The organism is Klebsiella sp. EMBS2024, assembly GCF_036233805.1.
Taxonomy (GTDB): domain Bacteria; phylum Pseudomonadota; class Gammaproteobacteria; order Enterobacterales; family Enterobacteriaceae; genus Klebsiella; species Klebsiella pneumoniae.
In genome coordinates, this window is the sequence record NZ_JAZARW010000001.1 from 1,158,473 (window position 1) to 1,214,073 (window position 55,601).

Below are 55,601 nucleotides of genomic sequence, written 5' to 3' on the forward strand. Positions count from 1 at the left end.
GCGGGCGAGGTAAATACCTCCTGGTGTGGGTCCGCAGCCAGCGGCTTAACATCGCCATATCTGGCAATCATTTGGTTCTGCACCCAGAGTGCCAGCCCGTTGTTATCGGTATCGCTATATAGCGCATCGCGCAGATGGATGTCGCTGATCGTGACAATCACCCTGATCGGCGCTAAGCGCGTCTGATAGATCAGCACCGGCCGCTTATTGACCATCATTCTGGCCGGGAGCAGTAACAGAGGGTCATCAGGCAAAGACTCAGGGCTAAGTGTCAGGACCCGGTTGCCAGTTAATGACGAACACGCCCGCAAGAAATACCATCAGCGCCAGGGAAAAGGCAATCACTCGCAGCCGGTGGATGAAGAGACGGCGTTGTTTCTTGGCGATCGCACCGTCAGCCAGCCGGCGTGGCAGCCCGGCGCGATGGTGCGACTGACGGTCAGCGGCAAGGCGCGGGTATTTAGCGGCTAATCCCTGAGCAGGCGGCGCCGGCTATCGCCGGTGCCGCACAGAAAGCTAATCAGGCGGAGGATGAAGCCGATAGTATCCGCGCCACTGACCTCGTCGCCATGGAGTGGTAGTACGTTGGAACAATTCCGCGGGGTCAGTCCATCTCACCGCCGTTTTGCCGGTGTGCGCTTTACAAATCCAGCACTAACCGGCCGCCTTTAGCGCGTGAGCAGCAGATCAGCATACTCTGCTGGCTGGCTTTCTCTTCCTCGCTGTAATACTGATCGCGGTGGTCGGCTTCCCCCTCCAGAATCATCGTTTCGCAGGTGCCGCACACCCCTTCTCGGCACAGGCATTCGACCTTTGCCGCTTTGTTATTCTCGATCACCTGCAAAATGGTCATATCCTGCGGCACGGTAAATTCGCGTCCGGAACGCGCCAGCACCAGGGTAAATGCCTCTCCGCTTTTATCCTCAAGGATAAACTGCTCAAAGTGCAGCTGGCTGGCGGGCACCTGATGGCGTTCGGCGGCGGCTTTCACCGCCTCGTTAAGCGCCGCTGGGCCGCAGGTATACACGTGGGTTCCTGGCTCGAGGTCGGCGAACAGGCGCGGCAGGTCGAGACGGCTGCCGAGCGCTGATACATGAACATTGACCCGATCGCGCCATGGCGCAGCGCGAAGCGTATCGACGAAAGCATTACTGTCGGCGTCGTGAAAACAGTAATGCAGCTGCCAGTCGGCCTGTCGCTGTTCCAGTTCCGGAATATGCGATAAGAATGGCGTAATGCCGATGCCGCCGGCGATCAGCAGATGTTTTCGCGCCTGTGGGTCGATGGCGAACAGATTGTTGGGCGTGGACACCGTCAGGGTATCGCCCGGGCGCACCCGCTGGTGCATAAAACGCGAGCCGCCTTTGGAAGGCGACTCAAGACGCACCGCAATCTGCCAGCTGGAGGTATCCAGCGGCGAGCTCATCAGCGAATAGGCGTTACTGTAGCGCTGCTCGCCATCCTGCATCTGGACGATAATATGGCTGCCGCCGCTGAATGCCGGCAGCGGGGCGCCGGTCGGCGACACCAGCGTAAAACGCTTCACAAGAGGGGTGATCTGTTCAACATCGCGAACGACCGCCTCAAACATTTGATAATCAGACATCGCTGAACTCCATTAAAAAATCCCGGCGTGGCTAGCGCCATCGCCGGGAGAGCAGATTTACAACCCCTGGCAGAGATACTTCATCTCCAGGTAATCTTCGATTCCGTGTTCCGACCCTTCGCGGCCAAGACCGGACTGCTTTACCCCGCCAAACGGTGCGACTTCGTTGGAAATTAGCCCGGTATTGATACCGACCATGCCGTATTCCAGCTGCTCGGAGACGCGCCAGATACGGGCGGCATCGTTACTGTAAAAATAGGAGGCGAGGCCGTAGATGGTGTTATTCGCCTGCTCGATGACCTGCTGCTCATCGTCAAATTTCACCAAAGCGGCCACCGGGCCGAAGATCTCTTCCTGCAGCAGCAATGACCCCGGCTGTACGTCGCCGATCACCGTAGGGGTGAAGAAATTACCGCCCAGCGGATGCGCTTTACCGCCAGTTAACAGCGTGGCGCCGCGGCTCAGGGCGTCGTCGAGCAGGGACTGCACTTTGCGCCCGGCGTCGGCGTTGATCAGCGGGCCAATCTGGACATCGGACTCGCTGCCATCGCCCACTTTCAGGGCGGCGACGCGAGCGACGAATTTATCGCAGAATTGGTCGTAGATGGCGCGATGAATATAGAAGCGGTTGACGCAGACGCAGGTTTGCCCGGCGTTACGGAACTTGGCGATCAGCGCGCCCTCGACCGCTTTATCGATATCGGCGTCGTCAAAGACGATAAACGGCGCGTTACCGCCGAGCTCTAAAGAGAGCTTTTTGATGGATTCCGCGCACTGGCGCATCAGCACGCGGCCAACTTCGGTCGAACCGGTAAAGGAGAGCTTACGCACCCGCTCATCGCCGGTGAACACCGCGCCAATCTCTCGCGACTGGCCGGTAACGACGTTAATGACGCCCTGCGGGATCCCGGCCTGATTCGCCAGCTCAGCCATCGCCAGCGCGGTAAACGGCGTTTCGTTAGCCGGCTTAATCACCATCGTACAACCCGCGGCCAGCGCCGGGCCGGCCTTCCGGGTGATCATCGCCGCCGGGAAGTTCCACGGGGTGATCGCCGCGCAGACGCCTACCCCCTGGCGGATCACCATCAGGCGTTTATCGGCGCCGGGGGAGGGGATTATCTCGCCGTTGGCGCGTTTCCCTTGTTCGGCAAACCACTCGATAAACGAGGCGGCATAGGCGATTTCGCCTTCCGCTTCCGCCAGCGGCTTGCCCTGCTCGGCGGTCATTATCTGCGCCAGCGCGGTTTTGTTTTCGAGGATCAGGCGGTGCCAGTTTTTCAATAGCGCGGCGCGCTGAGCGGCGGTTAATGCGCGCCAGTCCGGCAGCGCGGCCGCGGCGGCATCCACTGCCTGTTGCGCTTCCGCACGCCCCATATTGGGGATCTGGCCGAGCGTCGCGCCGGTGGAAGGATTGCTGACGGCAAGCGTCGTGCCGTCGGCGGCGTCGCGCCAGCTTCCGGCAATCAGCGCCTGCTGGCGAAACAGATCTGAGTGAAACACAGACATAGCAAGCTCCTTCAACGATTACGGCTGGAACACCTGGGCGACCAGATTGTGGAAATGCGCGATCCCGTGCTCGGAGATACCGCTGCCGCTGTTATCCGCCATAATGCGCCCCTGGCCGCGATAGCCGCGGGACTTCAGCCCCTTCTGCACGCTTTCCACCAGGCGTAAATCTTCCGGGCGGAACACGTCGCGATACCACTCAATCAGCGCTTTCTGATCGTCAGTCAGCTCTTCGTTGGTGAAATAGATGTCGTAATTCTGCAGAGTGGTCTCTTCATCCACCGGGAATTCATAGATAACGGTCATCATGCCCTTGATCGGCGTGACGTTGAACATGGTGCACGGCCACAGCCAGAAACCATGAAACGCGGCGTCGGTACCCTCTTCGAATTTAAACGACTGCTCGGACGGTTTGGCGAAGCCATACTGCAGCGTCCATTTGCCGTGCATGGTGTGCCAGTAGCGGTCAACCTGGACGGAATCCGAGAAGCCCGGGTGCGCCGGACCGCAGTGGTAACATTCCAGATAGTTATCGACGATATTTTTCCAGTTCGCCGGGGTGAGGGTGGTAAAGCGCGCCGCCAGTTTCAGATCATGCACGTCCGGACAGGCTTCCAGCACTTTGTCCTGCAGCCCCGGTAGCTGCGTTTCCACACTCTCCGCTTCCGGATTCATATTGATAAACACAAAGCCGGCATACTCTTCCAGGCGAACCGGCACTAGCGTTGCCTTTTCGCTATCGAAATTCGCCACGTTTTCGCAGTTGCGGGCGTGGGCGAGATTGCCGTCCAGCTTGAAGGCCCAGGCGTGATAGGGGCAGGTAATCACGTTTTTGGCTTTGCCCTCGCCGCTCAGTAGCTGGTGGCCGCGGTGTGGGCAGACGTTATAGAAGGCGCGCAGAATGTTGTCGCGGCCGCGGACGATAACGATATTTTCGCCGATGATCTCCCGGGTAATGTAATCGTTCGGCCGAGCGACCTCGCTGCCGTGGGCGACACAAATCCAGCTATTGGCGAAGATGCGCTCTTTCTCGTGCTCAAACGCCTGGCTGTCGGTATAAAAACGGGCCGGAATGGTCCAGGCATCCTGCGGATTAGCGCAAAAGTTAATCGGCAGGGTGAAGTCAGGGCTCAAATTGCTCATGTAGGGTCTCCTTGTGATTATTGTCAGTAAGAGGTTTTACAGCGACTGGCCGTCGCCTTTGAGTACCGCGCCAACCGGCAGCGTCTCGGCTTTAATAATGGGCTCGGGGGTATGGGTTTCTATCTGATGGACCGGAACGTGGGCGTAGTCCTGTTTTAACCAGCGCACGAAGCCGCCGGTTTTAATCAGTAAAATGGCCAGGAACGGTAGGGCGGTCAGCACCACGGTGGTTTTCATGGTCTCAAGCGAAGCGCCGGTAAACAGAATCGACAGCGGGATGAGGGTGATCACCACGCACCAGAACAGGCGCATGCCGCGATCCGGATCTTCGCCTTCGCGCAGGTTACGGGTACTGGTCGCCGCCATGGTGTAGGCCACCGCATCCATGTGCGAGGCGAGGAATACAATCATCACGAACAGATAGGCGGCGAGGAACAGCTTACCTGCCGGTAGCGACATCAGGACCTGCTGGACGGCGGTTTCGCCGCCGAGAGTCTGCATCACCTGTGGTACGTTAATCACGCCGTTAACGAACTGGTGCATGGCGTAGCTTTCCATCACCCCGAAGAAAAACCAGCAGCCGGCGGTGCTACCGAGGAGCAGTCCCCAGATCACCTCTTTGATTTTGCGCCCGCGGGAGACGCGGGTGACGAACATCGCCACGCCTGGGGTGTAGGAGATCCACCACAGCCAGTAGAAGACGGTCCAGTTGCGGGTAAAGGCGCCGTCGCCGAGCGGGTCGGTAAACAGGCTCATCTGCAGGAAGTTTTGGGTCGTCAGGCCGACGGCGTTAATGACGTTATTGGTGATGAATTCGGTCGGGCCAACCAGTAATACCACCAACGGCAGCAGAAACGCCCCCCAGCCGACCATTTTGCTCAGGCGCTGCAGGCCGTTGTTGATGCCAATCCACGAACTCATGCAGAAAATACCGCCGGAGAGCAGGATCACAAATGCCTGCACGGTGAAGTTATCCGGCAGTCCGGTCAGCGCTGACAGGCCGCGGGTGAAGGTGGCGGCTGCGCCTTACCCGGGCTACTTGCTGTGCCGTTTTTTTTGCCGGGTGGCGGCTGTGCCTTACCCGGCCTACACACTACATTATCGTGCGATTGTAGCCCCGGTAAGCGCAGCGCCACCGGGGAGCGGCGGGGTAATTACGCCAAAATGGCCTTGCAGATAGCCTCGCTAACCTGCTGCGTTGAGGCACTGCCTTTCATGTCCGGAGTTTTCGGTCCGCAGGCGATCGTCTGCTCAATCGCCGCCAGAATGCCATCGTGAGCGGTGTGGTAGCGCTCATCGCCGTTGCCGAGGAAATCGAGCATCATCGCCCCGGCCCAAACGGTGGCGATCGGGTTGGCGATATTTTTACCGTAAATATCCGGCGCCGACCCGTGAACCGGTTCGAACAGCGACGGGAAATTGCGCTCCGGATTGAGATTGGCCGACGGCGCAATGCCGATAGTGCCGGTACAGGCCGGGCCGAGATCGGAGAGAATATCGCCGAACAGGTTGGAGCCGACCACCACGTCAAAACGCTCCGGCTGCAGCACGAAGCGGGCACACAGGATATCGATATGCTGCTTGTCCCAGCGAATTTCGGGATAGTTTTTGGCCATCTCTTCCACCCGCTCATCCCAGTAGGGCATGCTGATCGCCAGACCGTTGGATTTGGTTGCGGAGGTCAGCGTTTTGCGTGGGCGGCTTTTCGCCAGTTCGAAGGCGTAGCGCAGGATCCGGTCCACGCCGCGGCGGGTAAAGACCGACTCCTGAATCACCACTTCATGCTCGGTGCCTTCATTGGCGCGGCCGCCAAGGGCGGAATATTCGCCTTCGGTATTTTCGCGCACCACGTAAAAATCAATATCGCCGGCCTTTTTACCCGCCAGCGGGCAGGGGACGCCGGGGAACAGGCGCACCGGGCGCAGGTTGACGTATTGGTCAAACTCGCGGCGGAACTTCAGCAGCGACCCCCACAGCGAAATGTGGTCGGGAACGGTATCCGGCCAGCCGACGGCGCCGAAGTAGATAGCATCGAAGCCCTGCAGCTGCTCGCGCCAGTCGTCCGGCATCATCTTGCCATGATGGGCGTAATATTCGCAGCTTGCCCACTCCATCTGCTCGAAGCTCAATGACAGATCCCAACGCTGTGCGGCGGCTTGCAGCACGCGAATCCCTTCAGGCAGCACTTCTTTGCCAATTCCGTCACCCGGGATGGCGGCAATAAGATAGGTTTTTTTCATTCCGGTTCTCACTTTTTAACGATGATGTTTGACCACCTACCTATCCTATAATTGACTGGTTCATAATTAATCACGCTAACTGGTGAAACATAAAACACAGATCATGAATAATCTGCCGCTGCTAAATGATTTACGCGTCTTTATGCTGGTCGCTCGCCGGGCCGGGTTCGCCGCCGCCGCCGAGGAGCTTGGCGTATCGCCGGCGTTCGTCAGCAAGCGGGTTTCGCTGCTGGAGCAAACCCTGAATGTGATGTTGCTGCACCGGACCACCCGCCGGGTCACCATTACCGAAGAGGGGGAGCGGATCTATGAATGGGCGCAGCGCATTTTGCAGGATGTCGATGAGATGATGGATGAGCTTTCCGACGTGCGCCAGGTGCCGCAGGGAACGCTGCGTATTATCAGTAGCTTCGGCTTTGGCCGTCGGGTTGTCGCCCCGGCGCTGTCGGCGCTGGCTCTCCAGTACCCGCAGCTGGAGCTGCGTTTCGATGTCCAGGACCGGCTGGTGGATTTAGTCAATGAAGGGGTGGATCTCGATATTCGCGTCGGCGACGATATCGCACCGAATCTGATTGCCCGCCAGCTGGCGGCCAATCACCGCGTACTCTGCGCCTCGCCGCAGTTCCTTGCCCGCCATGCGCCGCCGAAACAGCTGAGCGATCTGGCCGCGTTACCCTGCCTGGTGATTAAAGAGCGCGATCACCCGTTCGGCGTCTGGCAATTGCATAGTAAAGAGGGCCAGCACGCCATCAAGGTAACCGGGCCGCTCTCCTCCAACCATGGTGAAATTGTGCATCAGTGGTGTCTGGACGGGCAGGGGATTGCGCTCCGTTCGTGGTGGGACGTCCGGGAGAATATCGCCAGCGGACATCTGGTGCAGGTGCTGCCGGACTACTGGCAGCCGGCCAACGTCTGGGCGGTTTACGTCTCCCGGCTGGCGACGTCGGCCAAAATCCGCACCACCGTGGAGTTTCTGCGCCACTACTTTCAGTTGCACTATCCGCAGCATGAGCCGACGGCCAGCGCCGTCGGCAGAGGCGATTAAACCCCAAGGCGGTCGCGCAGGCTGTAGTAGGCGGCGCCCATGGCGGTAAAAGGAATGCGCAGGCTGCGGCCGCCCGGGAACGGGTAGTGCGGCAGTTTGGCGAAGGCGTCGAAACGCTCGGCGTCGCCGCGCAGCAGCTCTGAAATCAAGCGTCCGGCAAGGTGGGTACAGGTCACGCCGTGGCCGCTGTAGCCCTGCATGTAGTAAATATTGTTATCGAGACGCCCGAACTGCGGCATCCGCGACAGGGTTAGCAGGAAGTTGCCCGTCCAGCGGTAGTCAATCTTCACCCCCTGCAGCTGCGGGAAGGTTTTCAGCAGTTTCGGCATAATCAGCCGCTCCACGTCGTCCGGATCGCGCGCGCCGTAGACCACGCCGCCGCCGTACAGCAGACGGTTGTCGCCGGTCAGACGGTAGTAGTCCAGCAGGTAGTTACAGTCTTCCACACAGTAGTTTTTCGGGATCAGCGAGCGGGCGACCTCTTCCGACAGCGGAGCGGTAGTGACCACCTGGGTGCCGCACGGCATGCTGCGTTTCGCCAGCTCCGGCTCCAGTTTATCGCCGAGATAGGCGTTGCCGGCGACGATCACGTAGCGCGCGGTGACCTGGCCGCGCGCGGTGCTGACCACCGCCGGGCTGGTGTGCTGGATGCGGGTGACCGGCGACTGCTCATACACCCGGCCGCCGTTCAGGCGAATGGCATCCGCTTCGCCGATGGCAAGGTTCAGCGGGTGAATATGGCCGCCGCTGTGGTCGAGCAGGGCGCCGACGTAGCGGTCGCTGTCCACTTCGCGACGAATGGCCTCTCTGTCCAGCAGCTCCAGCTGGGTGTTGCCGTAGCGCTCCCAGTTGGCTTTCTGCTCTTCCAGGGTTTCCAGCTGTTTATGGTTCATCGCCACGAACAGGCCGCCCGGGCGGTAATCGCACTGGATCTGATACCGCTGGATGCGTTCGCGGATGATATCGCCGCCTTCGAACATCATGCTGCCGAGCATTTTTGCCGCATCCGGGCCGTAGTTCTTTTCAATGACGTCGATATCGCGGCTATAGGAGTTGACCAGCTGACCGCCGTTGCGGCCGCTGGCGCCGAAGCCGATGCGCGCCCCTTCCAGCACCACCACGTCGTAGCCCATTTCGGCCAGATGCAGGGCAGACGAGAGGCCGGTGTAGCCGCCGCCGACGACGCAGACGTCACAGTTGATGGATCCCTCCAGCGTCGGGAATGGTTCATACTTGTTGGCGCTGGCGGCATAGTAGCTAGTGGTATGTTCAGTCATGATCAAGACTCCAGGGCAATCCAGATGGTTTTCAGTTCGGTGAATTTTTCCAGCGCGTGCAGCGATTTATCGCGCCCGTTGCCGCTCTGCTTGTAGCCGCCGAACGGAACGGTCATATCACCATCGTTATAGTTGTTGACGAAGACCGAGCCGGCCTTCAGGCGGCGGCTCATGCGGTGGGCGCGGGAGAGATCGCGGGTCCACACCGCGGCGCCCAAGCCGTAGTCGCTGTCATTGGCGAGCTTTAGCGCCTCTTCTTCGCTTTTGAAGCGGGTCACCACCAGCACCGGGCCGAAGATCTCTTCCCGGCTGAGGGTTGATGCCGGGTCGACGTCAACGAAAATGGTCGGGCCAACGGCGGCAGGCCACGGGTTTTTCCGTCCGTCGAGGAACAGCGTGTTTTTACTTTCGCCGCCGCGAATAAAGCTATGCACGTTGTCGGCATGGGTATTGTCAATCAGCATGCCCATGGTGGTGTCCGGATCGAGCGGGTTGCCCGGCTGCCAGTGTTGCGCCTCAGCTTTCAGCCGTGCCAGGAACTCGTCAGCGATGCTCTCCTCGAGCAGCAGACGGGTCCCGGCGATGCACACCTGTCCCTGGTTGTAGAAGATGCCGCCGGCGGTGGCGCGAACCGCTTGTTGCAGATCCGGGCAATCGGCGAAGACAATGTTGGCGCTCTTGCCGCCCGCTTCCAGCCACACGCGCTTCATATTGCTGTCGCCGGCGTCTTTCAGCAGCTGCTTGCCGGTGCGGGTGGAGCCGGTGAAGGTGATGACTTCAACATCAGGATGCAGGGCCAGCGCCTGCCCGGCCTCGTGGCCAAAGCCGCTGACCACGTTCAACACGCCGTCCGGCAGGCCGGCCTCTTTCGCCAGCCCGGCCAGACGCAGGGCGGTGAGCGGCGATTTTTCCGAGGGTTTGAGGATTACGCTATTGCCCGCCGCCAGCGCCGGGCCGAGTTTCCAGCAGGCCAGCAGCAGCGGGAAGTTCCACGGCACCACCGCGGCGATCACGCCAATTGGTTCGCGAACGATCATCGCCAGCTCGTTGCTGCCGGTGGGGGCCACTTCGCCATAGACTTTATCCAGCGCTTCGGCATACCAGCGAATGGCGCGGGCGGCGCCGGGAATATCGTCGCGCAGGCTGTGGCGAATCGGTTTGCCGGTATCCAGCGTTTCCAGCAGCGCCAGCTCTTCACGATGGGCCTCCATCAGATCAGCAAAGCGAGTGAGGATCGCTTTACGCTGTGCGGGGGAGGCCTGCGACCAGTCGCCGTTATCAAAAGCCTGGCGCGCGGCTTTCACCGCCCGTTCGACGTCGGCTTTTTTACCGCGGGCGACCTGGGCTAATGTCTGCTGCGCGGCAGGGTCGATAGTCTCAAAGGTGGTATTATCGGCCGCGGCGCAATATTCGCCGTTAATAAATAAGCGTGTTTCAATGGCCAGGTTTTTCGCTTTTTCCTGCCAGTAAGCCAGGTGCTGAAAATTCATCATGACTCCTTAAAAACATTATCGGCAAAATAATCAGTGCGGCGTTTTCAGGCTGCACGGGGGCACTGCGCCGGGCGCAGGGCATAGCGTATCCCCGAAGTTGAATACCGTTTTATTCTCCTGAGTTTTGACGGGTTGTTTGCAACCCGAATTATTCAGGAGCGAGTCGCCATTCACTGGCGTTAATTATTTCAGGGCCAACAGGAAATAATATTCCGTACGGCGCAGACGTTATTACTACGAGTTCTTCGCCGCGACGAAAATAGATTTTCCGTCGCGACAGGCCTGAAGTAAGCCTGAACCTCGTTCAGGCGAAATAATCAGAATGTGGTGGGGGTGTGGGCACTGATGATGCGGCAGATGCCTGCCGAGGTGTTGCTGAAGCTGTGCGGAATGCCGGTATTAATGGCATAGCTCTGTCCAGCCACCAGGTGGTACGACTGACCGTTAATGGTCAGCACGATCTCACCTTCCAGTATGGTGCCTATCTCCTCACCCTGATGCTTAATCCTCTCCCCGGTCGTGGTTCCAGGCTGGTAAGTTTCAAAAATCATCGCCAGCGTACGGTTCGGATTTCCGTTATGAACCAGCTTCATGGAAACGCCCTGACTTCCCATCTCAATCAGGTCATCCTGATTAATGACCACCTGGGGTTCGTCCGGCTTTTCGGGTTCAGAAAAGAATTCCGAGAGCGACAGCCCATAGACTTTCAGCAGCTTTTGCAGCGTACTGATGGCAGGACTGACTTTATCCTGCTCTATGGTGCTGATGGCACTATGTGTTAACCCAGACAGTTCGGCGGCACGACGCTGTGAGAGACCCAGCTGTTGGCGGATCTCTGACAGACGTTTCCCTGGCGCCAGTCCGTCATCGCTCATATTTGCATTTCCTTAACGGTAGTGGTCAGCGCCGCCGCTTTTCAGCATGATGGCCCTGACAGGCGGTGATAAAACCATCAAACAACATACGCGACAGGGCGTATTCGCTACTGTTCCATTCTGGATGCCACTGTACGCCCAGCGCGAAAGGATGATCGTTCACGCTGACCGCTTCCACCAGTCCATCCGGCGCTCGCGCCTCCACGCGCAGCTGCGGACTGAGGGTTTTTGCCCCTTGCCCATGTAGCGAGTTTACCCAAAACGTGTTGCAGCCCGGTATCAATTGCGACAGCAATCCTCCTTCCTGAACCTCAACCTGATGGGACGGCGCATACTGCTGCTCGACGGGCAGTTCAGGATCTTCGCGATGTTCAAGGAGCTCAGGCTGCTCGAACAGACGACGATACAGAGTCCCGCCGGTGGCGACAACCAGTTCCTGCAGTCCACGACAGATGGCGAAAATGGGGATGCGCCTTTCGAGCGCGGCGTTAATCAGCGCCATGCTCAGAAGATCACGCCCGGGGTCGGCGTCAGGCTCATCGCCGTTTTCACCATAAAGGTGCGGCTGCACATTGCTGGGGCTGCCTGGCAGGTAGATCCCGTCCAGTTTATCAACGACCGCGTTCAGTAGCTCCGGCTCCGCCAGCGCATGCGGCAGGGCAATCGGCAGTCCGCCGGCGTTCACAATTGCATTCAGGTACTTTTCTTGCAAGGTCTGGGTCTGGTGACCCTTAAGCCTGTTTCTACACATCACGACGCCAATAACTGGCTTGTACATTATATTTTCCATGATCGCCCTCACAAAGTGGACTAAATTATGACCGCTATAGCGGGTTTAACGGCCATATCGTTCAATATTTTCTCAATCTAGCAGTGGAAATAGCCCTTTGCAAACTTAATTTAACATTTGACAAACAATTTATTTGCATACACAGTCGATGGGGTGGACATTATATTTAACGGTCTGAGTGCAGGACCGAAACCCAACCAACGGCGGTGAATCATGGAAACCAATATCGTAGAAGTTGAGAATTTTGTTCAGCAAACGGAAGAGAGACGGGTTAGCGCGTTCGCGAAAGAAGTGAAGCGCTACCTCGAAACCTACCCTGATACCCAGTATGTCGATGTCCTCCTCACTGACCTGAACGGCTGCTTCCGCGGCAAGCGCATCCCGGTTGCCGGCCTGAGCAAACTGGAGAAAGGCTGTTATTTCCCGGCCTCGGTGTTTGCGATGGATATTCTCGGCAATGTGGTGGAAGAGGCCGGTCTGGGCCAGGAGATGGGCGAGCCGGATCGCAGCTGCATCCCGGTACCCGGCACCTTAACCCCTTCGGCGGCTGACCCACAATCGATAGCCCAGGTACAGCTAACCATGGTTGATGAAGATGGCGCTCCCTTTGACGTTGAGCCGCGGAACGTACTCAACCGCCTCTGGCAGCAGTTGCGCCAGCGCGGGCTGTTCCCCGTGGTAGCGGTAGAGCTGGAGTTCTATTTACTGGACCGCAAACGCGATGCCGAAGGCTACCTGCAGCCGCCGTGTGCGCCGGGCACCGACGATCGCAACACCCAAAGCCAGGTCTATTCGGTCGATAACCTTAACCACTTCGCTGACGTGCTCAACGACATCGACGAGCTGGCCAAACTGCAGCTGATCCCCGCCGATGGCGCGGTGGCGGAAGCCTCGCCGGGCCAGTTTGAAATCAACCTTCACCATACCGATAACGTGCTGGACGCCTGCGATGATGCGCTGGCGTTAAAACGTCTCGTGCGTTTGATGGCGGAGAAGCATAAGATGCACGCCACTTTTATGGCGAAGCCTTATGAAGAGCATGCCGGCAGTGGGATGCATATCCACATCAGCATGCTGAACAATAAAGGGGAAAACGTGCTGGTGGACGGCGATGGGGAAGACTCTGCGCTGCTCAAACGCGCGCTGGCCGGGATGATCGATCTGATGCCGGCCTCGATGGCGCTGCTGGCGCCGAACGTGAACTCGTATCGCCGCTTCCAGCCGGGGATGTACGTCCCGACGCAGGCTTCGTGGGGGCATAACAACCGCACCGTCGCGCTGCGTATTCCGTGCGGCGAGCGGCAGAACCACCGCGTGGAGTATCGCGTCGCGGGGGCGGACGCCAACCCGTATCTGGTGATGGCGGCGATTTTTGCCGGCATTCTGCACGGGCTGGATAACCCCCAGCTGCCTTTACAGGAAGAGGTGGAAGGTAACGGTCTGGAGCAAGAGGGCCTGCCATTCCCGATCCGCCAGAGCGATGCGCTGTGGGAGTTTATGCAGAACGATCATTTGCGTGAGCGCCTCGGCGAGCGTTTCTGCCATGTTTTCCATGCCTGTAAGCATGATGAATTACTGCAGTTTGAGCGTCTTATCACAGAAACCGAAATTGAGTGGATGTTGAAAAACGCCTGATGGTCGCCCCGCGAGGGGCCCATAAGTTTGGTAATCAGTAGCATCATACGGCCTGAGCGGAGCCTGGCCGACGTTTTTGCTGGGAGCCCAGCCATTTCCCGGATGTCGCGTTAAGGAGCGCAGGCGGCAACGGGGCTTCAGTTAACGACACAGTGTGTGACGAGGAAATGAGATGATGCAGATGTTCAAATATCCGCAGGGAGAGGGAGGCCGCTCAGGCCGCATTGGATGCCAGCCAGCTACCGCTTACCGGTCCGTCTTACCCTTTTATCTACGCCTTACCCCTTTGCTAAGCAGGTTTGTCACGCGGACGTTGGGCCCGCAAACTGTTAACAGCAAGGGGGGGATGGGCGATGGCTATTAATCCTCCGGCGCATAACGCCGCTCAGGCGGGCAGACCGCGTCTGCGTAAATCCCTCAAACTCTGGCAAGTGGTGATGATGGGGCTGGCCTATCTGACGCCAATGACGGTGTTTGATACCTTCGGCATCGTCTCCGGCATCAGCAATGGCCACGTTCCGGCGTCTTATCTGCTGGCGCTGGCTGGCGTGCTGTTCACCGCCATCAGCTACGGCAAACTGGTGCGTCAGTTTCCGGAAGCCGGTTCCGCCTATACCTACGCGCAAAAATCCATCAGTCCGCACGTCGGCTTTATGGTTGGCTGGTCGTCGCTGCTGGATTATCTGTTTCTGCCGATGATCAACGTCCTGCTGGCGAAGATCTATCTCTCGGCCTTGTTCCCCGAAGTGCCGCCGTGGGTGTGGGTAGTGACCTTTGTCGCTATTCTGACCGCCGCGAACCTGAAAAGCGTTAACCTGGTGGCCAACTTCAATACCCTGTTCGTGCTGGTGCAGATTTCGATCATGGTGGTGTTTGTCATTCTGGTGGTGCAGGGGCTGCATAAAGGCGAGGGGGTGGGTACCGTCTGGTCGCTGCAGCCGTTTATCAGCCAGAATGCGCATCTGATCCCGATTATTACCGGCGCGACCATTGTCTGCTTCTCGTTTCTCGGCTTCGACGCGGTGACCACCCTGTCGGAAGAGACCCCTGACGCCGCGCGAGTGATCCCGAAGGCAATTTTTCTCACCGCGATGTACGGCGGCATTATCTTTATCGTCGCGTCGTTCTTTATGCAGCTGTTCTTCCCGGATATTCATCGCTTTAAAGACCCCGATGCCGCGCTGCCGGAGATTGCGCTGTACGTGGGCGGCAAGCTGTTCCAGTCGATTTTCCTGTGCACCACCTTTGTTAACACCCTGGCGTCCGGCCTGGCCTCCCATGCCAGCGTCTCCCGTCTGCTGTACGTGATGGGCCGCGACAACGTCTTCCCGGAGCGCATTTTTGGCTATGTGCATCCGAAATGGCGTACCCCGGCGCTGAACGTGATTATGGTGGGCATCGTTGCGCTGTCGGCGCTGTTCTTCGACCTGGTGACCGCCACCGCGTTGATTAATTTCGGCGCGCTGGTGGCCTTCACCTTCGTTAACCTGTCGGTGTTCAACCACTTCTGGCGGCGCAAGGGGTACAACAAAACCTGGAAGGATCGACTGCATTATCTGCTGCTGCCGATGGTCGGGGCGTTGACGGTCGGGGTATTGTGGATCAATCTCGAGGCCACCTCCCTGACGCTCGGCCTGGTGTGGGCGGCGCTTGGTCTGCTGTACCTGACTTATCTGACCCGACGCTTCCGCAAACCGCCGCCGCAGTTTGATGCCGCTAAAGCGGAGCAGGCCTGGGAGTCATAGGTTCTGAGGCATAAACTGAACGAAGGCAGGCCCGCAGGCCTGCCTTCGTTTTGGCTTCGGTAAGGGACAGTACAGGACGGTAAAGAAATCAGCAGAAAACGGTGGGGAACGGAAGGTATTATTTCTTCTTTTTATGGACAGGTAACTGACTGGCGCGCCGCTCTTTGAGGTACGACACCAGGCTGTAGATGGCGACGCCCAGCAGCGCCACCGCGACGATAAAGAGAATAAGACCCGACATAGACCAACCTAATATTCTGTTTGGAAAGGGAAAAAGATACAGGGCTCTGTGTGAAGATAACATCGGGATATGTCTGAAAGATGACGCCTCATCGCGAGAATATCCGGCGGCGGGGTTGTGATAAAATATTTCCCGCAGGGATGTGACCGCCTGGGTTTCACCTGAAATGGCGTAACACTCCGTTAAGTGATTTTACAGAAGTGCGGCCTACAGCGAGTTACGCTGACCGCGAATAAGAACGATCTGAGAGTCAGTCATGTATAAGAAAACCCTCAGCCTGCTGGGCGTAGCGTTGGCGCTGTCTGCCTTCGCCAGTCAGGCTGAAAGTGAACGTCAGGCGAGCCGCGAGCGGATCGTGGAGCAGGTCCTCAAGCCGTGTGAAGGCAAAAAGGCGGGCGATAAGGTGGTGATTACCGATCGCCGCGGCGGCGAGCACGAGGCGATCTGTACCCTGACGGCGGTTCCGCTACCGGAGTAGCGCCTGCCGCACGGTGCCGCTTATCGATACCGCGGCGCAGGCTGTCCGGTTCGCGCGCTGGTAAACAGCGCTACTCTGGACTGCTCAAAAGTCTCCCACAGTCCCAGGTCATGAACCGGTGGTAAGGTGACCTGTTCCCCCATCTCCAGCCCCCTGAGAGCGGCGTCAACCAGATCCTCGGTGGTCATTACCGTGCCGCTGGGCAGAGCGTCCAGCGCCACGCCGGAGGTCGGCCACAGATCGGTAGCGGTCGCCGCCGGCAATACCGCCTGAATACGCACGCCGCTGTCGGCAAACTCCTCCTGCAGGCCGCGGGTGAAGCTCAACACCCAGGCTTTGCTGGCGCTGTAGACTGCGCTGCCCGGCAGCGTATGCAGCGCGAGGATAGAGGCAATATTGATCAGCGTCCCCCGGTGTCGTGGGGTGAAAGCGGCCAGCGCGGCATAGCTCAGACGCAGCAGCGCGGTGGTGTTGAGCGTATGAATCGCCTGGTGCTCGCGTGGCGTACTGGCGAGAAAACCCGCCAATTTCGCGGTGCCGGCGTTGTTAATGAACAGGTCGATGGCGGGATCCTGCTGCAGACGCTGCTCTACGGCGGCAATCCCGTGCTCTTCGCTAAGATCGGCTTTGAGGATGCTTGCCTGGATGGCGTAGCGCGCCTGCAGCTGGTCGGCGAGCGCCTGCAGACGGTCTTCACGACGGGCGGCGAGGATCAGGTTGTAGCCGCGGGCGGCGAGTCGTTCGGCATAGATCGCGCCGATACCTGAGGACGCGCCGGTGATAAAAGCTGTGTGCGATGGTTGGGTCATGAGAAATGCCTCGTAAAAGGTTGCATTATTAAACCAAATTCAGCATGAGATATTAGGTTTAATAATGCAACCATTTTGCCAGGACTTTTTCATTTTTGCCTGTCGCGGGCAGCGTTTAGTCGTTCAGCGGGATAGCGATGGTGATGTCCGCCGGGGCCAGCTCACGGCCATCCGCCGCCTGCAGGACCAGCTTACGCAGGGGCTGGCGCTGCTGGCGGTCAATGAGCCGGGTCGCCGGTTCGTCAGGATCGAACAGATAGTCGTCTGCCCACTGGGAGAGGGCGACCAGCACCGTTTGCAGGGCACGGCCCTTATCGGTCAGGACATACTCCTGCCAGGCGCTGCCGTCGGAGGCCGGCTGCAGGCGCAGGATGCCTTCATCCACCAGCATTTTCAGCCGCCCGGCGAGCATGTTTTTGGCGATACCGAGGTTTTTCTGGAATTCGCTAAAACGGCGCACCCCGCGCAGAGCATCGCGGACGATCAGCAGCGACCACCAGTCGCCGATAACGTCGAGGGAGCGGGCGATAGGGCAACAGCTGTTTTCCAGACGGGTACGTTTCACGAAAGCCTCCAGGTTAATTGTTTCATTATAAAACTCTTTGCCTGGCAGGGGAAATTTTCGGCTACGGTCTAAGTTTGCGAGCGATTACCAGGAAAAATGTCATAAATCCGGCACAATTAACGCGATGATAATAAATGACTAAGGATGAAGGGATGAAAAAACGTCTACTTGCCGCCGCCGTTGCCGGCGCGGTGATGTTATCCGCTGGCGCTCAGGCGCAGGACACGGCCGCCCCGGAGGGGTATCAGCTGCAGCAGGTGCTGATCATGAGTCGTCACAACCTGCGTGCGCCGTTGGCCAATAACGGCAGCGTGCTGGAGCAGTCCACCGCCAAGGCCTGGCCGCAGTGGGATGTGCCGGGCGGCCAGCTGACCACCAAAGGCGGTGTGCTGGAGGTGTATATGGGCCACTATATGCGCGAATGGCTGGCGCAGCAGAAGCTGGTGACCAGCGGCGAGTGCCCGCCGGAAAACGCGGTTTATGCCTACGCTAACAGCCTGCAGCGCACCGTCGCCACCGCGCAGTTCTTTATCACCGGCGCGTTCCCGGGCTGCGGCATCCCGGTGCATCACCAGCCTCAGATGGGCACCATGGACCCGACCTTCAACCCGGTTATTACCGACGACTCCCCGGCGTTTCGCGAGAAAGCGCTGCAGGCGATGGAAAAAGAGCGCCAGGGAATGCAGTTGACCGAGAGCTACAAGCTGCTGGAGACGATGATCGATTACCGCAACTCACCCTCCTGCAAAGAGAAGAAGGTCTGTTCCCTGAGCGAGGGTAAAGACACCTTTAGCGCCGGTTATCAGCAGGAGCCGGGAGTGTCCGGACCGTTGAAGGTGGGCAACTCGCTGGTAGACGCCTTCACCCTGCAATATTATGAAGGCTTCCCGAAAGATCAGGTGGCGTGGGGGGAGATCGCCAGCGATAAGCAGTGGCAAGTGCTGTCGAAGCTGAAAAATGGCTATCAGGATAGTCTGTTTACCTCGGTGGCGGTGGCGCAAAACGTCGCCAAACCGCTGGTTAAATATATCGATAACGCGCTGGTGGGCGAGGGAGCCAGCAAGGCGAAAGTCACGCTGCTGGTGGGACACGACTCGAATATCGCTTCGCTGCTCACCGCCCTGGACTTTAAGCCCTATCAACTTCCCGGCCAGTATGAGCGCACTCCTATCGGCGGCAAACTGCTGTTTCAGCGCTGGCATGACAGCGCCGGCAATCGCGATCTGATGAAGATTGAGTATGTCNATCAAAGTACCGAGCAACTGCGTAACGCCGACGCGTTAACCCTGCAGGCCCCGCCGCAGCGGGTCACTCTGGCGCTTAACGGCTGTACGGTTGATGACCAGGGATTCTGCCCGCTGGAGACCTTTAAAAAGGTGATCAACGAGGCGGCGAAATAACGAAAAAAACCCGGAGCACTCCGGGTTTTTTTAGCAGGTTAGGGTGAGCCCAGGTGGGGATAAACCTCCTAGACGTTTTTACGCTCAATCGTCTGTTCGCCCCAGAACAGGCTGTCTTTATCGGTTTTGGCAAAGGCCAGCGCCAGCACTTCGTCGCTGCCTTCCTCCCAGATTTGCTCCGCCAGTTTTTCATCGTAGTGGGCGACTTCGAAAATCGCCTCGGCAATTTCCGGCGAGGTGTTACGTAAACTTGCCCATTCGCCGACGCGATGTGCTTTTGCTTCTTGAGTTGGCATAGTGCTCCTCCTGCAGAAGATTAGCCGTGCAGTTTAACGGCCAGTTTGGCGACATGTTCACCCTGATAGCGGGCGATGGCTAACTCTTCCTCGCTCGGCTGCCGCGAGCCGTCGCCGCCGGCGATGGTGGTTGCGCCATAAGGGGTACCGCCGCGTACCTGGGAGATATCGAATAGCTCCTGGGCGCCATAGCCGATCGGGACGATGATCATGCCGTGGTGGGCCAGCGTCGTCCAGGTCGAGGTAATGGTTTGTTCCTGGCCGCCGCCGGTACCGGTTGAGCTAAATACGCTGGCGATTTTGCCATACAGAGCGCCGGACGCCCACAGACCGCCGGTTTGATCGAGGAAAGTACGCATCTGACCGGACATGTTGCCGAAGCGCGTCGGGGTACCAAAGATGATGGCGTCATACTCTGCCAGCTCCTGCGGCGTGGCGACGGGCGCGTTTTGCGTTTTCCCGCCTGCTTTGGCGAATGCTTCAGCCTGCATGGTTTCCGGCACGCGCTTCACAACCACCTCAACGCCGTCCACCCGGTTCGCCCCATCGGCGACGGCGTGAGCCATGGTTTCAATGTGTCCATACATGGAATAATAAAGCACCAGAATTTTAGCCATTTCCATCACTCCTCGGTTGCATTATAAGCCAGCAAAATAGCTGGTACCTTTAAAGATAAAGCCTCCGCCGGAGAGTGCAAATCCAACGGGCATTTGTTTGATTTATAACAAAATGACAAAGCGTTATTTACTTTTCCTTGCACCGCGCGGCCTGAAAGGAAGTGAAGGAGGAAGCGTTGCGCCTGCTATTTTGGCCGCTGCGGCGAGGATGTAGCATCAGGATACATTTTTGCTGACTATTTTTTCTTCGCCAGCAGAGTCGGTTAGGAGCTGTTGGCGGCGCGAGGAAGCTTTTTTCGCCCGGCTTTGTTTCTGGATATTACATTCGCCGCCGTCAGCCGCAGTCATTCACTAACCTTATAGATACGCGGCAGGACAGCGGCGTCGCCGCTCCCGCGTAATGCACTATGATGTCTAACCTAATGGAGGTCAGTAATGGCAAACCATCGTGGCGGTTCCGGCAACTTTGCCGAAGACCGTGAAAGAGCATCAGAAGCAGGACGTAAAGGTGGCCAGCATAGCGGGGGGAATTTTAAAAATGACCCTCAGCGNGCCTCAGAGGCTGGCAAAAAAGGGGGTAAAAACAGTCATGGTAGTCGTGAAAGTTAACGCGCGACTCGCACTGTTCTCTTTGATGCGGTGTTAATCTCCCCGACCCAACCGCATCGCCCTCGCCGCCGGCATCTGCCGGCGGTTTTTTTATCTGTCGGTGGTTGCGCTCCCGCCGGGCGGATTGCACACTGGTCGCCCGTTAATCGTCATGGCTGTCTTATGTCTTCATTAAAATTCTCCGTTAGCCGCCAGGAAGCGCTCCTTATCATGATCACCATGTTCTGGGGAGGGACGTTCCTTGCCGTACAGTACGCGGTGAGCCTTAGCGGGCCGCTGTTTTTTGTCGGTTTGCGTTTCGCGACCGCCGCGCTGGCGGTGGGCCTGCTTTCGCTGCGCACTCTGCGCGGTCTGACGTGGCTGGAGGTGAAGGCCGGGGTAGCGATTGGCGTGGCGATTGCGCTGGGGTATGGCCTGCAGACCTGGGGACTACAGACCATCTCCAGCAGTAAATCTGCCTTTATCACCGCGATGTATGTGCCGCTGGTGCCGCTGCTGCAGTGGCTGTGCCTGGGACGTATGCCGGGGGTGATGTCCTGCGTGGGGATTGTGCTGGCCTTTATTGGTTTAATTCTGCTGGCCGGGCCGGAAAATAATCTGCTGGCGCTTGGCGTGGGGGAGATGATCACTCTGGCAAGCGCGGTGGCGATCGCGGCGGAGATTATCCTTATCAGCGCCTGGGCCGGAAAAGTCGATGTCCGCCGGGTGACGGTGGTGCAGCTGGCGACCGCGTCGCTGGTGGCTTTCGCCGCCATGAAGCCGGCGGGTGAATCGGTGCCGTCGTTGACGCCGGCCCTGCTCGGCGTCGCGCTGGGGCTGGGGATTTTCAGCGCGATCATTCAGGTGACCATGAACTGGGCGCAGCGCAGCGTCTCGCCGACGCGGGCCACCCTTATTTATACCGGTGAACCGGTATGGGCCGGTATTTTTGGCCGGCTGGCCGGTGAGCGTCTGCCGCTGCTGGCCCTGCTCGGCTGCGTTTTGATCCTCGCGGGGGTGCTGGTGAGCGAGCTGAAGTGGAAGCGCAAGTCGCCGCCGCAGGTTTCCACAAACGACGATGCGCAGCCGCTCACGGACCTGGCCGATCGCCGCGAGCCATAATATTTTCCTTCTGACCCGACAGCGGCGCTTATCCTGGCTGGTACTCGTCCGGCTCTGATTGTCTCCAGGCCCGNGCAAGCGCAGCGCCGCCGGGCGATGGCTCTAGGCANGGCGTCGCTTTTATNCCGGGTGGCGGCTGCGCCTTACCCGGCCTACGTTCGTACGACCTGCCGTTAATTTATTCACCATTGTTGCTGAAACTGCCGGTGCTGACGGCCTCAAAATCGCAGAGACGTTCCCGGAAGGCCGTGGCAGTCTCCAGGCCCGNGCAAGCGCAGCGCCGCCGGGCGGTCAGGTTCCGTGCCCGTGGTGGTGCCGGATGGCGGCATAAATGCCTTATCCGGCCTACAGGATCACACCACCCAGGCCCACACCGCTCCCTGCGCCAACGCCGCGCTAATGTGGCTTACACCGGCGTTACCCTGGCCTCCTTCGCCTCGCGCGTCCCGCGATGAAGCAGCGCGTGCAGCAGGATCGCCCCGAAGGTGGCCGTGCCAATCCCGCCCAGCGTAAAGCCGCCCAGCGACAGCGCGAAATCGCCGGCGCCCAGCACCAGGGTCACCGACACCATGATCAAATTGCTGTTTTGACTCAGATCCACCCGGTTTTGCACCCAGATCCGCGCCCCGGCGACGGCAATTAAGCCAAATACCACGATCGAGGCGCCGCCGATCACCGGCCCGGGAATGGTGTGGATTAATGCGCCGAACTTCGGCGAGAAACCCAACAGCATGGCAATCAGCGCCGCGGCGACAAACACCAGCGTTGAGTAGACCTTGGTCACCGCCATGACGCCGATGTTCTCCGCATAGGTGGTGACCCCGCTGCCGCCCACCGAACCGGAGAGCATGGTCGCCAGCCCGTCGCCGACGAAGGCGCGCCCCATGTACGGGTCCATATTGCGCCCGGTCATCCCGGCGACGGCCTTCAGGTGCCCGAGGTTCTCGGCCACCAGGATCACCGCGACCGGCGCAATCAACATCATCGCCTGGCCGTTAAAGGATGGGGTGGTAAAGTGCGGCAGCCCGAACCACGCCGCCTGGGCGAGGGGGGAGAAGTCCAGCGGTTTGCCAAGGCCCAGGCCGTTAGCCAGCAGGGCGTACAGCGCGCAGGCGACGATCAGGCCGACCAGGATCAGCAGTCGCTGCAGCATCCCGCGGGTAAATACCGCCACTATGCCGATGCAGAGCACAGTTAACACCGCCATCCAGCTGTCGAAGGCGCTGGCGGAGACGCTGCGCACGGCAATCGGCGCCAGGTTCAGGCCGATAGCCATCACCACCGCGCCGGTCACCACCGGCGGCATCAGGCGCTCGATCCAGCGGGTGCCGATCTTCATCACCACCAGACCAATCAGGGTGTAGACCAGCCCGCAGGCGATGATCCCGCCAAGGGCGACGCTCAGATGAGGGTTCAGCCCCTGGCCGTTAAAGCCGGTAATGGCGATCACCACCCCGACAAAAGCGGCGCTGGAGCCGAGATAGCTCGGCACCCGTCCGCCGGTGACGACAAAGAACAGCAGGGTGCCGACGCCCGACATCAGAATAGACAGGTTCGGGTCGAGCCCCATCAACAACGGCATCAGCACCGTCGCGCCGAACATCGCAACGGCGTGCTGCACGCCCATCACCAGCGTTTGCCCGGCCGACAAGCGTTCATCGGGGGCGACAACGCCGGATTCGGCGGCAGGAGAGGTCAGCTTCCAGCGAGGAAAATCGAAGAGTGCCATGATGATATCCCGGGTTAAAGGTTAACAAGCGGGTCGCATAAGCGTGTGATAGCCGCGGTCAAACCACATCAGTCCCCGGGGCTCCGGGTGGCGGGTAATGGCCACGACGTGACAAAACAGAATGTCGTGCGTCCCGACGCTGACGCGCTGGTCGATGCGGCAGTCAAAGCTGACCAGAGCCGCCTCCAGCCGCGGACAACCGGTGGCGCCGGTCTGCCAGTCGGCGGCGGCAAAACGCTCGTCCATTGCCGTTTTACCGCCAAACAGCGTCGACAGGGCCTCCTGTCCGGCCGCCAGGGTATTGACGCACAGCGTGTGGTGTTCGCTGAACACCGGCCACACCGAAGCCGAGCGGTTCAGGCAGACCAGCAGGGTCGGCGGCGTGTCGGTAACGCTGCAGACCGCGCTGGCGGTGAACCCCGCCCGGCCCGCCGGGCCATCGGTGGTAATAATGTTAACCGCGGCGCCGACGTGGGCCATGGCGTCACGGAAACTCGCTTTGTCCGTTAACTCCATCGTAAACTCCTTATGCCAGCAGGCAGGCTTCATCAAAGGACAGGCGCGGCAGGCGGCCGTACAGCTTGCCGGGGTCGCCATAGCCGATGTTCACCAGCAGGTTGCTTTTCCAGCCGTTGTCGGCAAAAAATGCCGCGTCGACTTTTTCCCGGTCAAAACCGGACATTGGCCCGGTGTCGAGGCCCAGCGCCCGGCAGGCAAAAATCAGATACGCCGCCTGCAGGGAGCTGTTGCGAAACGCGGTCTCTTCCGCCAGTTGCGGGCTGGAGGTAAACCAGCTGCGGGCGTCACCGTGGGGAAACAGGGTCGGCAGCCGGTCGTAGAAGGCGCTATCCCACGCCACGATGGCGGTCACCGGCGCCTGCATGGTTTTCTGCAGATTGCCGCTGGAGAGCGTCGGGCGAAGTTTCTCTTTGCCTTCCGCGCTGCGCACGAACACGATGCGCGCTGGCGAACAGTTGGCAGAAGTCGGCCCCATTTTCATCAGGTCCCAGACGGCCTGCAGCTGCGCATCGCTCACTGGCTTATCCAGCCAGCCGTTGTGGGTCCGGGCCTGGGTAAACAGCGTCTCGCAGGCCGTGTGGTTTATTGCGTCGTTCATCGGGTCTCCCTGGCGACCGGCAGCATAGCGGACAGCCCGTCGCGTAAAATGGTATTAAAGGTATCGGCGTCGGTGACGTTACAGGCATGGCCGCCCCACGGCATTTCCACGAGCTGGCTGCCGGGGATCGCCGTCTGCAGCACGCGGGAGCAGGAGGCGGGGACCAGCAGGTCGTCAGCGGCGCTGATAATCAGCGTCGGGCAGGCGATGGCCGCCGCACGGCGTGAAAAATCAGCCTGCTTCAGGGCCTGTAGCCGCTTCAGCAGATTCTCTTTGCCCTGAAAATGGCTGATGGCAAGCGCATCTTCCGCTTCGAGGCGCGGCAGGCGCGCGGCCATCCATTCCGCCGGGTAGAGAAATAGCGGCTGCGCTTCGACCCACGCCTGTGCGCCGCCGGCATGCAGCAGACGCTCGCGCACCTGGAAGCAGCGGCGGGTATGCGGCGACAGCGACAGCCAGCCGTTGACCAGCGCCAGGGCGCTCACCGCCTCGGGGCGATCGAGCGCCAGCTGCAGGCCAATCAGCGCCCCCAGGGCGTGGCCCACCAGCGCGAAGCGGGCGATCCCCGCCGCTTGCAGAGCGCTGAACAGCTCCCCGGCCATCGTCGCCAGGCTGTAGTCGGCGGGCAGCGGACCGGCGTTCTCCCCGGTCCCGTTATGGTCATAACTCACCAGCTGATACTGTTCCTCCAGCGCCGCGCGCTGCGCCAGCCAGTAGCCGCCGCCCCCGCCCAGACCGGCGCTGAGGACCACCACCGGCGCGCCGGGCCACGGAGCCGGAGCAATATTGAGCCTCATCATGTCGGGGTACCGATATGGGCGACGCTGGCGATTTCCACCAGCGCATCGGGCTTCACCAGTCCGCACTGAATGCAGAAGCGCGCCGGTTTATCGCCGGGGAAGAACTCGGCGTAGACCTCGTTAATCGCGGCGTAATTTGTCCAGTCGGTGATAAAGATGCTGTTGAAAGTCACATCCGCCATACTCCCGCCCGCCGTTTCGATAACGCTCCTGATGGTCTCCAGCACGTGGCGGGTTTGCGCCTTTGGGTCGCCGATGTGCACCACATTGTTTTGCTTATCAAACGGCAGGGTGCCCGAGACGTAGACCACCCCGTCGGCGAGCGTCCCCGGAACAAAGGGGGCAATCGGCGCGGTGGTGCCTGGCGGAATAATCACCTGTTTAGGCATAACGTTTCTCCTTGGCTAAAGCCAGCGGGGTGGCGGGGGACAGCGCGTGGCAGAAGCTCTCGACGTCGCTGACCCAGCCGAAAAAGGTTTCAATATTGAACAGCGCCGCCTGCTGGGCGAAGGCCGGGCCGGCCTGATGGGTGGCATCCTCCAGCACGATGCCGAAGTATTCGAGAAAGAAGCCATCGCGCAGCGTCGATTCGACGCAGACGTTGGTGGCGATCCCGGTGAACACCAGGTGGCGTATGCCGCGGCTGCGCAAAATGCTGTCGAGCGGGGTGTTAAAGAAGCCGCTGTAGCGCGGTTTCGGCAACACGATATCGCCTTCCTGCGGCGTCAGCTCGTCCACCAGCTGATAATCCCAGCCGCCTTTCGCCAGCAGCTTGCCCTGCAGCTCCGGACGCTGACGCATCGTTTTCAGCGCGTTGGATTTGTGATAGTTCGGCGAGCCCGGGCCGCCGGCTTCAACATACTGGTCATCCCAGCCATTCTGGAACCAGATAATCAACATACCCGCGGCGCGAGCGGCGGCGACGGCGGTATTAATATTGTCGATAACCGGCCGGGTAGCGGAGACGTCAAAGCCGGCGAGATCCAGATAACCGCCCTGGCTGGCGTAGGCGTTCTGCATATCGACCACAATCAGCGCGCTCTGCTGCGGCGCGAAGGTCAGGGATTCCGGGCGAGCGGGAAGGGTAATCATCAGGCCACCTCACGGGTAACAGAAGCAATGTGGTTCCGGCAGCGCATCAGCGGCTGAATGCGTTCGCCAAAGGCGTCAATGCCGGCAAGAAAATCATCAAAGGTCAGCAGCACGCCGTCGGTGCCGGGCACGCTCGCTACTTCATCAAGCATACGGGCGACGCTGGCATACGATCCGACCAGGGTGCCCATGTTAATGTTGACCGCCGAGGTGGGGTCGGCCATCTGGCGCACGTTGGTATCGCTGCCGGAGCGGGTATCTTTCTGACTCTGCTCGGTGAGCCACGCCAGCGCTTCTTCATCGGCGCCCGCTTTGTAATGTTCCCATTTGGCGCGCGCCGCCTCGTCGGTTTCGTCGGCGATCACCATGAACAGCACATAGGACCCCACGTCGCGGCCGGTTTTTTCCGCCGCCTGCATCATGCGTGCGGCGGTCGGGGCAAAGGCCGTTGGCGTGTTGACCCCTTTGCCAAAGCAAAAGTTGTAGTCCGCATGCTGGGCGGAGAAGGCCATCCCGGCATCGCTCTGCCCGGCGCAGATCACCTTCATCGGCTGCGACGGGCGCGGGCTGACCCGGCAGTCGTTCATGGTGAAGTAGTCACCTTTGAAATCGCTGCGCCCGGTGCCCCACAGGTCACGGAGCACCTGGACGTATTCGGTGAGATAGTCATAGCGGCTGGCGAAATAGTCATCTCCCGGCCACATGCCCATCTGGTCATATTCCGGTTTTTGCCAGCCGGTCACCAGATTGACGCCAAACCGGCCGCCGGAGATGGAGTCGATAGTGGAGGCCATCCGGGCGACAATCGCCGGCGGCAGCGTCAGGGTGGCGGCGGTGGCGTAGATCTGGATCTTCGAGGTCACCGCGGCCAGACCGGCCATCAGGGTGAAGGACTCCAGGTTGTGATCCCAGAATTCAGTTTTCCCGCCGAAGCCGCGCAGTTTGATCATGGAGAGCGCGAAGTCGAAATGGTAGTGCTCGGCCTTCTGCACGATGGCCTTATTCAGTTCAAAGGTCGGCATATACTGCGGGGCATGGGTGGAGATCAGCCAGCCGTTGTTGCCAATGGGAACGAAAACACCAATTTTCATACCTACCTCTCTGCAGTCATGGAAGATGGGTTGCGATGGTGCGGCATCCTGCCTCTCCCTGGACCACCTCGCAGAAAAGGTAAAGCAAAGGCGATGCCAGTTTTATAAATGCTAATGTTATTAATGTGTTACTTTTGAGTTGCTAAAAAGGACGGTAAAAAAGTGGACTGGATGGTCAAAATCAGTGCACGAAAAAACGGCAGTCATGCGCAATCAGGGTGCATGGGGTCGTGTCGGCGCAGGGCTTTTGCTATGCTGGTGGCGTCAACTGAAGGAGAGGATGTATGGCACAGGGCGCGGTGAAGAAAAGCGGCAAACGTTCACAAGCGGTCAGCGCCAAAAAGGAGGCCATCCTGGCCGCCGCGCTGGAGGCATTTTCGCAATTTGGTATTCACGGTACGCGGCTGGAGCAGGTGGCTGAGCGCGCCGGGGTATCGAAAACCAATCTGCTCTATTACTACCCTTCGAAAGAGGCGCTGTATGTGGCAGTCCTGCAGCAGATCCTCGCCATCTGGCTGGCGCCGCTGAAGGCCTTTCGTGAGGATATCAGCCCGCTGGTGGCGATCCGTGAATATATTCGCCTGAAGCTGGAGGTGTCCCGCGATCATCCCCAGGCCTCGAAGCTCTTCTGCCTCGAGATGCTGCAGGGGGCGCCGCTGCTGATGGGCGAACTGACCGGGGATCTGAAAGCGCTGGTCGACGAAAAATCGGCGATAGTCTCCGGCTGGATCGACCGCGGCAAGCTGGCGCCGGTCGATCCACAGCATTTAATCTTTATGATCTGGGCTACCACCCAGCATTACGCCGACTTCGCCACCCAGGTGGAGGCGGTCACCGGCGCCACGCTGCAGGATGCGGCCTTTTTTGAACAAACGGTCGATAATGTCCAGCGGATGATTATCGAAGGCATTCGCGTCCGTTAATTGGCGGGCGGCAGCGGGCAGCTTTGATCGCCATCCTCGCACTGTAGCAGCGAGGCGAGGAAAGACTCCCGCTCCACGCTCTTATCGGTCATGCACTGGCTGACCAGCATTGGCTGCATGCTGCCGCCTTCGGCGCCGGACGCGAGAAAGGCGCAGTCGGCGTCGCGTAAGGCGATCCATGCCTGCTGCGCCTGCTTCAGTAATGTCTGTTGTTTACCCACCGCCCGCTGCAGGGCCTGCTGCCAGGTGTCGTTCAGTTTTTTATCGGCCGCCTGATACTGCGCGGCCGCGCACTGATTCATTTCGGTTTGGGTGTTGGCGCTGCTGCACTCGTCCGCCAGCGCCGCGCCGCTGGCCAGCAGGGCCATCACGGCAAATAACGTGCGTTTCATTGTTCTGCTCCCATAAAAAAGGCTCCCGTCCGGGAGCCTTAATTAAACACAGCTGACGTCGGCTGTCATTAGCTGATCGCAGCGCAGACTGATTGCCCGGATGGCGGCGCNCCGCNCCTTATCCGGGCTACCNTTNGGCGGTGNTANGTAGCCCCGGTAAGCGNAGCGCCACCGGGGAGCCCGTTTTAGCCGATGGTCATCAGGCTGGCGTTACCGCCTGCCGCCGCGGTGTTAACGCTCAGCGAACGCTCGATATACAACCGCTCCAGCAGCAGATTGGTTTCGCCGCGGGCGAAGCCCTGCACGGAGACAATCGCCCCGTCGCGCGCCGCCACCTGCTCGCACAGCTCGCGCAGCTGGTCGGAATCGCCGTGGTAGATAACCGCGTCGAAGGCCTGGCCAGGCAACTGCTCCGCTTTGGCAAAGCGAATGCGCTCGCTGACCTCCCGCGGCAGTTTCTTCGCCAGATCGCGCTGCAGGGCGCTGTCCGGCCACAGTACTTCACAACCCACCGCCAGCACAGCCGCCAGCTGGATCAGCGCATCCTGTTCGTTATCCGCTACGCACAGCACGCGCTCGCGCGGCATCAGCGTCAGGGTGTTGCGCTCGCCGGTTGGCCCCGGCAGCAGGCGTTGGGTGCCGCTTTGCGCCTGCTCGCTGTACTGCTGGCACAGCGCCTGCAGCTCAGGACGGCCCGCGGCCCACTGCTGCAGCGCCTGCAGCGGTTTTTCCAGCAGCGTTTTCAGCTGGGCGTCCAGCGGACGCTCCGCATCCTGGCGGGCGAAGGTTACGCCAACCGCGTCCTGTGGACGGCTGGAGAGCAGACGGTACAGATACAGCGGACCGCCGGCTTTCGGACCGGTACCGGACAGCCCTTCGCCGCCGAACGGCTGCACGCCGACCACCGCGCCAACCATATTGCGGTTGACGTACAGGTTGCCCACCTTCGCGCTGCCGGTGACCTGGGCGATGGTTTCGTCGATACGGGTATGCACGCCGAGGGTCAGGCCGTAGCCAGAGGCGTTAATCTGCTCGACCAGTTTGTCCAGCTCGTTACGGTTATAGCGCACCACGTGCAGTACCGGGCCGAAGACCTCTTTTTTCAGCTCGTCGAAGCTGTCGAGCTCGATAAGCGTCGGCGGCACGAAGGTCCCGTGACGCCATTCGCGGGCGTCTTCGCTATTCTCACGCACCGCCTGGTAGACGGTGCGGCCTTTGGCGCGCATCGCCTGAATATGGCGTTCGATATTCTCTTTCGCTTCCGCATCGATAACCGGACCGATATCGGTGGTCAGGCGCCCCGGATTGCCCATCCGGCACTCGCTCATGGCGCCGCGCAGCATGGTTAAGGTGTGATCGGCGACCTCTTCCTGCAGGCAAAGCACGCGCAGGGCGGAGCAGCGCTGGCCGGCGCTGTCGAACGCGGAAGCCAGCACGTCGATCACTACCTGCTCGGTGAGCGCCGACGAATCGACGATCATCGCGTTCATCCCGCCGGTTTCGGCGATCAGCGGCGTCGGGCGGCCCTGGGGATCGAGGCGGCTGGCGATATTGCGCTGCAGCAGGGTGGCCACTTCGGTGGAGCCGGTGAACATCACGCCGCGTACGCGCTCATCGGAGGTTAGCGCGGCGCCCACGGTCTCCCCGCGGCCCGGCAGCAGTTGAATAACGCCCGGCGGCACGCCGGCTTCCAGCAGAATCGCCACGCCCTGGGCGGCGATAAGCGGCGTCTGCTCGGCAGGTTTCGCCAGCACGCTGTTGCCGGCCGCCAGCGCGGCGGCAATCTGGCCGGTGAAGATCGCCAGCGGGAAGTTCCACGGGCTGATACAGACCACCGGACCCAGCGGGCGGTGAGTTTCATTATCGAAATCGTCGCGCACCTGGCCGGCGTAATAGTGCAGGAAGTCAACGGCTTCGCGCACTTCAGCGATGGCGTTGCTGAAGGTTTTACCCGCCTCGCGCACCAGGATCCCCATCAGGGTCGGCATTTGGCTTTCCATCAGCACCGCGGCGCGCTCAAGAATGGCGGCGCGCTCCTGCGGCGGAGTGGCGAACCAGATCGGCGCATTGTTGATAGCGCTGGTCAGCGCCTGCTGCACTTCAGCGTCGCTGGCTTCGCGGACGTAGCCGACGATATCTTTCGGCTCTGCCGGGTTAACCACCGGCTGCATCTCGCCTTCGGCCACCGGCTGCTCCAGCATCGGCAATGCGTGCCATTTATGCAGCGCGCTGTTGAGCAGGGAAGAGGAGAGGGAGGCCAGACGGTGCTCGTTCGCCAGATCGAGACCGGCGGAGTTGCTCCGGCCGCTGCCGTAGAGATCGCGCGGCAGCGGGATTTTCGGATGCGGCAGGCCGGCCTGGCCTTCCTGCTGCGCCAGTTTTTCTACCGCGCTGACCGGGTCGGCCACCAGCTCGTCCAGCGGCAGGGTATTGTCCGCGATACGGTTGACGAAAGAGGTATTGGCGCCGTTTTCCAGCAGACGGCGCACCAGATACGCCAGCAGCGTCTCGTGGGTGCCCACCGGGGCGTAGATCCGGCACGGACGGTTCAGCTTGCCGTCAGCGACCTTGCCCACTACCTGCTCGTACAGCGGTTCGCCCATGCCGTGCAGGCACTGGAACTCATACTGGCCCGGGTAGTAGTTCTGGCCCGCCAGCTGGTAGATAGCCGCCAGAGTATGGGCGTTATGGGTGGCAAACTGCGGGTAAATCAGGTTCGGCACCGCCAGCAGCTTCTTCGCGCAGGCGAGGTAGGAGACGTCGGTGTAAACCTTGCGGGTGTATACCGGATAGCCTTCGAGACCTTCCATCTGCGCGCGTTTAATTTCGCTATCCCAGTAGGCGCCTTTCACCAGACGGATCATCAGGCGACGGCGGCTGCGGGTGGCGAGGTCAATCAGGTAATCAATGACAAACGGACAGCGCTTCTGGTATGCCTGAATCACGAAGCCAATCCCGTTCCAGCCGGCCAGTTCCGGCTCGAAGCACAGTTTTTCCAGCAGGTCGAGGGAGATCTCCAGACGGTCGGCCTCTTCGGCGTCAATATTGATGCCGATGTCATACTGGCGCGCCAGCAGGGTCAGCGATTTCAGCCGCGGGTAAAGCTCTTCCATCACCCGGTCATACTGCGCGCGGCTGTAGCGCGGGTGCAGCGCGGAGAGCTTAATGGAGATACCCGGACCTTCATAAATGCCGCGGCCGTTGGAGGCTTTGCCGATGGCATGGATCGCCTGCTGATAAGAAACCATATAGGCCTGGGCGTCAGCGGCGGTCAGGGCGGCTTCGCCGAGCATATCGTAGGAGTAGCGGAACCCTTTTTCTTCCAGCTTGCGGGCGTTGGCCAGCGCTTCGGCGATGGTTTCCCCGGTGACGAACTGCTCGCCCATCAGGCGCATCGCCATATCCACGCCTTTGCGGATCAGCGGTTCGCCGCTCTTGCCGATGATGCGGTTCAGGGAGCGGGAGAGGCTGGTCTCGTTATGGGTCGACACCAGTTTTCCGGTGAACAGCAGCCCCCAGGTGGCGGCGTTGACGAACAGCGACGGGCTGCGGCCGATGTGCGACTGCCAGTTGCCGTTGCTGATTTTGTCGCGGATCAGCGCATCGCGGGTGGCTTTATCCGGAATACGCAGCAGGGCTTCCGCCAGGCACATCAGCGCCACCCCTTCCTGTGAAGAGAGGGAGAACTCCTGCAGCAGGCTCTGCACCATGCCGGCGCGGCCGCTGGCGGTTTTCTGGTTGCGCAGTTTTTCCGCCAGCTGATACGCCAGCTTGTGCGCCTGTTCGCCCAGCGGCTGCGGCAGACGGGCCTGCTCCAGCAGCATCGGTACCGCGTCGGTTTCCGGACGTCGCCAGGCGGCGGTGATCGCCGCGCGGCTCACCGACTGCGGCAGGATCTGCTCGGCGAATTCGAGAAACGGCTGATAGGGCTCTTCCGTTGGTTCGCTGGCGTCATCGCTTTCGTTGGCGGCCCCGGAGAGCAGGGCCGGCAGCTCAGGCAGCGTCTCGTCGTTCTCCAGTTTTTCCAGATAATTAAAGATGGCCTGCTTAATCAGCCAGTGCGGCGTGCGGTCAATACGGCTCGCGGCGGATTTAATGCGCTCGCGGGTTGCGTCGTCAAGCTTAACACCCATGGTGGTGGTGCCCATGCTCAAAACTCCTGTCATTTATCGTTAGGCTTATGCGGTTGCATGGAAATATCCACTATGTTGCAACTTTGTGCAACCTTGTTAATTGTGGCTTGTGACGGAAGCCGTGAAATGGCTAATTTGTTAAAAATAACCCCTAAAATAGCAGAAATTTAACCCCGGGCTCATAGGGTATTTGTATGCGTGAGTTAACACTTTTGTTTGGTGCAACCTTTAAAAACGTGAGAGAGTGCAACCTCTAACAAATTGACGTTTTGCGCCGTCGGTTTTTCGTGTAAATGCTGTGTTAAATCGTTTGTGAAAAACCGAAGCTTCCGTCAGGATACGGTCGCCCAATTAAACAATGCGCCATTACCCCGTTCCGGTAGTGGAAAAAAACGACGAAGTTGGACGCTGTCGATAAAAATTCTGGAGACTTTGCATGGCTATTAGCACACCGATGCTGGTGACATTTATTGTTTATATTTTTGGTATGGTATTGATAGGGTTTATTGCCTGGCGTTCGACCAAAAACTTCGATGATTATATTCTCGGGGGAAGGAGTCTGGGGCCATTTGTGACCGCGCTTTCCGCAGGGGCGTCGGATATGAGCGGCTGGCTGCTGATGGGCCTGCCAGGGGCGATTTTTCTCTCCGGGATTTCCGAAAGCTGGATCGCCATTGGCTTAACGCTGGGGGCGTGGATTAACTGGAAGCTGGTGGCCGGTCGCCTGCGCGTGCATACCGAGGTGAATAATAACGCCCTGACGCTGCCCGATTATTTTACCGGCCGTTTTGAAGATAAAAGCCGGGTGCTGAGAATTATTTCGGCGCTGGTTATTCTGCTGTTCTTTACCATCTATTGCGCTTCAGGAATTGTCGCGGGGGCGCGTCTGTTTGAAAGCACCTTCGGCATGAGTTATGAAACCGCACTGTGGGCCGGGGCGGCGGCGACGATTATCTATACCTTCGTCGGCGGCTTCCTCGCCGTTAGCTGGACCGATACCGTGCAGGCCAGCCTGATGATTTTCGCGCTGATCCTCACCCCGGTGATCGTGATTATTTCCGTCGGCGGCTTTGGCGATTCGCTGGAAGTGATTAAGCAGAAGAGCATCGAAAATATCGACATGCTGAAAGGGCTGAACTTCGTGGCGATTATCTCGCTGATGGGCTGGGGGCTGGGTTATTTCGGTCAGCCGCATATTCTGGCGCGCTTTATGGCGGCGGATTCGCACCACAGCATCGTTCACGCACGTCGCATTAGTATGACCTGGATGATCCTCTGCCTCGGCGGGGCGGTGGCCGTCGGCTTCTTTGGCATCGCCTACTTCAATAACAACCCGAGCCTGGCGGGCGCGGTTAACCAGAACGCCGAGCGCGTGTTTATCGAACTGGCGCAAATTCTGTTTAACCCGTGGATTGCCGGGATCCTGCTGTCGGCGATTCTGGCGGCGGTGATGTCCACCCTGAGCTGTCAGCTGCTGGTCTGCTCGAGCGCAATTACCGAAGACCTGTATAAAGCCTTCCTGCGGAAAAACGCCGGTCAGAAAGAGCTGGTGTGGGTGGGCCGTATGATGGTGCTGGTGGTTGCCCTGGTGGCCATTGCCCTGGCGGCCAATCCGGAAAACCGCGTGCTGGGTCTGGTGAGCTACGCCTGGGCTGGCTTCGGCGCCGCCTTTGGCCCGGTGGTCCTGTTCTCGGTAATGTGGTCGCGCATGACCCGTAACGGCGCGCTGGCCGGGATGGTGATTGGCGCCCTGACCGTGATCGTCTGGAAGCAGTTTGGCTGGCTGGGCCTGTATGAAATTATTCCGGGCTTCGTCTTCGGCAGCATCGGGATTGTGGTCTTTAGCCTGCTGGATAAAGCGCCGTCGGCCAGCATGCAGCAGCGCTTTGCCGAAGCGGATGCCCACTACCATACGCCGCCGCCGGTACGCGCCACGGCTGAGTAAGATCATCTGATGCTCACGAGCCCGCCGCTGGCGGGCTTTTTATTGCCTGGTGCCGTGCCGGAATATTATAACCCTTGCTAATTATCTGAAAATCCGCTGATATTTCCTGACTAATAACAATGAGGATAGCAAAGATGACGTTCAGACAGGGTGCAATGGCGCTGGTGCTGGCAGGGTTACTCAGCGGCTGCGTGGCGGGTGGAAGTTCATCCACCAGCGCGCCGAAGCCCGGCGTCTGCCCGGCGGATAAGTCCATGGTGCAAACCACGCTTTACTTCGGTCTGAGCCGCCCGGCGGGGAAAGACATCACCGCTGAAGAGTGGCAACAGTTTGTCGACCGTGACGTCACGCCGCGCTTTCGCGACGGGCTGACGGTGTTTGATGCCCACGGCCAGTGGCTTGGCCAGAATGGTCAGGTGGTGCGGGAGCAGAGCAAGGCGCTGATGGTGATCCATGGGCATGACGCGCAGAGCGAGGCCGGTATTGAGGCTCTGCGCCAGGGCTATAAATCACGCTTCGCGCAGGAGTCGGTGATGCGTGTCGACCAGCCGGTCTGCGTGCAGTTCTGAGTAAACGGCGGGGGCAGCCCCGCCGTTTGTTTTACAGCACCAGCCCGGCGAAGCTGGCGGAAAGCAGGCTCACCAGCGTGGCGCTATACACCAGCCGCAGGCCGAAGCGGGAGACGATATTGCCCTGCGGTTCATTCAGGCCTTTGATCGCCCCGGCGATAATGCCGATCGAGGCAAAGTTGGCAAACGACACCAGGAATACCGAGAGAATGCCGAGCCCGCGAGGGGTCATGCTGGCGGCAATCTTTTGCAGCTCAATCATCGCCACAAATTCGTTAGCGACCAGTTTGGTGGCCATGATGCTGCCGGCGTTTAGCGCATCGCTCAGCGGGATGCCGATAAGCCACGCCAGCGGATAAAAGACGTAGCCGAGGATCTGCTGGAAGCTGAGACCAAACAGGGTGGCGAACAGCGCATTAATGGCGCTGATCAGGGCGATAAAACCGATCAGCATCGCCAGAATAATCATCGCCACTTTAAAGCCGGCCAGAATATATTCCCCGAGCATTTCAAAGAAACTCTGCGATTCATGCAGCTTCTCGAGTTTTATTTCCTGCTCGCTGCCCGGCCGCGTCGGGTTAATTACCGACAGCACGATAAAGGTGCTGAACATATTGAGGATCAGCGCTGNGACGACATATTTGGCGTCCAGCATGGTCATATAGGCGCCGACAATCGACAGCGATACGGTCGACATGGCCGTCGCCGCCATAGTGAACAGTCGCCGTGAGGAGAGGTCGCCCAGTACGCCCTTGTAGGCAATGAAGTTCTCCGACTGGCCGAGGATCAGCGAGCTGACGGCGTTGAAAGATTCCAGCTTACCCATGCCGTTTACTTTCGACAGCAGGGTGCCAATCACGCGAATAAAAATCGGCAGGATCCGCCAGTGCTGGAGAATACCAATCAGCGCGGAAATAAACACAATCGGACACAGGACGCCCAGGAAAATAAAGGCTAAGCCTTTTTCGCTCATGCCGCCAAAGACGAAATTGGTCCCTTCGGCGGCAAAACCTAACAGCGAAGCAAAAAAGCCGGAAATATTTTTTACCAGCCACAGGCCGCTTTCGGCGTGCAGGAAAAAGAAAGCGAGCGCTATTTCGATAATAATCAACTGGAGAATATAACGAATACGAATTTTTTGTCTGTCGTAGCTGACAAGCCAGGCCAGGGCGAGGATCACCGCCAGCGCCAGCAGGAAATGAAAAAATGCAGTCATGTTGTTCTTTTCGCAAGTCAATAAGGCCGCCATTTAGCCATAGCCGCTACGGCGGGTAAATATCTGGCGTAAAAAATCCTTTGCTTATTCTTTCCCTTCATAACAGGCGAATATTTTCATAAGTCATTATTTGTCAGCGATTTATTTACAACTGATCATCATTCTCTGCACATTTCGCTTGTGTTTCTGAGCATTGTAATGATAATCACTATCATAAATATTACCTGTTTTTGCATTCGTTGACGGTGCTTTACATTTAAGGGTATTGGCATGTTTGTCCCATTTCTCATTATGTTACGCGAAGGCCTGGAGGCGGCGCTGATTGTCAGCCTGATCGCCAGCTATCTGAAACGCACCCAGCGCGGCAACTGGATTGGCGTGATGTGGATTGGCGTGATCCTCGCGGCGGCGCTATGTCTTGGCTTAGGCATCTTTATCAACGAAACCACCGGTGAATTTCCTCAGCGTGAACAGGAGCTGTTCGAAGGGATCGTCGCGGTCATTGCGGTGGTGATCCTGACGTGGATGGTCTTCTGGATGCGCAATGTCTCACGCAACGTCAAGCAGCAGCTGGAGCAGGCCGTGGACAAGGCGCTGCAGCGCGGTAATCACCACGGCTGGGCGCTAGTGATGATGGTCTTTTTCGCGGTCGCCCGTGAGGGGCTGGAGTCGGTCTTCTTTCTGCTGGCGGCCTTCCAGCAGGATGTCGGCATCTGGCCGCCGCTGGGGGCGCTGCTGGGTCTGGCCACCGCTATCGTGCTGGGCTTCCTGATCTACTGGGGCGGTATCCGCCTTAACCTTGGCGTGTTCTTCAAATGGACCAGCCTGTTTATTCTGCTGGTGGCCGCTGGCCTGGCCGCGGGGGCGATCCGCGCCTTCCACGAGGCGGGCCTGTGGAACCTGTTCCAGGATACCGCCTTCGATCTGAGCAACGTGCTGTCGACGCATACGCTGTTCGGCACGCTGCTGGAAGGGATCTTCGGTTATCAGGAGACGCCGAGCGTCAGCGAAGTGGCTGTCTATCTGCTTTATCTGATCCCGGCGCTGGTGCTGTTTGCCCTGCCGCCGCGGAATAATACCACTGCCTCGCGGGCTGCCTGACCGGGCGCTGCGAGCTTATAAGCGACACTCTACTTACCGAAAGGGATGATCATGATGATTCATTTTCGCCGTAATGCGCTGCGGGTGACCGTGGCCGCGCTGCTCAGCTCTGCATTTGGTGCTCAGGCTGCGGATATCCCGCAGGTCAAAGTCACCGTCAACGACAAGCAGTGCGAGCCGATGCAGGTGACCGTTAACGCGGGTAAAACCCAGTTTATTATTCAGAACCACAGCCAGAAAGCGCTGGAGTGGGAGATTCTGAAAGGGGTGATGGTGGTGGAAGAGCGCGAAAACATCGCTCCGGGCTTTACTCAGAAGCTCACCGCGAACCTGCAGCCGGGCGAATATGACATGACCTGTGGCCTGCTCACCAACCCGAAAGGCAAACTGATCGTCACCGGCGCCGCCACCAAAGACGCGGCGAAAGCGGATGCGGTGCTGAGCCTCGGCGACGCGATCACCGCCTATAAAGCCTATGTGACGGCGGAAACCGCGCAGCTGGTTAGCGGCACCAAAGCCTTTACCGACGCGGTGAAAGCCGGCGATATCGAAAAAGCGAAAGCGCTGTACGCCCCGACGCGTCAGCATTACGAGCGCATCGAGCCCATTGCCGAGCTGTTCTCTGACCTTGACGGCAGCATCGACGCCCGCGAAGACGACTTCGAGAAAAAAGCGGAAGATCCGAAATTTACCGGTTTCCNCCGTCTGGAAAAAGCGCTGTTTGGCGATAACAGCGTCAAGGGGATGGAAAAATATGCCGATCAGCTGAACAGCGATGTGCTGGAGCTGCAAAAGCGTATCAGCGAGCTGGCGTTCCCGCCGTCAAAAGTCGTGGGCGGCGCGGCAGGATTAATTGAGGAAGTCGCGGCCAGCAAGATCAGCGGTGAAGAAGATCGCTACAGCCATACCGATCTGTGGGACTTCCAGGCCAACATTGACGGCGCGCAGAAAATTGTCGACCTGCTGCGCCCGCAGCTGCAAAAAGAGAACAGCGCGCTGCTGGCGAAAGTGGACGCCAACTTTAAGAAAGTGGACAGCATCCTCAGCAAATATCGCACCAAAGACGGTTTCGAGACCTACGATAAGCTGACCACCGCCGACCGTAATGCGCTGAAAGGGCCGATCACCACCCTGGCGGAAGATCTGGCTCAGCTGCGCGGGATCCTGGGGCTGGACTAAGTCGATGGCACAGCAGAAACCCCACGACGTGAACGAGCCGTCACGTCGTCGCTTACTGAAAGGGATCGGCGCGCTTGGCGGCGCGCTGGCCATCACCGGCGGCTGCCCGGTAGCGCATGCGGCAAAAGCGGAAAGTTCCCCGGGGACGCTCACACCCGACGCGCGCCAGGAAAAGCAGCCATTCTATGGCCGGCATCAGGCGGGCATTCTGACGCCGCAGCAGGCTTCGATGATGCTGGTGGCCTTCGATGTGCTGGCGGCTGATAAAGCCGACCTCGAGCGGCTGTTTCGACTGCTGACCCAGCGTATCGCCTTTTTAACCCAGGGCGGCCCGGCGCCGGACACGCCGAATCCGCGGCTGCCGCCGATGGATTCCGGCATCCTGGGGCCGTGGATTGCGCCAGATAACCTGACCATCACCGTCTCGGTCGGCCATTCGCTATTTGATGAGCGCTTTGGCCTGGCGGATAAAGCACCGAAAAAGCTGCAGCCGATGACCCGCTTCCCCAACGATTCGCTGGATGCCGCGCTGTGCCATGGCGACCTGCTGCTGCAGATCTGCGCCAATACTCAGGATACGGTGATCCACGCCCTGCGTGATGTCATCAAACATACGCCGGATCTGCTGAGCGTGCGCTGGAAGCGGGAAGGGTTTATCTCCGACAGCGCGGCGCGTAGCAAAGGCAAAGAGACCCCCATCAACCTGTTGGGGTTTAAGGACGGCACCGCTAACCCGGCGAGCCACGACAGCGCGCTGATGGATAAGGTAGTGTGGGTGACAGCCGATCAGGACGAGCCGGCCTGGACCGTGGGCGGCAGCTATCAGGCGGCGCGCATCATCCAGTTTCACGTGGAGTTCTGGGATCGGACGCCGCTCAAGGAGCAGCAGACGATCTTTGGTCGCGACAAGCACACCGGTGCGCCGCTGGGGATGAAAAACGAACACGATACCCCGGATTACAGTAAAGATCCTAACGGCGAAGTCATTGCGCTGGATAGCCATATTCGTCTGGCCAATCCCCGCACGCCGGAAACCCAGTCCAGCCTGATGATGCGCCGCGGCTACAGCTATTCGCTGGGGGTTACTAACGCCGGACAACTGGATATGGGGCTGTTATTCGTTTGCTATCAGCACGATCTGGAAAAGGGTTTTCTGACGGTGCAGAAACGGCTTAACGGCGAGGCGCTGGAGGAGTATGTCAAACCGATCGGCGGGGGCTACTTCTTTGTTTTACCCGGCGTAGTTGATGAAAAACACTATCTGGGAGAGTCGCTGCTGCAGGCCTGATACCGACCCTGCCCGTAAGGGCAGGGCGTTTTCTGCTGTTTTTCTCATTTTTCTTATATTTCCTGCCATGTGTTATATTTCTGTAATACAAATGACCGATAGTCTCCTACACTTGCTTAAGAACTATTTGTTGCGTCATTGTGAAAAATAAGTTGCATTAAGAATCTTTTTTGATGTACTTATTACATACGCGGTAGTTCCCGGCAGTGTGACGTTTCACTATGGAGATCGCGAATGGTAAGGTCCCGTACCGGACAACGTAAAATCTCAGACCGTACTCTTCAGCACGGAAGCTCCGCTTCCGGCAGCGATTTTCTTACTCTTTCTCTCTCCGCTTCGCATTATTACAACCTTGGCAGGGTACGCGGTGCGCGTAGCCGCGACTCGTTGTCAGTTCTACCGGCAAGCAATGGCTTACAAGGAAGCCAAACCTCAATCGTTCGTGCGCATAGTCGCGTCGATGTTGACGCGTGTGATGTAAACCAACAACGCAAGGTGCTATCCATGGGAAGACAAAAAGCAGTGATCAAAGCTCGTCGTGAAGCAAAACGTGTGCTGAGACGGGATTCACGCAGCCATAAGCAGCGTGAAGAAGAATCGGTCACATCGCTTGTGCAAATGAGTGGCGTAGAAGCAATTGGCATGGCGCGGGACAGCCGTGATACTTCCCCAATTGAGGCGCGTAATGAGGCTCAGGCGCATTATTTGAATGCCATCGACAATAAGCAGCTGATTTTCGCTACCGGCGAAGCTGGATGCGGCAAGACCTGGATCAGTGCGGCGAAGGCAGCTGAAGCCCTGATCCATAAGGATGTGGACAGAATTATTGTTACCCGTCCCGTTCTGCAGGCCGACGAAGATCTCGGCTTCTTACCGGGAGATATCGCCGAGAAGTTCGCTCCCTATTTCCGACCGGTTTACGATGTGCTGGTGAAAAGGCTGGGGGCTTCCTTTATGCAGTACTGCCTGCGTCCGGAAATCGGCAAGGTGGAAATCGCGCCGTTCGCCTATATGCGCGGACGTACCTTTGAAAATGCGGTGGTGATTCTGGACGAGGCCCAGAACGTGACCGCAGCGCAAATGAAGATGTTTTTAACCCGCCTCGGGGAGAACGTGACGGTCATCGTCAATGGCGATATCACCCAGTGCGACTTGCCCTCTGGCGTGAGATCTGGCCTGAGCGATGCGCTGGCGCGTTTTGAGGAAGACGAGATGATCGGCATCGTGCGTTTCACCACCGATGACTGCGTGCGCTCGGCCCTCTGCCAGCGGACGCTGAAAGCCTATTATTAATCGTCATACTGTGAGCAAGGCCCGGGCTAGCCCGGGCTTTGTTGTTTTTGGGCATCCTCCCGGCGGCGCTGCGCTTAGCCGGGCTACCTGGCGGGTACGGTCTGGTAGCCCGGGAGAGGCATTGCTGCCGACCCCGGGGATGTCTGCGGTGCCACATGCGAAAAAAAAGCCCGTACATGCGTACGAGCTCTTCTTAAAATATGGCGGTGAGGGGGGGATTGACTCGCTTCGCTCGCCGTTACTCGGCCCATCCCTGGGCCTCGCCCCTGCGGGGCCAACGCAGGCGTTGTTCAAAAACGCTCCCGGCGTTTTTGTCGGGGCAGCCCGCTCGCAGGCTCGCAGTCTGTCCAACTGGCTGCGCCAGTTGTCGAACCCCGGTCGGGGGTTCTCATCCCCCCGGCGGGTGCCACATGCGAAAAAAAAGCCCGTACATGCGTACGAGCTCTTCTTAAAATATGGCGGTGAGGGGGGATTGACTCGCTTCGCTCGCCCCTGCGGGGCAGCCCGCTTACTGCGTGCGCGGTCTGTCCAACTGGCGTTGCCAGTTGTCGAACCCTGGTCGGGGGTTCTCATCCCCCCCAGCGGGTGCCACATGCGAAAAAAAAGCCCGTACATGCGTACGAGCTCTTCTTAAAATATGGCGGTGAGGGGGGATTGACTCGCTTCGCTCGCCCCTGCGGGGCAGCCCGCTTACTGCGTGCGCGGTCTGTCCAACTGGCTGCGCCAGTTGTCGAACCCCGGTCGGGGGTTCTCATCCCCCCCTGCGGAGAATATAAAAGAAAAGAGCCCGTACTTGCGTACAGGCTCTCATCTCGAATATGGCGGTGAGGGGGGGATTCGAACCCCCGATACGTTGCCGTATACACACTTTCCAGGCGTGCTCCTTCAGCCACTCGGACACCTCACCATATTGTCTTGCTGCTCACCTTGGGTGGGCAACGGGGCGCTACTATAGGGAGTTGCGTTAAAACGGTCAAGCATATTTTCTTCTTTCTTTGCCGTTCGCTCACGCAATGAACAATGCCCCGCTGCGGCTCAGCGGGGCGGGCGTTTTAGCGCTGGGAATCCAGCTGTTCGTTATTCTTCACGACGTCCTGCGCTTTGCTGTAGCTTTCGATCAGCAGCTGGTAGGCCGGGAAGACTTTGGTGTACACCTCCGCCCATTCTGCGGCGTCCGGGCGATTCCAGGTGCGCTGCAGCTCAGAGGCGACGGCGGCGGTATCCATTGGCACTACGCCGGCCTGTACCACGCGAGCCAGGGTGATCTCCTGCGCCATTTTGCTGTAGGTGCCGGAAGCGTCAATCACGGCAAACACTTTATAACCGTCGGCGACAGCGGCGATAGCCGGGAAGGCCATGCAGACGCTGGTGATGGTCCCGGCGATAATCAGCGTTTTACGACCGGTCGCTTTCACCGCGGCGACGAATTCCGGGTTATCCCAGGCGTTAATCTCACCTTTACGGGCGATGTATTTCGCATGCGGCGCGTTTTCATGAATCTCCGGGATCAGCGGACCGTTCGGCCCCTGCGGCACGGAGGCGGTCGTGATCACCGGGATCCCGGCAAGCGACGCCATCTTGGCCAGCGCGGCGGCGCGAGCGCGCAGCTCTGGCATCGGCATATCGCCGACGGTCTGGAACAGACCGCTCTGATGGTCAATCAACAGCATTGCGGTATCGTTAACATCAATCACCGGACGAGCACCGTTAAAGTTAGCGGGAGTAGACATAGTATTCACCTCAATCAGTTAGATTTGGCCAAAGCGGCCGCTGTTAAAATCGCGTACAGCTTCTGCGATCTGCGTTTTGTTATTCATGACAAACGGGCCATAGCCCACAATCGGCTCCTGTAGCGGTTCTCCGGCCATCAGCAGAACTTTTGCCGGGGCGGTCGCCTCCAGATGCACTGCGTCACCTGCCTGGCTCAGGACGGCCAGCTGGCCTTCGCGAGCAGATTCGGAACCGTTAATGATCACTTCCCCTTCCAGCACCACCAGCGCGGTACTCCAGCCCTCCGGTTGGCGCAGCGTGAGGTCGTGCCCCTGATTCAGCTGCAGATCCCACACGTTAAGCGGTGAGAAGGTATGGGCCGGGCCGCTGACGTCGTCATACTGGCCGGCAATAACCCGAACCTGTCCGGCGCCGTTCGCCAGCGCCACGGTGGGGATCGTCCCAGCGGTAATGCTCTGGTAGCCGGGGGTCGCCATTTTGTCTTTCGCGGGCAGGTTGACCCACAGCTGGATCATCTTCAGCTCGCCGCCGCTGCGGGTGAAGGCCTCCGAGTGGAACTCTTCGTGCAGGATCCCGGCGCCCGCCGTCATCCACTGCACGTCGCCTGGACCAATCACCCCGCCGCGTCCGGTGGAGTCGCGATGCTCTACTTCACCGGCGTAGACGATGGTGACGGTTTCAAATCCGCGATGCGGATGCTCACCGACGCCGCGTTTTTCGCTGCCCGCCGGGAAGGTGTACGGCCCGGCATAGTCGAGCAGTAAGAAGGGGCTCAGCTGCTGGCCGTGCGTCTGATAGGAAAACATCGAGCGAACCGGGAAGCCGTCGCCTACCCAATGCTGCGCAGGCGCGGTGTAGACTCCTGTGATCTGTTTCATGGCTTTCTCCTGTGTATCGGTATCTGATGTAAATAAGCTTATATCCGGGACGACGTATGCGGTAGTGAGCAAAAATGACCTATACTGTTCCAAAAATGGAACAATGGAGGAAGGATGCAGGATCTCAATGACTTCGCCTGGTTTGTCCAGGTGGTAGACCATGGCGGTTTCGCCGCGGCGGGGCGAGCGCTTGACCAGCCGAAATCCAAACTCAGCCGCCGCATTGCGCAACTCGAGGAGCGGTTGGGCGTGCGTTTGATTCAGCGAACCACCCGTCAGTTCGCGGTCACCGAGGTCGGGCAGACCTTTTATCAGCATTGCAAAGCGATGCTGATTGAGGCCGAGGCGGCGCAGCAGGCGGTCGAGACGCTGCGCGCCGAGCCGCGCGGTAGCGTCAGGATCACCTGTCCGGTCACCTTGCTGCATGTCCATATCGGACCGATGCTGGCGCGATTTATGGCGCGCTATCCTGGGGTAACGCTGCATCTTGAGGCGACCAACCGCCGGGTGGATGTGGTCGGGGAGGGCATTGATGTGGCGATCCGCGTCCGTCCCCGGCCCATCGAGGATAGCGACCTGGTGATGCGCGTGCTGGCGGACCGCGGGCACCGGCTGGTGGCCAGCCCGGATCTCATTTCCCGGCTCGGACGTCCGCAGGCGCCGTCCGAGCTGAGCGCCTGGCCGGGGCTCAGCCTGGGTGCGAACAAGCATCAGCATAAATGGCAACTCACCGGGCCCGGGGGGGCAAGGGCGGAGGTGTATTTCACGCCGCGAATGGTGACCACCGATATGCTGGCGCTGCGCGAGGCGGCGATGGCCGGCGTAGGCGTGGTGCAGCTTCCTTTATTAATGGTGCGCGATCAGCTGGCGTCAGGGGAATTAGAGGTGGTTCTGGACGAGTGGCAGCCGCGGCGGGAAGTGATCCATGCGGTATTTGCCTCACGGCGCGGGCTGCTGCCCTCCGTCAGGGCGCTGGTGGACTACCTCAGCGAAGAGTATCAGCGGATGGAGGAGGATTGATGGGTAGGCAGAGGTTTTTTGCCGGAACTCATATGTGAAAAGCGTCCGTACTTTTTCACGCACTCTTCGCAATCGCGTAGGCTCGTGAAAGATTGCTCACTGTGTGAGTCGTTTGCCGCTTGAGAGCGTTGGCTGTTATAAGCAACCTCTGGTTTTTTCGATACATCGTTTTACTATGACCGTCTGGTATTATTTAAGCAATTTTGCCATAACGTCAAAAAACATTGGCAGATCATCCTTGAATGAGAAGGTCGTGTTTATTGCCTGACGAGCGATTAAACCGTCAATAAGGGCAAAAATAATGATCGTGATTTCTTCAAGGTTAATATCACGGCGAAACTCTCCGGCAGCGATACCCTCCTGGATGAGCCGCGCGAAGCTTTTCCGCATGATGTCATCACTGGAGATATACGTTTTTCGCAGTTCTGGATTACGCGCAGACTCAGCCATGATTTCAACCCAAAGTTGATGCGTGATAGGGTAACCGATCTCGCTAATACAGGACGTGACTTGTGCACAAAGGCGATCAAAATAAGAGCCTGCATAGGTCGCATTATGGGCAGTCAGCGCGGAGTTCTGTTCTTCCAGTACAATAGCCTTAACAAGCTCATCCTTACTTTTGAAATACGTATACATTGCTCCTTGACTAATTCCTGCCCGGGTAGAGATTTCACGTACGCTTGTCGCACTAAAGCCTTTTTCCGCAAAGCAGGCAGCAGCAGCCGTAATCAACTTATGGTAGGTTTCGGTTTTTTTTAACATATCGGCTTCTTGGTAAATTCGGTGTCCAGACTTTAACGCGCTTTTATGCAAGGAGCCAGAGCTAAACTCTGTCGTCTGGCTCCTGGATTTCGTCTTACTTTAGAAGGGGTAATTCACTGAGCATGTTCTTGAGATTCAGCATGTCCCAGGGCAAATGTTCAGCGATTGTCAGGCCAACGGGGACTGCTTTTGTCGTCGCTGCCGCTATCAGATTGAGTACATCCTCAATCGTCAGTTTGCCTTCAGCAACGTCGCCAAAATCGTGTTTTCCGCGCCCCGGTTTTGCAAAAAGAATGGAGCGGAACAGAGATGGGTCGAGTACGTCCAGATCGATATGGATCGCCAGATACGCAATCTTTTCTTTCGCTATCCACTCCAGGACTTCATCTGCACCGCTTTTAACCTGTTCAGGTGCTAGCGTCGTAATGTTATGGCGAGTGAGGTATTCAGCTTCATAAGGAAGTGGCGCGTGGATACCGGCAATCATTATTTTTGACGGATTAAGTTTGGTTTTTACATGGGCAACTAAATCGTTATCACCCGTACCCATTAGCGCACCAAGCACATGGGCATGCGCGTTTGGATATTGTTCAGCCGTCTGCACGTCAGGATGCGAGTCAATCCAGAGCACACCGAGTTTGTCTCCGAACTTATCGAGCAGGTGGGCGAAAGGCGCCAGCGAAACCAGGCAGTCTCCGCCTAAAATGACAATGCTATTGGGATCATGTTTTTCAATCAGTGCGGCAGCATTATTGAGTTGCCTGATGAGGGATGGCTTAGCCGTGATGTCATTAATCCTTGGCAATGGCTCTGTTGTTGGTAACTCAACAGGAACGATCTCAACGGGCCCTTTTGCTTCAGGAGAGAGAAACGAGAGGAGCTGCGAGCCAAGATAGTAGGGAGGATTGTTACCGCCTTGCCATTGAGGGAATATAAGTCGCAGTGTTTTGCTAGTCATTGGTACCTTCTGTGTTGTCATGCGCTAAAGTGAATGAACGTTCATTCACTTTTACATTGAATTACGGTCGATACGCAAGTAACAAAGCACTTTTCGTTAATGCATAACGTACACCATCCGGAGCGATATGATTTTCGTTATGCCGGGTGGCTCAAAGCGGAAGAGGGGATAGTGTTGGCGAACATCTTCGCTGCGCTGTTAATCGTGTGAAGAAGAGTCTGGCTTTGACAATACTGCGTAATGTCTGTGGTCAGTTGTCGAACCCCGGTCGGGGGTTCTCATCCCCCCGGCGGGTGCCACATGCGAAAAAAAAGCCCGTACTTGCGTACGAGCTCTTCTTAAAATATGGCGGTGAGGGGGGGATTGACTCGCTTCGCTCGCCCCTGCGGGGCAGCCCGCTTACTGCGTGCGCGGTCTGTCCAACTGGCTGCGCCAGTTGTCGAACCCCGGTCGGGGGTTCTCATCCCCCCCTGTGGAGAATATAAAAGAAAAGAGCCCGTACTTTCGTACAGGCTCTCATCTCGAATATGGCGGTGAGGGGGGGATTCGAACCCCCGATACGTTGCCGTATACACACTTTCCAGGCGTGCTCCTTCAGCCACTCGGACACCTCACCATATTGTCTTTCCCGTTGTTGTCGGGAACGGGCGCTAATGTAGGGAAATACGTATCGCCCGTCAATCAACTTTTTGCAAAAAAAGCGCGTTTAGACAAACTTCGAGCAACTTGCTCCTTAAACGTGCGAAATCCGTTTTTTTTGTCGCCAGTAGCTTTTCCCTTTTCGCTCGGGGGAAATTTGTTATGCTGGCAAACCAATAGAAAACAATGAGTAAAATAAGACGCCAGCGTCAATCGGCCAAAGGCGTCTGCTATCAGGAGCCCCTATGGAGATTATTTTTTACCATCCGACCTTTGATACCCAATACTGGATCTGTGAGCTGGAAAAGCAGTTACCCGGCGCGCGGGTGCGCGAGTGGAAAGCGGGCGATAACCGGCCGGCGGACTATGCCCTGGTCTGGCATCCGCCGGTAGAGATGCTGCAGGGCCGGGCGCTGAAGGCCGTGTTCGCCCTCGGGGCAGGGGTGGACTCTATTCTCAGCAAGCTGCGCGACCATCCGGATATGCTGCCGCTGTCGATTCCGCTGTTTCGTCTCGAAGATACCGGTATGGGACGGCAGATGCAGGAGTATGCCGTGAGCCAGGTGCTGCACTGGTTCCGCCGCTTTGATGACTATCAGGCGCTGAAGCTGGCTTCCCGCTGGCAGCCGCTGCCCGAGTACCGCGCCGACGAATTCACCGTCGGGATTATGGGCGCCGGCGTGCTGGGGGCGAAGGTTGCGGAAAGTCTGCAACCTTGGGGGTTCCCGCTTCGCGTCTGGAGCCGTAGCCGCAAATCCTGGCCGCAGGTGCAGAGCTTCGCCGGCCAGGCCGAGCTGGGCGAATTCCTGCAGGGCACTCGCGTGCTGATCAACCTGCTGCCGAATACCGCCGAAACCGCCGGCATTATTAACCAGACGCTGCTGGCGCAGTTGCCTGATGAGAGCTATGTCCTCAACCTTGCTCGCGGCGTGCATGTCGTTGAAGAGGATCTGCTGGCGGCGCTGAACAGCGGTAAGCTCAAAGGGGCGATGCTCGATGTCTTCAGTCGCGAACCGCTGCCGCAGGAGAGCCCGCTATGGGCGCATCCGCGGGTGGCCATGACCCCCCATGTGGCGGCAGTGACCCGTCCAATGGAAGCTATCACCTACATTGCGGAGACCATTAGCCGGCTTGAGCGAGGGGAGCCGGTAAGCGGTCAGGTCGACCGCCAGCGCGGTTATTAAGACGAGAGAACCCCGCCACGGCGGGGTTTTTGCTAATCAATAGCCCGGTTTCCTGCTATTCTTGCGGCAAACAGAAGAGGAGAATGTGATGTATCCCGTTGACCTGCACATGCATACCGTCGCCAGCACCCATGCCTACAGCACCCTGCACGATTATATTGCGGAAGCAAAGCGTAAAGGGATCAAACTCTTCGCCATCACCGACCACGGCCCGGACATGGCGGATGCTCCGCACTACTGGCACTTCGTTAATATGCGCATCTGGCCCCGCCTGGTAGACGGGGTGGGGATCCTGCGCGGTATTGAGTCGAATATTAAAAATATTGAAGGCGAGATCGACTGTTCCGGACCGATGTTGACTTCTCTCGATCTGATCATCGCCGGATTTCATGAGCCGGTGTTTCCGCCGCAGGATCGTGACACCCATACACAGGCGATGATAGCCGCGATGGCCAGCGGTAAAGTGCATATGATTAGCCATCCGGGTAATCCGAAATTCCCGGTGGATATCCCGGCGATTGCCGAAGCGGCGGCTCGCTACCAGGTGGCGCTGGAGATTAATAACTCCTCATTCGTATCATCGCGCGTGGGCAGTGAAGACAACTGCCGGGCCATCGCCGCCGCAGTGCGTGATGCCGGGGGATGGGTGGCGCTGGGCTCGGACTCTCACACCGCCTTTACCCTCGGGGAGTTTACCGAATGCCGCAAGATCCTTGATGCGGTCGATTTCCCGGAGGAGAGGATCCTCAACGTTTCTCCGCGTCGCCTGCTTAACTTCCTCGAGTCGCGGGGCATGCCGGCGATCCCGGAATTTGCTGACCTTTAATTTGTATAACTGGAATAACTGAATGAACGAGTTTTCAATCCTCTGCCGCGTGCTGGGTTCGCTGTATTACCGTCAACCGCAGGACCCGCTGCTGGTGCCGCTGTTTACCTTGATCCGCGAAGGCAAACTGGCCGCCAGCTGGCCGCTTGAGCAGGACGAGCTGCTGGCGCGTCTGCAGAAAAGCTGTGAAATGCAATCCCTGGCGACGGACTATAATGCGCTGTTCGTCGGTGAAGCCTGCAGCGTCCCGCCGTACCGTAGCGCGTGGGTGGAGGGTTCCTCGGAAGCGGAAGTTCGGGCTTTTCTGAGCGAACACGGCATCCCGACAGGGGAAGGTCAGGCGGATCATCTCGGCTCGCTGCTGCTGGCCGCCTCCTGGCTGGAGGATCATGCCGCAGAAGACCAGAGCGAGACGCTGGAGCTCCTGTTCGCCGACTATATCCTGCCGTGGTGCGGGACGATGCTGGGGAAAGTCGAAGCCCATGCGCACACGCCGTTCTGGCGCACCATGGCGCCGTTGACCCGCGACGCCATCGCCGCGATGTGGGACGAGCTTCAGGAAGAAGATGAGCAATAATATGTGATGTAAATCACTGTTTGAATGAAACTGAAAGAAAGTTCATTCATATACTGTGTTTTAGATCGCATTCTTCCGGCGCGTATCTGCTAGGATACGCGCCATGAACATACTCTTCGCAATCGCATTAACGACAGGCATCCTCTCCGGGATTTGGGGGTGGGTGGCGGTCGCTCTCGGCCTGCTGAGCTGGGCCGGATTCCTCGGCTGTACGGCCTATTTCGCCTGCCCGCAGGGCGGCTTGAAAGGGCTGGCCATCTCGTCCTGCACGGTGATGAGCGGCGTGGCCTGGGCGTTAGTGATTATCCACGGTAGCGCGCTGGCGCCACAGGTGCAGATCCTCAGCTATATGATGACCGGTGTGGTCGCCTTCCTGATGTGCATTCAGGCGCGACGGACGCTGCTGTCGTTTGTCCCGGGCACCTTTATCGGCGCCTGCGCGACCTTCGCGGCAGACGGCGACTGGCGTCTGGTGATCCCTTCCCTGGCGCTGGGTCTGGTCTTTGGCTATGCCATGAAAAATAGTGGCCTGTGGCTGGCGGCCCGTGCGGATAAGCATAAATTGTTCGTCAACGACAACGCCTGATCGGCGGGACGACTAAAAAACAGGACCTTACGGGTCCTGTTTTTTTATCTTCTCGTCACCGGACAAAGCGATAATCTTGCTCCCGCAGGCGAGAATGCCCTAGTATCGGCAGAAAGCCGTATCCACACGCTATGCCGACAGGAGGAGAAATGGCTGTTAAACCTGAGGTAATTCTCGGCGATATTACGACACTTGATGTCGATGTGATTGTTAATGCGGCAAATCCCTCGCTGCTGGGTGGTGGCGGAGTAGACGGGGCCATCCACCGGGCGGCCGGTCCCGCGCTGCTGGCGGCTTGCAAGCAGGTGCTGCAGCAGCAGGGCGAATGCCCTCCCGGGCATGCGGTAATTACTATTGCCGGCAATCTGCCGGCCAGCGCGGTGATCCACACCGTGGGCCCGGTCTGGCACGGCGGTGACCGCATGGAGGCGCAAACCCTGGCCGATGCTTACAAAAACAGTCTGCAGTTGGCCTCGGCAAACAACTATCGCTCCATTGCGTTTCCGGCGATAAGCACCGGCGTGTATGGCTATCCGAAAGAGGAAGCGGCGGCGATCGCCGTGCGCACCGTCACCGCGTTTCTCACTCGCTATAACCCTCTTGAGCGCGTCCTGTTCGTCTGTTTTGACGAGGAAACGGCGGCTATCTATCGCCGCCTGCTGGCGTCATACCCCTGATTCAACAGAATAGGCTATGATAACCGCCAGTCTTGACGGGAATGATGGGTAGCAGGAGGGAGCAGGGTGTCAGAAGGAAAAGTCCAGCAGAAACAGCAGGCGCGCCGCGCGGAGATCGTTGTCGCTGCGCAAAAATGTTTCGCTGAAAAGGGGCTGCACGGCGCTTCCGTCGCCGATATCGCCCGGGAAGCGGGCCTGAGCGTCGGTCAGCTATATCGCATTTTTGCCAGCAAGGAAGCGATCATCGAAGCGATTGTTAGCGAAATCGTCAACGCCAGAGTCGGGGAGATGATCGATGAGAACCACAATCTGGCGCGTAAAGCGGCGGTTTTGGCCGGCAGGATCCCGACGTCGGCAGCCACCAAAAGCGATAATTATCTGCTGATGGAGATCAATGCCGAGGCCTCGCGTAACCCACGCTTGCGTGAGATCCTGATGCAGGCCGATCGGCGGTTGAAAGAGGAGGGCGGTCGCCTGTCGCAGCGCTACCATCCCGGGCTCAGCGATGCGCGACGCAATGCCGCATCAGAGCTCATCGCCGTTCTGACAGAGGGGGCAGCCTACCGCTGTGAGCTGAGCGCCTCCACCCCGGTCGATAAGGCAGATTTAGAAGCCCTGTACAATATGATTTTCGACCGGCTTTTTGACGAGCAGGCATAATACGGCACGCCTGGCGTGCCGCACAGGCTAATGGTTAGCTGGCCGAGGCTGGGGTTTTGGCCGGTTTGTTCATCGGTTTACCGGAGAACAGGAAACGCAGCAGCGGAATGCGCAGGTGAATTTCATACAGGATCAGGGCAATACCCACCACAAAAACCAACCCGCCAATAAAGCCTAAGGTATTGGACTTAATGACCGGGGTGATCCACGCCCCGTACAGCAGCGTCAGCGGATGGTGCACCAGGTAAATAAACAGCGAAGCATTGACGAAATAGGTTACACGCGCCGACTGGAAGTTCAGCAGGCGATGGCCGAGCGAAAAGACCACATTGACCATCCACAGCCCAAGCACCATGGTGATCACCGATTCCGTTTCATACATCCAGCCGTCGCCGGAGCCGTACTGCTGGTTCAGCCGGTAGGCGATAAATCCCAGCAGCGCCGCTGCGCAGCACCATGGTGACGGGGTGGTAAACATCGCCTTCAGACGCGGATTAATAAAGGTCTGCGCCCCCAGCACAAAGAAGGGAAGATAGAACAGCGTCTGCATCACCACAAAGTTAAACAGACCATTGCTAAGCAGCGGCGGGTAAATCAGGAACAGCGATCGGCGGATCAGCGCGTAAAGCACCCCCAGCGCAAGGAAAATCATCGTTAGCTGGCCCATAGTGACAGTGTCACCAAAGGCTGAGGCACCCCCTGCCGGGCGGCGCGTCAGCCATTTAAACAGCACCACGCCCAGCGAGGTCAGCACCACCAGCACCAGTAAAAACCACAGGTGGGAAATAAGCTCCCACGCCAGGGTGTTAAATTTGTCGTACCCGGAAAGGGTGTGCCAGTTTTCCGCCTTGCCGTTGACGTACTGCAGCATAATAAACTGCGGCAGCGTCAGCAGTGGGATAGCGGTCAGCAGCGGAATACCGACCCGTTCGACGCGCACTTTCCACCACTTTTTCAACGGGTAGCGCAGGAACAGCATGTAGGAGAAATAGCCGGAGATGACGAAAAAGACCTGCATCCGGAAGGCATGGATGAAGTCATTAAACAGCGTCAACCACCACGAGGGCTCAGCGCTGTTGACATGCCAGCTGTGGCTGGAATAGATCAGCGAAATGTGGAAAGGGATCCCCAGCAGCATCAGCCAGGCGCGGATGCTGTCGAAGAAATATTCACGCTGTACCGGAGTATTATTCATACGATTCACGACAATCTCAGATAATTCGTCTTATCACTCAAGATGATAACGCTTACATTATCAGCAACCCTACATGAACTCGGGGTACCTGTCTCCAGGATAAGCACGCAAAGTGCAAACGGGATAGCGAACTGTTTATTCCCTGCGCCGCTACGCTGAACAAAGCAGGGATTATGTTGTCGGATTGCCTGAGTTTCCATTAAAATAGATCGGATCGATTTAAGCACACAAAGGGGGAAGTGCTTACTTATATGAAACATAAACCACAGATGATGAAAATGCGTTGGTTAAGCGCAGCCGTAATGTTGTCCCTGTGTACTTCATCTGCATGGGCATTTAGCATTGATGACGTTGCAAAAGAGGCCAAAACGTTAGCCGGGAAAGGCTATGAAGCGCCGAAGAGTAACCTGCCCTCCGCTTTCCGCGACATGAAATACGCGGATTACCAGCAAATTCAGTTTAATCACGATAAAGCTTACTGGAATAACCAGAAAACCCCATTCAAGCTTGAATTTTACCATCAGGGTATGTACTTCGACACGCCGGTCACCATCAATGAAGTGACGGCCACCAGCGTGCGCAAAATTAAATATAGCCCGGACTATTTTAACTTTGGTAACGTTCAGCACGATAAAGACACGGTGAAAGACCTCGGTTTCGCCGGCTTCAAAGTACTGTATCCGATCAATAGCAAAGATAAGAACGATGAGATCGTCAGCATGCTCGGTGCCAGCTACTTCCGCGTGCTGGGTCAGGGTCAGGTTTACGGCCTGTCCGCGCGCGGCCTGGCTATCGATACCGCGCTGCCGTCCGGCGAAGAGTTCCCGCGTTTTCGCGAGTTCTGGATCGAGCGTCCTAAAGCCTCCGACAAACGTCTGACTATCTATGCGCTGCTGGACTCCCCGCGGGCAACCGGCGCTTATCGCTTTGTCATCATGCCGGGACGCGACACCGTGGTAGATGTCCAGTCCAAAGTTTACCTGCGTGACAAAGTGGGCAAACTGGGCGTGGCGCCGCTGACCAGCATGTTCCTGTTCGGTTCCAACCAGCCTTCTCCGGCGCTTAACTATCGTCCGGCGCTACACGACTCCAATGGTCTGTCGATCCTGGCCGGTAACGGCGAGTGGATCTGGCGTCCGCTGAACAACCCGAAACACCTTGCCGTTAGCAGCTATGCGATGGAAAACCCGCAAGGGTTCGGCCTGCTGCAGCGCGGCCGTCAGTTCTCGCGCTTCGAGGATCTCGACGATCGTTATGACCTGCGTCCGAGCGCCTGGATCACCCCGAAAGGGGAGTGGGGCAAAGGGAAAATCGAACTGGTTGAAATCCCGACCAACGATGAAACCAACGATAACATCGTGACTTACTGGACGCCGGATCAGCTGCCGGAGCCGGGCAAGGAGATGAACTTCAAGTACACCATCACCTTCAGCCGCGATGAAGACAAGCTGCATGCGCCGGATAACGCTTACGTTATGCAGACCCGCCGCTCTACCGGCGACGTGAAGCAGTCGAACCTGATCCGCCAGCCGGACGGCACCATTGCTTTCATTGTCGACTTCACCGGCGCCGATATGAAAAAACTGCCGGCGGATACCCCGGTCGCCGCCCAGGCGAGTACCGGCGATAACGCTGAAATCGTTGAAAATACCGTGCGTTACAATCCGGTGACCAAAGGCTGGCGAATGATCCTGCGTTTGAAGGTGAAAGATCCGAAGAAAACAACGGAAATGCGCGCCGCGCTGGTTAACGGTGATGACACGTTGAGCGAAACCTGGAGCTATCAGCTGCCTGCCAATGAATAAGATAACAAAGTACATTGACGCATTGCCGCTGTCGGACGTCGAGAAATCGGCGCTGCCGGACACCAGCCTGCAGGCCGTTCATCAGGCCCTGGATGACGACCATCAGACCTTCGCCCGCGAAGACGACTCCCCGCTGGGGTCGGTCAAGGCACGGCTGGCGCATAGCTGGCCGGATTCGCTGTCTGGCGATCAGCTGGTGAAGGACGATGAAGGCCGTACTCAGCTGCATGCGATGCCTAAAGCCAAGCGCTCCTCAATGATCCCGGACCCGTGGCGTACCAACCCGGTCGGCCGCTTCTGGGACCGTCTGCGCGGACGCGATGTCACGCCGCGCTATCTCTCCCGTCTGACGCAAGAAGAGCGCGAGAGTGAGCAAAAATGGCGTACCGTCGGCACCATTCGTCGCTATATCCTGCTGCTGCTGACGCTGTCGCAGACCGTAGTGGCCACCTGGTATATGAAAACCATTCTGCCTTATCAGGGTTGGGCGCTGATCAACCCGGCCGACATGGTGGGGCAGAACCTGTGGATCTCGTTCATGCAGCTGCTGCCGTACGTGTTGCAGAGCGGCATTCTGATCCTCTTCGCGGTGCTGTTCTGCTGGGTTTCCGCCGGCTTCTGGACCGCGTTAATGGGCTTCCTGCAGCTATTGATCGGCCGCGATAAGTACAGTATTTCCGCCTCGACGGTCGGTGACGAACCGTTGAACCCGGCGCACCGTACGGCGCTGATAATGCCGATCTGTAACGAAGACGTTGACCGCG

55 protein-coding genes, 2 tRNA genes, 2 other RNA genes and 1 pseudogene (1 of these 60 cut by a window edge) are annotated in these 55,601 nt (G+C 58.5%); 25 read left to right on the forward strand and 35 right to left on the reverse strand.

The annotated features are described in order from the left end of the window. On the reverse strand, positions 1–218 hold a 218-nt coding region (locus VZP09_RS05140), incomplete at its 3' end, for a hypothetical protein (RefSeq protein ID WP_218788973.1). Positions 219–282: 64 nt separating this feature from the next. Here VZP09_RS05140 and VZP09_RS05145 point away from each other — a divergent pair. After that, positions 283–471, forward strand: a complete 189-nt coding sequence (locus VZP09_RS05145; RefSeq protein ID WP_004176624.1) for a hypothetical protein — start codon at positions 283–285, stop codon at positions 469–471. A gap of 169 nt (positions 472–640) precedes the next feature. On the opposite strand, the gene VZP09_RS05150 is transcribed toward VZP09_RS05145, so the two are convergent. The 5 genes and pseudogenes from VZP09_RS05150 to VZP09_RS05170 all read right to left on the reverse strand — a co-directional run bounded on the left by VZP09_RS05150 (position 641) and on the right by VZP09_RS05170 (position 6,495). Next, complete coding sequence (locus VZP09_RS05150) at positions 641–1,606, reverse strand: PDR/VanB family oxidoreductase (protein ID WP_071004728.1); 966 nt, start codon at positions 1,604–1,606, stop codon at positions 641–643. A 57-nt stretch (positions 1,607–1,663) separates the two neighbouring features. After that, positions 1,664–3,112 carry an NAD-dependent succinate-semialdehyde dehydrogenase gene (locus tag VZP09_RS05155; RefSeq protein ID WP_032419119.1) on the reverse strand — a complete coding sequence of 483 codons (1,449 nt, stop codon included), beginning with the start codon at positions 3,110–3,112 and terminating at the stop codon, positions 1,664–1,666. A gap of 18 nt (positions 3,113–3,130) precedes the next feature. Then, positions 3,131–4,255, reverse strand: a complete 1,125-nt coding sequence (yeaW, locus tag VZP09_RS05160; RefSeq protein ID WP_002898571.1) for a carnitine monooxygenase, oxygenase subunit YeaW — start codon at positions 4,253–4,255, stop codon at positions 3,131–3,133. A 36-nt stretch (positions 4,256–4,291) separates the two neighbouring features. Next, positions 4,292–5,275: pseudogene (locus VZP09_RS05165) on the reverse strand (BCCT family transporter); the annotation flags it as partial. Positions 5,276–5,409: 134 nt separating this feature from the next. After that, positions 5,410–6,495, reverse strand: a complete 1,086-nt coding sequence (locus VZP09_RS05170; protein ID WP_064277385.1) for a tartrate dehydrogenase — start codon at positions 6,493–6,495, stop codon at positions 5,410–5,412. Between the two features lie 82 nt (positions 6,496–6,577). On the opposite strand from VZP09_RS05170, the gene VZP09_RS05175 reads away from it, so the two are divergent. Next, positions 6,578–7,540, forward strand: coding sequence for a LysR substrate-binding domain-containing protein (locus tag VZP09_RS05175; protein WP_004221441.1), 963 nt, complete (start codon positions 6,578–6,580; stop codon positions 7,538–7,540). Here VZP09_RS05175 and VZP09_RS05180 read toward each other — a convergent pair. The 4 genes from VZP09_RS05180 to puuD form a co-directional block, all read right to left on the reverse strand. Next, positions 7,537–8,817 carry an NAD(P)/FAD-dependent oxidoreductase gene (locus VZP09_RS05180; RefSeq protein WP_002898585.1) on the reverse strand — a complete coding sequence of 427 codons (1,281 nt, stop codon included), beginning with the start codon at positions 8,815–8,817 and terminating at the stop codon, positions 7,537–7,539. The genes VZP09_RS05175 and VZP09_RS05180 overlap by 4 nt on opposite strands. Before the next feature lie 2 nt (positions 8,818–8,819). Next, on the reverse strand, positions 8,820–10,307 hold the full coding sequence (puuC, locus tag VZP09_RS05185; protein WP_032429937.1) for an aldehyde dehydrogenase PuuC: 1,488 nt from the start codon (positions 10,305–10,307) through the stop codon (positions 8,820–8,822). A 320-nt stretch (positions 10,308–10,627) separates the two neighbouring features. Next, positions 10,628–11,185 carry an HTH-type transcriptional regulator PuuR gene (gene puuR, locus VZP09_RS05190; RefSeq protein WP_002898590.1) on the reverse strand — a complete coding sequence of 186 codons (558 nt, stop codon included), beginning with the start codon at positions 11,183–11,185 and terminating at the stop codon, positions 10,628–10,630. A gap of 25 nt (positions 11,186–11,210) precedes the next feature. After that, on the reverse strand, positions 11,211–11,963 hold the full coding sequence (gene puuD / locus VZP09_RS05195) for a gamma-glutamyl-gamma-aminobutyrate hydrolase (protein WP_020802183.1): 753 nt from the start codon (positions 11,961–11,963) through the stop codon (positions 11,211–11,213). A gap of 225 nt (positions 11,964–12,188) precedes the next feature. Between puuD and VZP09_RS05200 the strand changes: the two genes are divergently transcribed. The 3 genes from VZP09_RS05200 to VZP09_RS05205 all read left to right on the forward strand — a co-directional run bounded on the left by VZP09_RS05200 (position 12,189) and on the right by VZP09_RS05205 (position 15,355). Next, the gene (locus VZP09_RS05200; RefSeq protein WP_002898595.1) at positions 12,189–13,610 is read left to right on the forward strand and encodes a glutamine synthetase family protein; all 1,422 of its coding nucleotides are present in this window, start codon (positions 12,189–12,191) and stop codon (positions 13,608–13,610) included. Positions 13,611–13,791: 181 nt separating this feature from the next. Then, the gene (locus VZP09_RS24825; RefSeq protein WP_418268977.1) at positions 13,792–13,974 is read left to right on the forward strand and encodes a hypothetical protein; all 183 of its coding nucleotides are present in this window, start codon (positions 13,792–13,794) and stop codon (positions 13,972–13,974) included. After that, the gene (locus VZP09_RS05205) at positions 13,964–15,355 is read left to right on the forward strand and encodes an APC family permease (RefSeq protein WP_004141463.1); all 1,392 of its coding nucleotides are present in this window, start codon (positions 13,964–13,966) and stop codon (positions 15,353–15,355) included. The genes VZP09_RS24825 and VZP09_RS05205 overlap by 11 nt, the downstream gene beginning before the upstream one ends. A 118-nt stretch (positions 15,356–15,473) precedes the next feature. Here the strand turns inward: VZP09_RS05205 and VZP09_RS05210 are convergent, their stop codons facing one another. Next, on the reverse strand, positions 15,474–15,596 hold the full coding sequence (locus VZP09_RS05210) for a small membrane protein (RefSeq protein ID WP_002898600.1): 123 nt from the start codon (positions 15,594–15,596) through the stop codon (positions 15,474–15,476). Between the two features lie 256 nt (positions 15,597–15,852). On the opposite strand from VZP09_RS05210, the gene VZP09_RS05215 reads away from it, so the two are divergent. Continuing rightward, positions 15,853–16,074 carry a hypothetical protein gene (locus VZP09_RS05215; RefSeq protein ID WP_002898602.1) on the forward strand — a complete coding sequence of 74 codons (222 nt, stop codon included), beginning with the start codon at positions 15,853–15,855 and terminating at the stop codon, positions 16,072–16,074. A gap of 20 nt (positions 16,075–16,094) precedes the next feature. On the opposite strand, the gene VZP09_RS05220 is transcribed toward VZP09_RS05215, so the two are convergent. Together VZP09_RS05220 and VZP09_RS05225 are read right to left on the reverse strand one after the other, a co-directional pair. Continuing rightward, complete coding sequence (locus VZP09_RS05220) at positions 16,095–16,883, reverse strand: SDR family NAD(P)-dependent oxidoreductase (RefSeq protein ID WP_023282350.1); 789 nt, start codon at positions 16,881–16,883, stop codon at positions 16,095–16,097. A 115-nt stretch (positions 16,884–16,998) separates the two neighbouring features. Further along, the gene (locus VZP09_RS05225) at positions 16,999–17,448 is read right to left on the reverse strand and encodes a winged helix-turn-helix transcriptional regulator (RefSeq protein WP_004141456.1); all 450 of its coding nucleotides are present in this window, start codon (positions 17,446–17,448) and stop codon (positions 16,999–17,001) included. A 152-nt stretch (positions 17,449–17,600) separates the two neighbouring features. Here VZP09_RS05225 and agp point away from each other — a divergent pair, with 152 nt between their 5' ends. Next, positions 17,601–18,848, forward strand: coding sequence for a bifunctional glucose-1-phosphatase/inositol phosphatase (agp, locus tag VZP09_RS05230; protein ID WP_328794940.1), 1,248 nt, complete (start codon positions 17,601–17,603; stop codon positions 18,846–18,848). 68 nt (positions 18,849–18,916) lie between these two features. Here the strand turns inward: agp and VZP09_RS05235 are convergent, their stop codons facing one another. The 3 genes from VZP09_RS05235 to VZP09_RS05245 all read right to left on the reverse strand — a co-directional run bounded on the left by VZP09_RS05235 (position 18,917) and on the right by VZP09_RS05245 (position 20,109). Beyond that, entirely contained in the window at positions 18,917–19,144 is a 228-nt protein-coding gene (locus tag VZP09_RS05235; RefSeq protein WP_002898701.1) for a YccJ family protein, read from the reverse strand. 20 nt (positions 19,145–19,164) lie between these two features. Beyond that, the gene (wrbA, locus tag VZP09_RS05240; protein ID WP_002898704.1) at positions 19,165–19,761 is read right to left on the reverse strand and encodes an NAD(P)H:quinone oxidoreductase; all 597 of its coding nucleotides are present in this window, start codon (positions 19,759–19,761) and stop codon (positions 19,165–19,167) included. A 216-nt stretch (positions 19,762–19,977) separates the two neighbouring features. Next, positions 19,978–20,109 carry a hypothetical protein gene (locus tag VZP09_RS05245; RefSeq protein WP_004221451.1) on the reverse strand — a complete coding sequence of 44 codons (132 nt, stop codon included), beginning with the start codon at positions 20,107–20,109 and terminating at the stop codon, positions 19,978–19,980. 87 nt (positions 20,110–20,196) lie between these two features. Between VZP09_RS05245 and VZP09_RS05250 the strand changes: the two genes are divergently transcribed. Together VZP09_RS05250 and VZP09_RS05255 are read left to right on the forward strand one after the other, a co-directional pair. Beyond that, positions 20,197–20,370 carry a general stress protein gene (locus VZP09_RS05250; RefSeq protein WP_002898708.1) on the forward strand — a complete coding sequence of 58 codons (174 nt, stop codon included), beginning with the start codon at positions 20,197–20,199 and terminating at the stop codon, positions 20,368–20,370. A gap of 162 nt (positions 20,371–20,532) precedes the next feature. Next, positions 20,533–21,471 (forward strand): DMT family transporter, encoded by a 939-nt coding sequence (locus VZP09_RS05255; protein WP_004183619.1) that lies wholly within the window; start codon positions 20,533–20,535, stop codon positions 21,469–21,471. Positions 21,472–21,877: 406 nt separating this feature from the next. Here the strand turns inward: VZP09_RS05255 and rutG are convergent, their stop codons facing one another. From rutG to rutA, 7 genes are read right to left on the reverse strand one after another with little or no spacing between them, the layout of a single operon-like run. Beyond that, a complete protein-coding gene (gene rutG / locus VZP09_RS05260) occupies positions 21,878–23,200 on the reverse strand; it encodes a pyrimidine utilization transport protein G (protein ID WP_004211313.1) in 1,323 nt (440 codons plus the stop codon). A gap of 21 nt (positions 23,201–23,221) precedes the next feature. Next, entirely contained in the window at positions 23,222–23,716 is a 495-nt protein-coding gene (gene rutF, locus VZP09_RS05265; RefSeq protein ID WP_004176611.1) for an NADH-dependent FMN reductase RutF, read from the reverse strand. Between the two features lie 10 nt (positions 23,717–23,726). Next, positions 23,727–24,317: a malonic semialdehyde reductase gene (locus tag VZP09_RS05270; RefSeq protein WP_002898814.1), complete on the reverse strand. Its 591-nt coding sequence runs from the start codon at positions 24,315–24,317 to the stop codon at positions 23,727–23,729. Continuing rightward, entirely contained in the window at positions 24,314–25,117 is an 804-nt protein-coding gene (gene rutD / locus VZP09_RS05275) for a pyrimidine utilization protein D (protein ID WP_004183620.1), read from the reverse strand. The genes VZP09_RS05270 and rutD overlap by 4 nt, the downstream gene beginning before the upstream one ends. Beyond that, the gene (gene rutC / locus VZP09_RS05280) at positions 25,114–25,506 is read right to left on the reverse strand and encodes a pyrimidine utilization protein C (RefSeq protein ID WP_002898877.1); all 393 of its coding nucleotides are present in this window, start codon (positions 25,504–25,506) and stop codon (positions 25,114–25,116) included. Before rutC ends, rutD begins: the two co-directional genes overlap by 4 nt. Beyond that, positions 25,499–26,209 carry a pyrimidine utilization protein B gene (gene rutB, locus VZP09_RS05285; protein WP_004224061.1) on the reverse strand — a complete coding sequence of 237 codons (711 nt, stop codon included), beginning with the start codon at positions 26,207–26,209 and terminating at the stop codon, positions 25,499–25,501. The genes rutC and rutB overlap by 8 nt, the downstream gene beginning before the upstream one ends. Next, entirely contained in the window at positions 26,209–27,300 is a 1,092-nt protein-coding gene (gene rutA / locus VZP09_RS05290) for a pyrimidine utilization protein A (RefSeq protein WP_004179293.1), read from the reverse strand. Before rutA ends, rutB begins: the two co-directional genes overlap by 1 nt. Positions 27,301–27,584: 284 nt before the next feature. Here rutA and rutR point away from each other — a divergent pair, with 284 nt between their 5' ends. Continuing rightward, on the forward strand, positions 27,585–28,223 hold the full coding sequence (rutR, locus tag VZP09_RS05295) for an HTH-type transcriptional regulator RutR (protein ID WP_002898883.1): 639 nt from the start codon (positions 27,585–27,587) through the stop codon (positions 28,221–28,223). Here the strand turns inward: rutR and VZP09_RS05300 are convergent. Further along, positions 28,220–28,615 carry a lysozyme inhibitor LprI family protein gene (locus VZP09_RS05300; RefSeq protein ID WP_002898886.1) on the reverse strand — a complete coding sequence of 132 codons (396 nt, stop codon included), beginning with the start codon at positions 28,613–28,615 and terminating at the stop codon, positions 28,220–28,222. The genes rutR and VZP09_RS05300 overlap by 4 nt on opposite strands. 185 nt (positions 28,616–28,800) lie before the next feature. Continuing rightward, positions 28,801–32,763, reverse strand: coding sequence for a trifunctional transcriptional regulator/proline dehydrogenase/L-glutamate gamma-semialdehyde dehydrogenase (gene putA, locus VZP09_RS05305; protein ID WP_020317005.1), 3,963 nt, complete (start codon positions 32,761–32,763; stop codon positions 28,801–28,803). Positions 32,764–33,184: 421 nt separating this feature from the next. Between putA and putP the strand changes: the two genes are divergently transcribed. Beyond that, complete coding sequence (putP, locus tag VZP09_RS05310; protein WP_004147889.1) at positions 33,185–34,693, forward strand: sodium/proline symporter PutP; 1,509 nt, start codon at positions 33,185–33,187, stop codon at positions 34,691–34,693. A 134-nt stretch (positions 34,694–34,827) separates the two neighbouring features. Then, complete coding sequence (locus VZP09_RS05315; RefSeq protein ID WP_004150827.1) at positions 34,828–35,262, forward strand: DUF3574 domain-containing protein; 435 nt, start codon at positions 34,828–34,830, stop codon at positions 35,260–35,262. A 31-nt stretch (positions 35,263–35,293) separates the two neighbouring features. Here VZP09_RS05315 and VZP09_RS05320 read toward each other — a convergent pair whose 3' ends face one another. Further along, positions 35,294–36,478 carry a NupC/NupG family nucleoside CNT transporter gene (locus VZP09_RS05320; protein WP_328794941.1) on the reverse strand — a complete coding sequence of 395 codons (1,185 nt, stop codon included), beginning with the start codon at positions 36,476–36,478 and terminating at the stop codon, positions 35,294–35,296. Between the two features lie 270 nt (positions 36,479–36,748). On the opposite strand from VZP09_RS05320, the gene efeU reads away from it, so the two are divergent. The 4 genes from efeU to phoH all read left to right on the forward strand — a co-directional run bounded on the left by efeU (position 36,749) and on the right by phoH (position 41,339). After that, positions 36,749–37,579 (forward strand): iron uptake transporter permease EfeU, encoded by an 831-nt coding sequence (gene efeU / locus VZP09_RS05325; protein WP_002898913.1) that lies wholly within the window; start codon positions 36,749–36,751, stop codon positions 37,577–37,579. 51 nt (positions 37,580–37,630) lie between these two features. Beyond that, positions 37,631–38,758 carry an iron uptake system protein EfeO gene (gene efeO, locus VZP09_RS05330; protein WP_328794942.1) on the forward strand — a complete coding sequence of 376 codons (1,128 nt, stop codon included), beginning with the start codon at positions 37,631–37,633 and terminating at the stop codon, positions 38,756–38,758. A gap of 4 nt (positions 38,759–38,762) precedes the next feature. Further along, entirely contained in the window at positions 38,763–40,046 is a 1,284-nt protein-coding gene (efeB, locus tag VZP09_RS05335; RefSeq protein WP_004147893.1) for an iron uptake transporter deferrochelatase/peroxidase subunit, read from the forward strand. Positions 40,047–40,550: 504 nt separating this feature from the next. Beyond that, positions 40,551–41,339: a phosphate starvation-inducible protein PhoH gene (gene phoH, locus VZP09_RS05340; RefSeq protein WP_002898923.1), complete on the forward strand. Its 789-nt coding sequence runs from the start codon at positions 40,551–40,553 to the stop codon at positions 41,337–41,339. 638 nt (positions 41,340–41,977) lie between these two features. Here phoH and VZP09_RS05345 read toward each other — a convergent pair. The 4 genes from VZP09_RS05345 to VZP09_RS05360 form a co-directional block, all read right to left on the reverse strand. Then, positions 41,978–42,115: non-coding RNA, RtT sRNA (locus VZP09_RS05345), on the reverse strand. 43 nt (positions 42,116–42,158) lie between these two features. After that, positions 42,159–42,246, reverse strand: a tRNA-Ser gene (locus VZP09_RS05350). Positions 42,247–42,391: 145 nt separating this feature from the next. After that, positions 42,392–43,069 carry an isochorismatase family protein gene (locus VZP09_RS05355; protein ID WP_002898927.1) on the reverse strand — a complete coding sequence of 226 codons (678 nt, stop codon included), beginning with the start codon at positions 43,067–43,069 and terminating at the stop codon, positions 42,392–42,394. A gap of 18 nt (positions 43,070–43,087) precedes the next feature. Beyond that, entirely contained in the window at positions 43,088–43,948 is an 861-nt protein-coding gene (locus VZP09_RS05360) for a pirin family protein (protein ID WP_004199757.1), read from the reverse strand. Positions 43,949–44,062: 114 nt separating this feature from the next. Here VZP09_RS05360 and VZP09_RS05365 point away from each other — a divergent pair, with 114 nt between their 5' ends. Further along, complete coding sequence (locus VZP09_RS05365; RefSeq protein ID WP_004141420.1) at positions 44,063–44,968, forward strand: LysR family transcriptional regulator; 906 nt, start codon at positions 44,063–44,065, stop codon at positions 44,966–44,968. Positions 44,969–45,157: 189 nt separating this feature from the next. Here VZP09_RS05365 and VZP09_RS05370 read toward each other — a convergent pair whose 3' ends face one another. From VZP09_RS05370 to VZP09_RS05385, 4 genes are all read right to left on the reverse strand, one after another. Beyond that, positions 45,158–45,730, reverse strand: a complete 573-nt coding sequence (locus VZP09_RS05370; RefSeq protein WP_004224069.1) for a TetR/AcrR family transcriptional regulator — start codon at positions 45,728–45,730, stop codon at positions 45,158–45,160. Between the two features lie 94 nt (positions 45,731–45,824). Further along, complete coding sequence (locus VZP09_RS05375) at positions 45,825–46,688, reverse strand: arginase family protein (RefSeq protein WP_004176596.1); 864 nt, start codon at positions 46,686–46,688, stop codon at positions 45,825–45,827. Positions 46,689–47,034: 346 nt separating this feature from the next. Further along, a non-coding RNA gene (locus tag VZP09_RS05380) (RtT sRNA) lies at positions 47,035–47,173 on the reverse strand. Between the two features lie 43 nt (positions 47,174–47,216). Then, positions 47,217–47,304, reverse strand: a tRNA-Ser gene (locus VZP09_RS05385). Positions 47,305–47,572: 268 nt separating this feature from the next. Here VZP09_RS05385 and ghrA point away from each other — a divergent pair. From ghrA to VZP09_RS05415, 6 genes are all read left to right on the forward strand, one after another. Beyond that, positions 47,573–48,511: a glyoxylate/hydroxypyruvate reductase GhrA gene (ghrA, locus tag VZP09_RS05390; protein ID WP_002898938.1), complete on the forward strand. Its 939-nt coding sequence runs from the start codon at positions 47,573–47,575 to the stop codon at positions 48,509–48,511. An 88-nt stretch (positions 48,512–48,599) separates the two neighbouring features. Then, positions 48,600–49,337: a phosphatase gene (locus VZP09_RS05395; protein WP_004140764.1), complete on the forward strand. Its 738-nt coding sequence runs from the start codon at positions 48,600–48,602 to the stop codon at positions 49,335–49,337. A 22-nt stretch (positions 49,338–49,359) separates the two neighbouring features. Further along, complete coding sequence (locus VZP09_RS05400) at positions 49,360–49,914, forward strand: TorD/DmsD family molecular chaperone (protein ID WP_032410854.1); 555 nt, start codon at positions 49,360–49,362, stop codon at positions 49,912–49,914. Positions 49,915–50,017: 103 nt separating this feature from the next. Next, the gene (locus VZP09_RS05405) at positions 50,018–50,500 is read left to right on the forward strand and encodes a DUF1097 domain-containing protein (RefSeq protein ID WP_004191006.1); all 483 of its coding nucleotides are present in this window, start codon (positions 50,018–50,020) and stop codon (positions 50,498–50,500) included. Positions 50,501–50,649: 149 nt separating this feature from the next. Next, on the forward strand, positions 50,650–51,177 hold the full coding sequence (gene ymdB / locus VZP09_RS05410; protein WP_004176593.1) for an O-acetyl-ADP-ribose deacetylase: 528 nt from the start codon (positions 50,650–50,652) through the stop codon (positions 51,175–51,177). A gap of 66 nt (positions 51,178–51,243) precedes the next feature. After that, positions 51,244–51,837, forward strand: coding sequence for a TetR/AcrR family transcriptional regulator (locus VZP09_RS05415; protein WP_004179313.1), 594 nt, complete (start codon positions 51,244–51,246; stop codon positions 51,835–51,837). A 34-nt stretch (positions 51,838–51,871) separates the two neighbouring features. Here the strand turns inward: VZP09_RS05415 and mdoC are convergent, their stop codons facing one another. Continuing rightward, complete coding sequence (gene mdoC, locus VZP09_RS05420; protein ID WP_004140754.1) at positions 51,872–53,032, reverse strand: glucans biosynthesis protein MdoC; 1,161 nt, start codon at positions 53,030–53,032, stop codon at positions 51,872–51,874. A gap of 251 nt (positions 53,033–53,283) precedes the next feature. Here mdoC and mdoG point away from each other — a divergent pair, with 251 nt between their 5' ends. Then, the gene (mdoG, locus tag VZP09_RS05425; protein ID WP_004183630.1) at positions 53,284–54,837 is read left to right on the forward strand and encodes a glucans biosynthesis protein MdoG; all 1,554 of its coding nucleotides are present in this window, start codon (positions 53,284–53,286) and stop codon (positions 54,835–54,837) included. Beyond that, positions 54,830–55,601, forward strand: the 5' portion of a protein-coding gene (gene mdoH / locus VZP09_RS05430) for a glucans biosynthesis glucosyltransferase MdoH (protein WP_328794943.1). Its footprint extends 1,757 nt past the window's final position; 772 of the gene's 2,529 nt are visible here — the first part of the coding sequence; it begins with the start codon at positions 54,830–54,832; its stop codon lies off the right edge, out of view. The genes mdoG and mdoH overlap by 8 nt, the downstream gene beginning before the upstream one ends.

What these genes read in the sequence shown, in the direction of transcription:
- VZP09_RS05150 (WP_071004728.1), bottom strand. Translation starts at nt 1,606, where the DNA reads ATGTCTGATTATCAAATGTTTGAGGCGGTCGTTCGCGATGTTGAACAG.
- VZP09_RS05155 (WP_032419119.1), bottom strand. Translation starts at nt 3,112, where the DNA reads ATGTCTGTGTTTCACTCAGATCTGTTTCGCCAGCAGGCGCTGATTGCC.
- yeaW (WP_002898571.1), bottom strand. Translation starts at nt 4,255, where the DNA reads ATGAGCAATTTGAGCCCTGACTTCACCCTGCCGATTAACTTTTGCGCT.
- VZP09_RS05170 (WP_064277385.1), bottom strand. Translation starts at nt 6,495, where the DNA reads ATGAAAAAAACCTATCTTATTGCCGCCATCCCGGGTGACGGAATTGGC.
- VZP09_RS05180 (WP_002898585.1), bottom strand. Translation starts at nt 8,817, where the DNA reads ATGACTGAACATACCACTAGCTACTATGCCGCCAGCGCCAACAAGTAT.
- puuC (WP_032429937.1), bottom strand. Translation starts at nt 10,307, where the DNA reads ATGAATTTTCAGCACCTGGCTTACTGGCAGGAAAAAGCGAAAAACCTG.
- puuR (WP_002898590.1), bottom strand. Translation starts at nt 11,185, where the DNA reads ATGAGCGATGACGGACTGGCGCCAGGGAAACGTCTGTCAGAGATCCGC.
- puuD (WP_020802183.1), bottom strand. Translation starts at nt 11,963, where the DNA reads ATGTACAAGCCAGTTATTGGCGTCGTGATGTGTAGAAACAGGCTTAAG.
- VZP09_RS05200 (WP_002898595.1), top strand. Translation starts at nt 12,189, where the DNA reads ATGGAAACCAATATCGTAGAAGTTGAGAATTTTGTTCAGCAAACGGAA.
- VZP09_RS24825 (WP_418268977.1), top strand. Translation starts at nt 13,792, where the DNA reads ATGTTCAAATATCCGCAGGGAGAGGGAGGCCGCTCAGGCCGCATTGGA.
- VZP09_RS05205 (WP_004141463.1), top strand. Translation starts at nt 13,964, where the DNA reads ATGGCTATTAATCCTCCGGCGCATAACGCCGCTCAGGCGGGCAGACCG.
- VZP09_RS05210 (WP_002898600.1), bottom strand. Translation starts at nt 15,596, where the DNA reads ATGTCGGGTCTTATTCTCTTTATCGTCGCGGTGGCGCTGCTGGGCGTC.
- VZP09_RS05215 (WP_002898602.1), top strand. Translation starts at nt 15,853, where the DNA reads ATGTATAAGAAAACCCTCAGCCTGCTGGGCGTAGCGTTGGCGCTGTCT.
- VZP09_RS05220 (WP_023282350.1), bottom strand. Translation starts at nt 16,883, where the DNA reads ATGACCCAACCATCGCACACAGCTTTTATCACCGGCGCGTCCTCAGGT.
- VZP09_RS05235 (WP_002898701.1), bottom strand. Translation starts at nt 19,144, where the DNA reads ATGCCAACTCAAGAAGCAAAAGCACATCGCGTCGGCGAATGGGCAAGT.
- wrbA (WP_002898704.1), bottom strand. Translation starts at nt 19,761, where the DNA reads ATGGCTAAAATTCTGGTGCTTTATTATTCCATGTATGGACACATTGAA.
- VZP09_RS05245 (WP_004221451.1), bottom strand. Translation starts at nt 20,109, where the DNA reads ATGACTGCGGCTGACGGCGGCGAATGTAATATCCAGAAACAAAGCCGG.
- VZP09_RS05255 (WP_004183619.1), top strand. Translation starts at nt 20,533, where the DNA reads ATGTCTTCATTAAAATTCTCCGTTAGCCGCCAGGAAGCGCTCCTTATC.
- rutG (WP_004211313.1), bottom strand. Translation starts at nt 23,200, where the DNA reads ATGGCACTCTTCGATTTTCCTCGCTGGAAGCTGACCTCTCCTGCCGCC.
- rutF (WP_004176611.1), bottom strand. Translation starts at nt 23,716, where the DNA reads ATGGAGTTAACGGACAAAGCGAGTTTCCGTGACGCCATGGCCCACGTC.
- VZP09_RS05270 (WP_002898814.1), bottom strand. Translation starts at nt 24,317, where the DNA reads ATGAACGACGCAATAAACCACACGGCCTGCGAGACGCTGTTTACCCAG.
- rutD (WP_004183620.1), bottom strand. Translation starts at nt 25,117, where the DNA reads ATGATGAGGCTCAATATTGCTCCGGCTCCGTGGCCCGGCGCGCCGGTG.
- rutC (WP_002898877.1), bottom strand. Translation starts at nt 25,506, where the DNA reads ATGCCTAAACAGGTGATTATTCCGCCAGGCACCACCGCGCCGATTGCC.
- rutB (WP_004224061.1), bottom strand. Translation starts at nt 26,209, where the DNA reads ATGATTACCCTTCCCGCTCGCCCGGAATCCCTGACCTTCGCGCCGCAG.
- rutA (WP_004179293.1), bottom strand. Translation starts at nt 27,300, where the DNA reads ATGAAAATTGGTGTTTTCGTTCCCATTGGCAACAACGGCTGGCTGATC.
- rutR (WP_002898883.1), top strand. Translation starts at nt 27,585, where the DNA reads ATGGCACAGGGCGCGGTGAAGAAAAGCGGCAAACGTTCACAAGCGGTC.
- VZP09_RS05300 (WP_002898886.1), bottom strand. Translation starts at nt 28,615, where the DNA reads ATGAAACGCACGTTATTTGCCGTGATGGCCCTGCTGGCCAGCGGCGCG.
- putA (WP_020317005.1), bottom strand. Translation starts at nt 32,763, where the DNA reads ATGGGCACCACCACCATGGGTGTTAAGCTTGACGACGCAACCCGCGAG.
- putP (WP_004147889.1), top strand. Translation starts at nt 33,185, where the DNA reads ATGGCTATTAGCACACCGATGCTGGTGACATTTATTGTTTATATTTTT.
- VZP09_RS05315 (WP_004150827.1), top strand. Translation starts at nt 34,828, where the DNA reads ATGACGTTCAGACAGGGTGCAATGGCGCTGGTGCTGGCAGGGTTACTC.
- efeU (WP_002898913.1), top strand. Translation starts at nt 36,749, where the DNA reads ATGTTTGTCCCATTTCTCATTATGTTACGCGAAGGCCTGGAGGCGGCG.
- efeB (WP_004147893.1), top strand. Translation starts at nt 38,763, where the DNA reads ATGGCACAGCAGAAACCCCACGACGTGAACGAGCCGTCACGTCGTCGC.
- phoH (WP_002898923.1), top strand. Translation starts at nt 40,551, where the DNA reads ATGGGAAGACAAAAAGCAGTGATCAAAGCTCGTCGTGAAGCAAAACGT.
- VZP09_RS05355 (WP_002898927.1), bottom strand. Translation starts at nt 43,069, where the DNA reads ATGTCTACTCCCGCTAACTTTAACGGTGCTCGTCCGGTGATTGATGTT.
- VZP09_RS05360 (WP_004199757.1), bottom strand. Translation starts at nt 43,948, where the DNA reads ATGAAACAGATCACAGGAGTCTACACCGCGCCTGCGCAGCATTGGGTA.
- VZP09_RS05365 (WP_004141420.1), top strand. Translation starts at nt 44,063, where the DNA reads ATGCAGGATCTCAATGACTTCGCCTGGTTTGTCCAGGTGGTAGACCAT.
- VZP09_RS05370 (WP_004224069.1), bottom strand. Translation starts at nt 45,730, where the DNA reads ATGTTAAAAAAAACCGAAACCTACCATAAGTTGATTACGGCTGCTGCT.
- VZP09_RS05375 (WP_004176596.1), bottom strand. Translation starts at nt 46,688, where the DNA reads ATGACTAGCAAAACACTGCGACTTATATTCCCTCAATGGCAAGGCGGT.
- ghrA (WP_002898938.1), top strand. Translation starts at nt 47,573, where the DNA reads ATGGAGATTATTTTTTACCATCCGACCTTTGATACCCAATACTGGATC.
- VZP09_RS05395 (WP_004140764.1), top strand. Translation starts at nt 48,600, where the DNA reads ATGTATCCCGTTGACCTGCACATGCATACCGTCGCCAGCACCCATGCC.
- VZP09_RS05400 (WP_032410854.1), top strand. Translation starts at nt 49,360, where the DNA reads ATGAACGAGTTTTCAATCCTCTGCCGCGTGCTGGGTTCGCTGTATTAC.
- VZP09_RS05405 (WP_004191006.1), top strand. Translation starts at nt 50,018, where the DNA reads ATGAACATACTCTTCGCAATCGCATTAACGACAGGCATCCTCTCCGGG.
- ymdB (WP_004176593.1), top strand. Translation starts at nt 50,650, where the DNA reads ATGGCTGTTAAACCTGAGGTAATTCTCGGCGATATTACGACACTTGAT.
- mdoC (WP_004140754.1), bottom strand. Translation starts at nt 53,032, where the DNA reads ATGAATAATACTCCGGTACAGCGTGAATATTTCTTCGACAGCATCCGC.
- mdoG (WP_004183630.1), top strand. Translation starts at nt 53,284, where the DNA reads ATGAAACATAAACCACAGATGATGAAAATGCGTTGGTTAAGCGCAGCC.